Here is a 57,671-nt window from a genome sequence, read left to right on the forward strand (position 1 = left end):
ACCCGCGACTGTTGGAGACGATTCTGGAAATGAAGCCAGAGCGGGTTGTATATGTGAGCTGTAATCCGTCTACGCTGGCGAGGGATTTACGTGTGCTGGAGGACGGCGGGTATCGCACGGTGGAGGTGCAGCCGGTGGATATGTTCCCGCATACGGTGCATGTGGAGGTCGTAATAGGAATGCAACGAATAGATACGTAGAAATCCTTTGTTTTCAACACTATGCGCCGTTTACGACCTTTACGAAGGATGGCGCTGATTTCAAAAATAAGGTGCTGAAGGAAACAATTGAAGTTTCGGTCGTGCTGGACCTTGGTTTTGACGTCGAGTGTGTAGACAGGTCAGAGGATAGCAAATGAGAGAGTAATAAATTCATTTATAGGAAATTTTGATGAGAGCGTCCTTGGATAGCTCTCTTTTTTAGACCGAAATTATTAAGGTGAAATTTGGAGGAAATGGTTCTCTTAGAAGGATTTATAGGTCTTGAAGTCGAAAAAAAGTAACAGGATTCAGAAAAGGTAATTGAGTAATTTGGAAATTATATGTATTTATTGACTTTGAGGTTAGATATAGCGAAGGTGGGTCTTGTAATGAAATCTACTGACGTTAAGCATTCAATAGCGGGGTTTTACATGCAGTAATGGTGCATTTTTTGTTACTGATGATAGGAATTTAAAAGAGAGGGCTTCATTGATATATAGGCATTAGGGATTGACACACAAGTCCCATCACCGATCCAGTTAATAGAATAACTGAAAAATTAGGATTTATTTTCATGAAACCTCCAATTTGTACCATTTATTTTTTTAAATTCGGCTGTAAACGTGCGTCGTTGTTGTTTAGGCATTGTAGAGTGATCCGCTCCTTAACTTGATAGGTTTATTCTACAAGCCCCTATTTTTTTCTGTCCAACTTAGTGTAGCCGATCCATAGTCCTTTTTTGTATGGAATTAAGTTGCTCAAAGTAGAAGCTTGCGCGTTTTCGTTGTATGATTTACGTATTATAGTAGTTTACAAGTATTATTCGAATTTCCAAGGGTGATTTCTATTAAAATTTTCATCGAAGTAATAGACCATGCAGAAGAAGAGGAAATCCGTATCAGATGTCACCAAATAGACGACGACATACATAAGCTCATCAATAAAATAAAAAACGAAACGCTCATAATACTTGGTTATCATGAGGATAAAATCAGCCGCATCAAACTTAGTGATATTTATTATTTTGAAGCTGTTATTTGGCGTCCACCACTGCTTTCTTGAGCAGATTGTGGGCAAGCAAAAGCCATCCGACCTCCAAGATTTACTTTTGGTAAGCCTCAAAGTAGAGAGCTTTTGAAGCCACGGTTGCTCTTCATATCGCCAAACACAGGCCCCGGCTCAATCATCCGCCAGGGTAACCCTTCTTATAATCCAGCGGAGATAGGCCGACCCTATTTTTGAAGACGCGGCTGAAATAATACTGGCTCTTATACCCCACCTTGATAGCCAAATTTCCGATTTTGATATTTGAAGTTACATCGTCCAGAATTTCCTTTGCTTTGGCGATCCTTAGCTCTGTCACATAATCTAAGAATGATAGGCCAATCTCCTGCTTCATCCGCTTACTAAGATAGGTAGGGTTAATATGGAATAAGGAGGCTACACGGCTGATGGAGAGCTCTGGGTCCTGATAGTGATCATTAATATATTCCGTTACCTTATTTACGAGCACTGTTCCATCCCCTGTGAAAGTTGGCTGCTCTAGTTCCTTCGTTTCTCTCCTTGAATGACGCCGCTCAGGATATTTCATTTGCAAGTGCTCATCCAAGCGAAACAACAGCTTGTTCAGATCACTCTTTGGCACGGGCTTCAACACATAGTCGAACGCTTGCAGTTGTACCGCTTGGCGTGCATATTCGAAGTTATCATATCCACTGACAATAACAACAACTGACGAATATCGCTCTTTCATGAGACTGATCATATCTAGTCCATTCATGTTCGGCATATTAATATCCACTAAACAAACATCTGCTTGAGCGTTCTCTAGCTGTTGCAGCGCTTCACCTGCACTTTTAGCCTCCCCTATCACTTCAAAGGGATAAGAACTTTCCTCGATATATTGTTTTAACCCCCTGCGAATGATCTTCTCATCATCGACGATTACGATCTTCCACATCCTCATCCCGCTCCCATTCCAAAGGTATTCTGATCATCATCTTCGTAATGCCCCCGCTGCTGCTAACCGTTAGCCCATACGCTGCGCCAAACGCTAACCGAATCCGATGATTGACACTATACAATCCAAATCCTGTGGCAGAACTGTCATAATTGTCCTCTACCAGCGCTTGATTGATCTGAGTTAGCTTTTGCTCTGGAATCATGACCCCATTATTTTCAACCTTAATGACAACATTCTGATCCTTCTTATAAGCAAAAATAGAAATCGTACACTTCTGATCCCCTAAAGGCTTGATCCCATGATAAATCGCATTCTCCACCAGCGGCTGCAACATAAATCGAATAATGTTTCGCTGAAGCAATTCTTCATCATAATGGAGTTGATAATCAAGAATCTCCTCATATCGCACACATTGAATATGAAGGTAGCTCTCCACATGATATAATTCCTGCTCTAACGGAATATAAGGGCTTCCAACACCTAGACCGAGTCTGAAATAAGTGCTTAATGCCTCGACCATTTCCACTACATTGTCCGCGCCATAATCAGCTGCCATCCATTGAATCGTGTCCAAAGTATTGTACAAGAAGTGAGGTTTGATCTGCTCATGTACAAGTTTAAGCTCGCTCTCTTTCTTCTCCTGCTCTGAACGATATAACTGAACAAGCATCTCGTTGAAGCTGCGCCCTAGATCTCCAATTTCATCATTGCGCGATTCGTCAGCTCGGATGTATTGGTCACCTTTTTGTACATTCTTCATCACTTGCCGCAAAGATTGAATTGGCCGAATAATTGATGATGCGAGCAGCGTCAGCAGAACAATAAATACGCCGCCAATCAGAATGCCGACCAGCAACGCTGTTCGTTGGGTCTTCATAACCGCAAGTGAAAGCTCTGAATTCGGCACTTCAAGCACCAGCTTCCAGCCTTGGACACTATTAATCGTAGCCTCAAATAAGCTGACATCTTGATTTGTCTGGTGCTTGCTCGTCTTTACATCACCAGCTTGTGCGTTGGCGACAATAAGCTGCCCCGATCGATCATACAACGAGATGTCCTGAGCAATCTCCTTCATTTTCTCGATAGAGACTGCAGCAGCAATGTAGACAACCTCCTCATTCACAACCGGATTCACCCGATATAAAATGACTACGATCTCTGCACCGTTAGCCTTCGAGACAATCGGATTACTTACTACATATTGAGCGTTGGATTCGATCAAATGCTGATAGTAGGGCCGGATCAGAATGGAGAAGGGTCGATCCTCTTGAGACCAGGAATTGGCTTGTAAGTCAACAACACGGATCGATTCATACTCTTCTTCCATTTTTGTCTCAAACTTACGGGTCTCCTGAAGCAGCTCAGCCCGCGTCCACCTGTGATCAGAAGCTAATGAAGCAAGCATATCGATCTCGCCAATGCGCTGATTGAACCAATAATCAATTTGCTGGCTCCGTGCATTCACAACCTGTTGAGTTAAGCTTCTATTTAATGGAACAACTGTATGATTCATTTCCATGTAAATCGCAACAAGCAGTGCAAGGAACAGCAGTGTAAAGCATCCTCCTGCATATAATGCTATCTTTTTTTGTATGGAAATCATCGCTCGTTCTAACCTCCCCTAAACACCACAGCCTTTGCATAAAGCCCGAAAAAGACAAAAAAAAACTAGAATGTGCAAATACATATGTCTTCATCAACTTTATAATAGTTCTTGTGCATATTTTCACATATGGATCTGTTTATGTCTAGGTTAAGTATGAAAAATTTGCCTAGTAAAATTTTTCATACGGCTAGAACAATTATTAAATTTAAAGGAGATAAAGGAGAAATGATGCGTACTCACACAAGTAAGTTATTATCGATTCTGTTGGTCGTTTGTCTCATGTTCACCTTGGCTGCTTGCGGTGGAAAAGATGCAACCCCCACCGACAGTAACGGTACGAAAGTCGTAGAAGGTATCGGTCAAGGAAAGCATGGGGATATCAAAGTAAAGGTATCCTTCGCTGACAACAAGATCACTGACATTGAAGTTGTGGAGCAAAAGGAAAATGAAGTGCTCGCTGAACCGGTTTATACACAGCTTAAGCAGAATGTTATAAGTGCAAATAGCCCTGATGTCGATGCGATTAGCGGTTCGACCGTAACAAGTGAAGGTTATCTTCAAGCGATTCAGGATGCAATTACAAAGTCTGGCATTACTCTGGTTTCAGTTGGTGCAGCGTCGAACGCTGGCGCGGACAAAGAAGAAGCAGAGCAAACCTACGATGTTGTCATAATCGGTGCCGGTGGTGCTGGATTCAGTGCAGCCATCGAGGCAAAGAAAGCCGGAGCAAATGTTGTTCTTTTGGAGAAAATGCCAACCGTTGGCGGTAATACCCTAATCTCTGGTGGTGAAATGAACGCACCAAACAACTGGGTTCAGCAAAATCTTGGTATTACTGACGATACAGCTGACCTGTTCTATGAAGATACGTTAAAAGGCGGAGACAATCTTGGCTCGCCTGAGATGGTTCGTATTTTGGCGGATAATGCTCTCGCTTCAGCAGAATGGTTGCGTGACGAAATCAAGGTGGAGTTCCTACCGGATCACTTATTCCAATTCGGCGGACATTCTAGAAAACGTGCCTTGATTCCTGTCGGTCATACAGGTGCCGAATTGATCACCAAGCTCAAAGCTAAAACCGATGAAGAGAAAATTACTATCAAAACAAATATGAAGGCTGAATCTCTGATTACGGATGATCAAGGAAGAGTAACTGGAGTTACCGCAACAACTGGTTCTGGCGACAAGATTACGTTCCATGCTAACAAGGGCGTTATCATCGCTTCCGGCGGCTTCGGCTCCAACGTTGAGATGCGTAAAAAGTATAATCCGGAACTAGATGAAAAATATATGTCCACAGACACACCAGGCACTACCGGGGACGGTATCATCATGGCAGAAGCCCTTGGTGCAAAATTGACTAATATGGAGAGCATCCAAACCTACCCTGTTTGTAATCCAGAGACAGGTGTGATCTCCCTTGTTGCTGACTCTCGTTTCGACGGTGCCATTCTCATTAACCAGGAAGGAGAACGCTTTGTCGAAGAACTAGAGCGTCGTGATGTAATCTCGAAAGCGATCCTTGCTCAAACTGGCGGATACACGTATCAATTTTGGAATCAAAAAATTGCAGATATCGGCAAAACGATCGAGGTCCATCAGGATGAATATGATATGTTGGTGAAGCAAGGCTTGCTCCACAAAGCCGATACCATCGAAGAAGCTGCTGATTTCTTTAAGGTCGATGAGGATACATTAAAAGCAACCATCCAAAAAGTTAATGAATATGCTAAAACTGGTGATGATCTAGATTTCCACCATCGCGGAGGACTTGTGTCTCTCGAAACTGGCCCTTACTACATTCAAAAAGCGGTTCCTTCCGTTCACCATACTATGGGTGGCTTAGTGATTGATGAGAAAACTCGCGTAATCAATGAAAAAGGAGAAATTATTCCTGGCTTGTATGCAGCTGGTGAGGTCACAGGAGTTATTCATGGTTCGAACCGTCTTGGCGGTAACGCTATTGCCGATATCTTTACCTTCGGTCGTATCGCGGGTCAACAAGTAGTCTCTGAAAACTAAACTAATCAACAAACAAGAGATGATTCCTGTATTGAACAGGGGTCATCTTTTCTAGCTCTTTTTCCCGCAACTTGATTTTGCCTTACAGATAACCAGGCAATTTGGTATCTTTATTTCCTTTTGCCGAATTAACCTGGGCTTGTGTCAGAAAAATACTGTCCCTTAAATCGGCTCCGGACACATCCGCATCCCTAAAGTCAGCACCGATAAAATCAGCTCTTCTTAAGTTCGCGGGATCGAATCTATCCCCGGACGTCATTATCGCCGATCCAGAATAACACGACGATACCTCCTAAGATACCGCCCTATCCTTAAAAAAGGGCGACTTTAATACACCCTCCTAATTTCCAATTTTGAAAAAGGAAAACGGCGGTTTTGATTGTTATTTCAAAACCGCCGCATGGCCACATTGGGGCTGTGTAGGATGGATTCTGTATTTTCAAGGTCCAAAGCGCCTTTCGGGACGATTGCGAATCACTTGAACCCAATCACGCAGATGTTTTTTGATTTTGAATCAAGTCATATCATCCCGAAGCGCGTCAATGATATTTTCTTTTTTTATCTTACTAATGGCATACAGCATTGTAATGAACACGATAAAGAGTACGCTGAACACGCTGATTGCCATACTGCTCCACGGGAACACAAAATCGATATTGTCCGCCCCGCCGATGAACATCCCTTTGTAAATCAGCCAAGAAGAAATTACCGCTATGGGAAGCCCGAAGAGCAACGCCCTCATGCCATAAAAGGCACACTCGAAATTCATCATCTTTTGGAAATCGCGTTCAGACATCCCCACAGAGCGGAGCATGGCAAGCTCCCGCCGGCGCAGCTTGATATTCGTGGAAATCGTGTTGAACACATTGGCAACCGCAATCAGCGAAATCATAATGATAAAAGTATAAGCGAACACGTTGGCAATGAATATCATATTGCGGTTCTCATCAAGCATTTCATACGCATTGTACAGGTCGTACTTGGCTGTAATTCCCGCACCCTGAATCATCGTTTTCATTTCAGCCGCCGACTGTGTGGGATTCTTTGACCGAAAGGTCAAGCCCTTAATATCCACATGGGTATCTGGGGTTTCAAACTTCTCTTTGAGCGAATAGGGGACCATCACTCTAAAAAAGACCGGATTCTTCGACCCGGAGTTTCCTAAGATTGGGAGTGTATCAGGCGGCACGGTCTCGACAAACGTAATGCTTACGTTTTGCCCCTGTTCCATCTTCGGCTTGCCATTTGTTTCGGGAGCGATGGTAAAATTCATGGAAGAACTCTTGAACATATCAATAAACTCGTCAACCTCATGCTCCCGATTGGTTTTCATGTGGCTTGTCAGTTTGGCAACGGCGATCAGTTTCGCATTTTGCCCGGTATATTCCTCTGCGGGCAAGCCCAAGCCTTTGATCATATTCAGATAGGTGCTGTCCTCAAGAAACTGGATGTCCATTGGCAGATTAACCGTTTCGTCCGGCGAATGTGAACCCGCGTATTCCCAGTAATAGTCTGAAAGATCGCTTGCTTTGGCAGCGCATGAATACTTCATAAGCGCTTGATATGAGCTTTCGTAAACACCGTCGGCGGTTTTTAGTTTGTCGTAAAGCGACAACATTTCGCTATCGTCCATGTCCTGTGTGGCAAAACCGATGTCATAGGTAGTAAACGCTACTGCCCGCTCCGAAGCCTGTTTCATATCCGTTACAAAAGCACTGGCCGATATAAACAGCACTACGCTTAAAACAAGTGATAGCACAATGCTGCGATAGCGTTTCTTGTTTCTTTTAAAATTCTTTAGCGCAAGGGTTCCCTCCAAACCGTAAATACGCTGTGCCAGTTTTGATGTTTTCACGGCTTTGGATTCAACTTTGACCTCGTTCGTCTGGCGAATACTCTCCATCACGGGAGTGTTTGCGGCCCTCCTGGCCGGGATATAGGCCGAAATCAGAATTGTAACCATACTGACCGCCGCCGCAACGACAATCGCTGGAATGGACACCGTCAAGGTTAAAGGGACGCTGGTGTAGAGAATTTCCCCAAAATTTCTGGCGACAACGGAAATCACAAGCCCGATGCTGCCTATGCCAACGATAATGCCAATCGGTATGCCGACCGCACCGATACAAAGCCCCTCAAACAGCACCGAATTTCGCAGCTGCTTTGCTGTGGCTCCCACAGATGAAAGAATCCCGAACTGGCGTGTGCGTTCGTTCAGCGAGATGGTGAATGCGTTATAAATCAGAAAAATTGAGCCTATCATGATGATGGCGACCACAATTCCGCCCACCGCGTACAGAAGCACGTTGAACATATTATCGTCCGAAAGACCCATGAAGCGCAGCACATTATCGTTAAAGACATAGGCTTCGGTTCCGGCTGTATTGCCTATGTAAGCGTGAATCCCACGCGGGTTTGTAAGCGTGACAAATAGACTGAAGCTGTCCGCTTTGTCTTGTGCATCTGCTTTCGTTATCAAGGTATATCCCGGCGCGGAAGATTCCTCAAAACCGGGTCTTTCGTTGATTCCGACAACCGTGTAGGTTCTCTCGGCTTTTGGCACAAGAGTTTCTTTGGCCGTCCCCGGCTTGTCCCCGGAAATGTAAGGATCGTGTTGACCGAGATTTTTGTTCCCGTCCATGCGGCTTCCGATAGCAAGTGAAAGCGTATCGCCCACCGCGAATTTAACGCCGCCGTTTGCTGCGACGCTCCCCGAAACAAGAATCTCCCCACTGTTTTTCGGCAATCTGCCTGAAACCAGGGTTATGGGCAAGGTATCAAAGGCTTCCTCGCTGTATCCAGCGATAAAAAGATAGGGCTTGTTGGGGTTTTTCCCGCCGTCAAGCGTTGCGTAGCCGATATTTTCAAATGCCGCGGTGTTAGCGACTCCCTCGTCGTGGGTTCGTTCCTGTACGAAAGAAGAAGGGACGTCCAAAAACTCAACGTGCCAATCGCCGTATTTCTGGGCCGCGCCGTTTGCCATATAGTTCAGCAGGGAAACGCCAAAGGTGGCGACTGCCGTAATCATGGCGGCGGAAAGGACAACTCCGATAATCGTTACAATCGTACGTGTACGACTCTTTTTCATGCCTTGCAGGGTAACTTTGTTGAAAATGTTCATGACCGCACCCTCTCGTCTCGCACAACTTTGCCGTCCGATATGCCGATAATACGGTCTGCTTGCAGGGCGATATTTTCGTCATGGGTGACGAGGAGCAGGGTCTGCCCATATTTTTTATTGCTTTCTTTCAGCAGTTTGATGATTTCATGTCCATTTCGGCTGTCCAAACTTCCCGTGGGTTCGTCGGCAAGCATGACTGCCGGGGCGTTCATTAAAGCGCGTCCTATGGAAACGCGCTGTTGCTGGCCGCCCGAAAGCTGATTGGGTAAATGCGTTTTGCGGTCTTGCAAACCAAGCATTTCGAGCAGGTCATTCAGCCGTTCCTCGTTGACCTTCCGCTTGTCCATCAGGATAGGCAAGGTGATGTTTTCCACCACATTCAGAGTGGGAATGAGGTTGTGAAACTGGTAAATCAGTCCGACCTGCCGCCTGCGGAAAATGGCGAGTTTTTCATTGCTTTGGGCATATACATCCTGCCCGTTCAAATACACTTTTCCGCTTGTCGGCACGTCCACGCCCCCGATGATGTGAAGCAATGTGGATTTGCCGGAGCCGGAGGAGCCGATGATTGCGGTAAACTCCCCCTTTTCGATTGTAAGCGAAACATGGTCAAGCGCAGCAACTTCGTTTTCGCCCTTGCCGTAGACCTTGCATAGATTTTCAATTTTTAAGAACTCCATTATGTGAGTCTCCTTTTCATGGTTTACCCATATAATAGAACCTTCAACTTACATCTCTGTGACTTTCAGGTGAGAGATTCGTCACTTTGGGAATCGAATGGAAAATATCGCACCGCCCTGCGGGTGATTTTTTGCGGTAATCGCCCCTCCCAGCCGAGTTATAATCATCTTGCAGAGGGCCAATCCAATCCCGTATCCTGTAGCGTTTGGGTTTTTCCCACGATAAAACCTGTCAAACAGGGAGGGTAAATCTTCTTTTTCAAAGCCCGCGCCGCTGTCGTGGATGGCAATCTCGGTAAACAGTGGGTTGTCCCTGCAGACAATCTCAATCTTCCCGTTCTCGCCTGCGCTTTCTATGCAATTTTTGAGGATATTTTGAATTGCTTCCGAAAGCCAACCGGAATCACCCTGAATAATCATCCCTTTCGGTGCATCTATTTGCAAATCAATATCGTGCAGTTCCATTGGGATTAGGAACGGGCGAAGCGCGGCGTTTATCAAGTTGTTTACATCGATCTGCTCGCTTTGGAACACCACAATGCCCGCGTCCAAGCGGGATAATTTTAATAGGGAAGTAATCAACCAATCCATCCGCACAAGTAATTCCTCTGTTTCCCGTACAAATGCTTTCCGTTCATTTTCGTCAGGGTTATTCTCTAACAATGACAGAATAAGGTTCACGGATGTGAGCGGGGTGCGGAGTTGGTGGGCTATGTCGGCCAGCGAATCGGCAAGATGTTCTTTTTCTTTTTTCAGCGCGCCATTTTGCTCCCGAATACGCAACATCATTTTTGTTATCTCGCTGTGCAGAATGGAAAGTTCGCCCTCGTCCGATTCACCAATATACAGATGGTCAGCATTATGAAGCACAAGGTCGATTTGATTTGAAATCCGCTCAATGCTTTTGTATCGGGCTTTGGTAAACGCAAAAAACGCTGTGCCGAAGGCGGTGGCAGAAGCAATGGCAAGGATTCCCGCCGCCGTATTTATTGCAAATCCCAGCATTACGGCGATGGCGGCCATTAAGGAGAACAAAATGGCAAACTGTCGAACCTCCCTATTCCGAAGCATACTCGCCACCCAATCTATACCCCGTCCCGCGAACGGTCAGAATGATTTGCGGGCTTGCCGGGTCGTTCTCTATCTTCTCCCGCAAGCGTTTGATGTACACGGTCAGTGTATTGTCATTGACAAACTCGCCCGCCGCGTCCCACAATTCGTCAAGTAGCCTGCCTCTCGTGATAATACTTTTTGGGTTGCTAATAAACACCAGCAATAAGCGGTATTCTAAAGCTGAAAGAAAAACCTCGTTGCCGTTTTTTTTCACAACGCCGCTTGCCGTATCGACATGAAGCCCGCAGATTTCAAAAGCCGACTGAGAGCGCCCGCTTTTTCGCAGGGCGGTTCCAATACGCGCAATCAATTCGCGCGGACGAAAAGGCTTGGTGATATAGTCGTCCGCGCCCATGTTCAGCCCAGTAACAACACTCGCCTCATCGCCGGAAGCCGTCAGAAAGATAACGGGAACATCCCCTGTTTCTTTGATTTCCGTGCAAACCGTAAAGCCATTTCCGTCAGGCAAAGAAATATCAATCAACGCCAAGTCAAATTTATTCCCGGCAAGTGCGGCAAGGGCTTCACTCCGTGTAGGGGCGTGAGTGACTGTAAATCCCTCCGAGCGGAGCAAAAGTATAAGGTTTTTAGCGATTGCCTTATCGTCCTCAACCAAAAATATCCGTTTCATTTATTTTCACCATCCTTTACTTTACTGCTCCTATATCGTCCGTCAGAGCAATGGTATACTACCATTCTGTTTGTGATTATAACTTTATTAAATTTCTTTTGACGGAAATATACAAGCAGAGGTATAAAACAAAAAAATACGGCAATCAGCTTGGTATCCAGTCTGCGCCGCAATTCCTCGTCAACATATAAATAGGGCTGTCCCGTTTTTGTCGTACAGTCGCCTTGCGTACAAGGCGATTATGTAGCCCTCAAAGTGTTTCAGTATGGTGATGATATAATAGACTCTAGCTCGCGGCGGAGTTTTTTTGTAGGTCGCGGTACAAACTTGATAGACTCACAACTTCATCCGTCCTAGCCGCTCAGGGCATGTGGAGTGTCTAATATTGATGGTTCGAAAATGAGATGTGACAGGTTCGCACAAATGTAATGTTGATGAAGTTTTAGGAGGCTTAGCTCAGCTGGCTGGAAGAGCGCTTGCATAGCAAGCAAGAGGTCAGGGGTTCGCTCCCCTATTCTCCACGCCAACGCGAAGGACCGTCCGTCAGGACGGTTTTTCTCATTTATTTTTAGCCGCCTTCCTGATCGCATTATCGCCTGAGTTATATACTTTTAGATGCTATACTCCCTAGTAACAAGGATATTAATATGACAACTAAAGCCAACCACGTCTTTGAATCAATCTGATCTCCTAATAAAACTGTACCGAGAATAACGCCAATAACGGGAACAAAATAATTGGTCAAGGATGCAAAAGCCGCTCCGGATTGTTGAATGAGCAGATTAAACATCATATATACGATTCCTGCATGGAAAATTCCAAGAATGAGAAGGCACAGCATTTCAATGAAAGTAAGCCTGATGCTTAGTGGGCTTTCCAATATAAAGCTAGCTGGAATCAGGACAATAGATGCGATAAAAAGTATATTTCTCATTGCCAGCACCGAAGACATGGACGGCAGTTTTTCAATCAGTACCAAAGAAATCGCAAAGCTTAATGAAGCAAAAATCAAAGCGGCCATTCCCCATAAACTTTGATTCGTAATATCGATCGTTAAAGAGGGAAGAATGATAAGGAGAATACCAACAAAACCAACGCCAATACTAATAAAGTGCATCAAACGCAATCGGCTGACTTTAAAGAGAAATAAGATAAGTAGCGTGAAAATAGGGACGGTTCCCATAATAATAGAAGCCATGCTGCTGGATACTCTTTGCTGCCCCCAACCAATTAAGAAAAAGGGGATAACCGCTTCAAAAAATGCTATGCCTGCATAGAGCAGCATTAATCTTTTCCTGGGATATCTTAAAGAAATCGGACTTTGCTCTTTCTTGGAAAATAAAATATAGATAAACGCTAGTGTTATTGCTCCAACAAATGCTTTTGCAGCAGCAAGTGTAATTGGTGGCACGCTGGAAATAATAATAAAATCCCTTTTATTTTCATACGAACGACTCCTCGACTATTTACATTCGGCTCGTTTTAGAATGCATCTGTTTTTTATTCGTACCCAACACTCCTGCAATGATCATCATGGTACCGATCAAATGGTAAATCGTAATATGCTCCTTTAAAATTAAAGCACCAGCCATGATGGAAATTAGCGTCGATAAATTACTGAACACGCTGACTTTAAAAGCTTCGAGCCGTGATAATGCAAAACTTGATAATAGTGTGGTCCCTACAGAGGATAGTACACCTAAGTATAGGAGTGCGATCACATAAGCGGGTTGAGTAAGCGGCTGAAAAAATGTACTTAGTGTTCCTGCCGCTGTATGCCGAACGAGTGAAGCGGTCATGAATACAATAAATCCCATCCCCATCGTAATAAGGGTAATCTCCATCGGCGCGTATTTTTTGGCAAGAGGACGAGCCAAGACGCTATATCCGGCAAATGAAAGCGCGGAAAACAACAGTAAGGAGATGCCGCCGAGATTCGTTGTATTCAGACCACTTCCACCTTTCATGACGAAAATCAATACGACTCCCGCAACAGACAGGATCAAAGACAGCTTCTGTATTAGGCTTGTTCGTTCCTTTAAGAAATAAGAAGCGAGGATTAAGGTAAAAATAGGAACGGTTGCCTGGATGATGCCTGCCTCCGATGAAGAAGTGTTGATCAGTCCATAAGTCTGAAAAGCGAAAAACAATACAGGCGAAAATAGGCCTAATGGAACGATTCTCCATAAGTCGCTTAATGAAAACCGAAGATGAACCCAACCGAATAGAAAAGGGATAGCTACAGCAATCAACCCGATAAAAAAACGATGCGTCAGCACATCCAGAGGATGAGTTGCCGTAACGGTTAGTTTAACAAACAAAAATGAAAACCCGATAATGACCGCATAGGCAATCGCAGCCATGTAAGCGGCAAGGTTTGTTCGTTTCGCGTTTTTCATGGTTTGCCTCCTCACGTATAGAATGACTTCCCGCTAACCAATTTAAACATGAGGCGCTTGATGCTACAATAAATAAAAAGGGCATCTGTACCGATACAGATGCACGCGGGAGCGAATGAAGTGCATAAATTTTTTCTTATCGTTAAGGAATTAGAAGAACAAATTGTTAACCATAACTTAAAAGAGGGAGATAAATTACCCTCCATTCGGGTTCTTGCAAACCAATATCACGTTAGTAAAAGCACTGTCATAAGGGCTCTTCATGATCTTGAACAACGCCACATCGTTTATTCGGTAGACAAGAGCGGTTATTACCTGGTCAAATCGGGAATCACTGCCCATGAGGAAGAGCAGGGAATGATTGATTTTGCGACTTCTTCGCCGGACCCGAACATTTTCCCGTATTTGGATTTTCAGCATTGCGTCAATAAAGCCATTGATACATATAAGCAAGACTTGTTTACTTATGGAACCCCGCAAGGGCTGCCATCTCTTCTCCACATTATGCAAAAGCAATTAGCCAATTATCAGGTTTTCACGAACGTCCGCAACCTATTTGTTGTCTCCGGGATCCAGCAGGCTCTTTCCATTTTGACCGCTCTCCCGTTTCCGAATGGGAAAAGAAAAATATTAATCGAACAGCCAAGCTATCATTTATTCATCGAGCACTTAATAACCTATGGCGTTCCGGTTACAGGAATAAAGAGAACGTCCCGAGGTATCGACTTTGAAGAGCTAGAGGAAATTTTCAAAACAGAGGATATTAAATTCTTTTACACAATGCCGAGATTCCATAACCCATTAGGTTGTTCCTATAGCGCGGAGGAGAAAAAGAAAATCGTTGCACTTGCGCATAAGTATGATGTTTATATTGTTGAAGATGATTACTTGGCTGATATGGAACAGGATACTAAAGCTGATCCGTTATACGCATACGATGACAAGACACATGTCATTTACTTAAAAAGCTATTCCAAAATCATTTTTCCGGGCCTGAGGATCGGCATCGCTGTTATACCCGACAGCCTTCTTATCGCTTTTACGCAGTACAAAAGAATTCAAGATATCGATAGTTCAATGCTTTCGCAAGGAGCTTTGGAAATTTACTTAAAAAGCAGCATGTTTGATCGACATAAACAAAAAATCAAATCCTATTACGAGCAACGATCACGACTTCTTCAAGCAGCTTTAGAACAACAGCTGATTCAGAATAGGAATCTTTTTAGTTTCGATGTTGGCGTAAAATCTTCGCTCCATACCTACATTAGATTGATTGAGGACGTACCCGCAAATGAAGTGATCAGAAGACTGAAGAAAAAATCACTATGGATTGAACCGATTGATAAGCATTATCTTCCTTCGTTTCCGAAAGACAACTTGTTAAAGCTGAATGTGTCACGTGTTCGGTTGAATGGGATCGAGGATGGTGTTCACTTACTCATCGATGAAATACGGCAGCTTATGACGGCGAGCTTTTCTAAATCTCCCTGAATTATATGAAGTGAAAACATCGTCCAGCAATTGTGGATTAATCCATTATGATTTTCAACTGGACAACATATTTTATGAAGAGGAAAATAGTTCGTTTAGCGTTATTGATTTCGATGATGCTGTTTATAGCTGGTATGCACACGACATTATAACGGCTCTTGATGATTTTCTTGACGATGATATGAACTTGGATAATCCTCAAGTGAAATCGTTTCTAAAGTTATATAGGTTCTCGAAATTGTTATGGTCGTTGGAAGGCTCAGATGTTACAGATGCACCCAAGTGGCTTGATGATGTTAAGTTAAAGTTCGCTCGTGTTAGAGATGAATTGAGACGGGGATTTCGAGAGCAATACTGAGTAATAATAAACAAGGTCCACCTTGCATTATGCTGGGTGGATCTTGTTTTATTTAGGTGAATAACAGCCACATCTTAATGTAAAATAGATCGTCTACCGTCAGCATTCACCCCACGTCGAAATTTTAAGTATACCCTTCTGTTGGCATGAAGCTAGTGAGATGAAGAAAGGCTTGCTAATTTGTATATGTATATTTAAATAAAAGATTTCAATAGCATAAATATCAAGATACATCTTTAATGAAGGTGAGCCTGTTTTTTTATTGTCCAAATTAAGCTAAAGAGCTTTTTTGTAAAAAATGTATTGGCAGAAGACTAAATATATCTTAGAATAAAGTAAACTTAAAGTTTACTTTATAACACACGAGTGAAGGGAATGGTGTATCCTTTGGGAACAAAGCAACGCAAGGAAAAAGAAAAGGAAATCCGCAGGAACGATATTATTGAAGCAGCGGAAAGAATTTTTTTTACAAAAGGATATGGCAATGCCACAATGGATGATGTAGCGAAAGAGGCTGAGTTCAGTAAGAGAACAGTGTATGTCTATTTCAAAAGTAAAGAGCAAATCTATTTTGAAATTATGATAAGGGGATACAAGTTGTTAATCGGTATGCTGAAGGATGACTCACAAAAAGAAAAAGCCTGTAATACGATTGAGGAATTAAAGCAGATGACTTTATCACTTAATCGGTTCAGCAAGGATCACCCGGAATATTTTAAGGCAATTATGGAGTATGAAAATGGGGAACTGGATTTTCAAAAAGGGGTTTCTGACCAATCAAGAGAAGAATGCTATGCGCTTGGGGAAGAAATACTGGGGTATCTTACCGGAGTGCTTAAAAGGGGCATTGCGGAAAATTCCATCCGTAGTGATCTGGATATTGTAAAAACGGCTCTTGCTTTATGGGCCTGCATGATTGGGGTGTTTAATACCGCAAAGAAAAAGGAAAATTACATTAAGAACTATCACGGGACGACACCTGAGGAATTGATATCAGTAGCTTTTGAGCTTATTGTCAGATCAATACAAACTGAAAATGGAGGGAATTAACAATGAGCAAGAGGAAGGTGAAGAAAACAATGACCATTATACTTTCATGCGTTGGAGCGCTACTTGTCATCGCTTTTGCGTCCTTGTTCGTCATAAGCGGAATTTTTGAACAACCCAAATATTTGGAGCCTTGGCAAAAGACCTATTCGCAAAAATTTGACGATCCAAGGATACGCCTTGTGGCTCATGGTCTGTTGTCTTCAAACGGTCACAACATGCAGCCATGGAAAATCCGGCTCGACAAAAATAACCCTAAGGTATTTTATTTATACGCCGACAGCGACCGTTTGACAAGCGAGGTGGACCCTTTTGCACGGCAAATGATGGTTACGCAAGGCACCTTTTTGGAGTATGTCAAAATCGCTGGGGATGAATCAGGGTATCAAACTGCAATAGAATTATTTCCAGATGGCGGCTATAACGAACAAAAACTGTCGGAGAGTATGAAAACCATACCGGTGGCAAAAATCACGCTTACAAAAACGAATCCTCAAAGCAGCGTTCTTTATGATTTCCTGTTTTTACCGGACACAAACAGGGCGGCATATCAGTCAACCAAGTTGACTTCTGAACAGATTAATCAGTTGGAAGCCATCAATGCCGACACCGGTCTGTCGATGAAAATTTTTCAGGATAAGGTAAATATAGATAAACTGAACGGCTACGCAGTGCAGGGAGCGAGCATTGAAGCGGGTGTGGATCGTGTTATGAAGGAATCGGAAACCATCTTTCGCGCTAACGAGTACCAGAAAAACAAATATCGTTATGGCTTTTCTGTCGAAGGGCAGGGTACTTCGGGTATCATGCGGCATCTTACACAGGGCCTGGTCACGCTCTTTCCTTCGACGAACAGCGGGAAAGCTGCATCGGATCTCTTTATTCAGTCTGCTCGGACATCGGTGGGCAACACACCAGCTTATGCCATGATTACTACGAAGGACAATAGCCGTACAAGCCAGGTCAAAAGTGGTATGCTATACAGTAGATTGATACTGGCAGCACACCGGTTGGGATTTGTTATGCAGCCGCTCAGTCAGGTTTTGGAGGAATACCCCGAAATGAAAGAGCCATACAGCAACATTCACCGCGACTACGCTTCAGATGGAGGTACTATTCAGATGCTCGTCCGTTTGGGTGAGCCCACAAAAGAAGTCCCGCAGAGCATGCGACGCGATGTAATGGATATGATAGTCGAAGAATGAATTTGCGATATGATGCTATGTCTATGAGTCGGTAGGAATTACTCGAGGCTGAGTCTGCCAAGGCCCCAACAGCTTCAAACGGCATCTTTTTTGTACACTCAAGGCATGTGGAGGCTGTTTGTTCCTTGATTTATAAGGGGTTTGAGTGAGAAAATAATAGTTTTGGGGACGCGAGCGATTCGCGTCCCCATTTTAATCTTGACCAAGGACTGCTGAATACATTTCCATCCGATGCAGATCAATAATCATATTGCCTTGCTTTAGAATATCGAGGCCGATAAGGGATTATCCACAATCAAAAGCCTATCTCCATTCTCAAAATGAATTCCAATTTGCTCCACAATATCGGATGAAAGAAGAGAATGTGCTGCTCCGGTATGAATGACCAAACGATCCATTGTCAGAAAGCGATCTTTGTAGCATATCGTCAGGGAGGTTTGTAGAAGATTATCTCTATATATAATTTGCATTTTAACGACTCCTATAGAGAGGAGGATTCCTCAATTCGATAGCGATATTTCAGCGCTGACTATACGAGCCGTGACGGATACAGTAACAAGTTACTGTTGATGCTTAAAGATATAGTTGATATATTCATTTGCACTGTGATTGATTTCCTCATCGCTAGCTTGAAATGAAACTCCGAAGACAGCAAAATAGGGCAATGCCACTGCGCCTACATGTCCTATACTGGCTTTGAAGGGCGTAATCAATTCATCCACGGTAAAAGAAACAGAGCCCTCTGGCAAATAATTTTCTTTTTTATCGCCGATGGACATGGCCAGCCCTAGCTTTCTCCCTTTGAGCTTGTCACCTTTTGATCCATAAGCCCATCCGTAGGCAAAAACATCGTCAAACCACTTTTTCAATAGAGGCGGATAACTGTACCAATACAACGGGAATTGCAAGATAACATGGTTATATGCTTCTAATAGATTTTGCTCACGAGGAACATCAATACTCCAGTTAGGATACTCTTTGTAAATCTCATGGATTTTAATATCGTTTGGATATTGCAGGAGTTCTTCTTTCCATCGCTGGTTTACCCTTGAAACCTCAAGGTTGGGGTGTGCCAAAATTACCAGTGTTTTCATTATGAATCTTCCCTTCTCAGGCCCATATTCAAGAATGTATCTTCAAAGTGTCTTGGCTCATTTTTTAGAATACCATCATTATCTTGCAGGTTTAAAAAAAAGAAAATACACACAATAAAGTAAGATGGTTACTTCAAAGTACGTACTGGACTCGTAATAAAATATATGAAATAATAAATTTTTAGACCGACCTTATAAGAACGGAATGAACGAGGTGTTATTCTGTGAAACAATACCATATGGGCATAGAGGCAACACTTGAAATCATCGGAGGAAAGTGGAAATCTCTGATCATATGCTTTTTGATGTCCGGTACTAAGAGAACAAGTGAATTACAGCGCAATATTCAGGGTATTTCACAAAAGGTTCTAATCCAGCAGCTTCGCGAACTTGAGAAGGATGGGCTCATAAGAAGATATGTATACCAGCAGATGCCGCCAAAAGTCGAATATACCCTCACGGCATATGGAGTTACAGTCAATAAGATCATTGAAGTTATGTGTTCTTGGGGGAAAGAAAATATTAAAATGAGACAACAACAAGGAGAAGATATCGTCTTGCTGGAGGATAAGCCACAGGAGAGCTTTGAAGATTTCAGAAAGATAGATAGTTGAACCCTTCGAATACATCAGGATCTTCCATTTTACGCAACCCACACATGTGGAGTCGGTGGTTTTGATAGTCAGAAAATTGTAGACTCACAATAAACTCTTGTTATTTCAAATAAATTCGTGCTAAAAATCGAATAAAGACGTGACAAAATCGGGGAGAGGAAGAATGGAGAATGGGAAAATCCCAGTGCCATCAAGCCTCTTCCCTGTTTTTATATCAAGACATTACACAGATTATAATAAAGTCGTGATAGAAGTAGCAAGAGTTTATTTCTACGGAACAAAGGGTTCTGAGTGATTGATTTGTTAATGTGGATCATATGTCTAAAACGTTGTTAGGTATTGCCACTAATTACTCGGATGGTGAATTAAGTATTTTCGTTGGTCACCGAGATATGAAAACATCGGACGGTGAGCCGGTATTCAGGGCGATGCGACGACGAGACAGCAACGTGAAAAAAGGCAAAAAAGAACACGGAGTCTGTGCTCTAGGTTCATCACCAGCATTAAAGGTCGGTTTACCACATCCAAGGTTTAAAGATGGAATTTAATTTATAATACTGGATAATGTAAAATCGGGATTGCAGACTTTTGCATGAAGTACCGTAGCGGGATATAATCTCGCATACGGTGCGTGTTGTGAATTTCACGATATGTATTTAATCGCGCAGCGTCGCATGTTAAAATAGTTTTTTTCATGAAAGAAGAGGAAAAAATGAATAAAGAGACATCTGAAAGAAAGCTATTCTATTTGGATGGCATTAGGGGACTCGCAGCATTTGCCGTGGTTATTTCGCACTACATACAAGTATTTTATCCAGCTGCGTTAAATGGAAGACCGCAACAAGCTCATTTTGAATGGGATATCTGGTATGGGCATTCTCCGATTAATTTATTTTATAATGGTCAATTTGCCGTTTGTTTGTTTTTTGTGCTAAGTGGCTATGTGCTGAGTGTCAAAATGTTCGAAAAAGAGCTCGATAGTGAGACCTTTCTAAAGTTATTGCGTTCCAGCGCCTTATACTTCATTAATGGGGACTATGTACGAACCTATAGAAGTGTGGACGAAAACTATCAATGAATGGATTCAACTCAACATCGACCCACGACTTCTTGCTCGAACCCTAGGTGCTGCTATGATTTTGTTTGCTCTGCTTCGTTCAAAAGTGCTGCAAAAGGTGTTTGGATGGAAACCGTTTGTTTATTTAGGACAGATTTCATTTTCCCTTTACCTCATTCATTTCACTTTCCTAAATACGTATTCTGCGTTCCTATTTAGTAAAGTGATTCATCATATTAGTTATAATCTTGCCTATGCAATTACGTTTATGGCTTCTATGGTGCCCTTATTTATTTTGTCGCACTATTATATGAAATATATAGATCAAGGTGCAATAAAACTAGCTCGAAAAGTTGAAAAAAAGATGAGCTCTAACCAAGTTGAAACCAACAACTCTGCGGGACACGATAGTTCAGAATTGACTGCCTAATTATAGGGCAACATACGCTAGACACGGCGAGTATGTCCTGTAATACATTTATGACTGGGAAAAGTAGTCATTGGTAGAAATTTGTCGAAATCTATAAAAAAATCACATTATTTGATTGAATAATAGAAATTATAATAGAGTTATATTGTGTGTGATTAGTTTGACAATAAAATTCTGTGGATTTGTCCACCATTTGCCCACGTGATTTTAGGGGCGTGGACAAATCACAAGACGGCTTGTTCGAATATTGATAATATTAGATTGTGCTGCTAGTAACAGGCGCATATTCATTTTGGTTGGCTTTATTTTATGGATATCCATGGCTGGGCATCTGAGAATGAACTTAATACATGGGTTAAATAAATATCTGTCCTTACATTAACTGATCCTAAAATTGGACATTAAATAGTGACCAGGAGGGTAATAATGAGGATAAAAGTGGTAATGTTTCTGATAATGTCTATATTGTCTGCCTGTTTGGTTGGATGTAGTAATGTGTCTTTATTAAAAAATCAAGTCGATGGAACTACAAAGAATACCCCTACGATTGAACCATCAATTGATGAAGCAAAAGAAGATGATAATATTATTCCAAGTAACACATCTGAACCTTTTGTAGGAAGTATGGATTTGGATAGTGAAACTGAGAAGTTTTTCTATGGAACCTGGAAAGTTGAAAAACTGTTAGGATTTGCAGATTCATATAATGATGCATCTGAATATCCAACAGGGCAACAAGTTATTGGTGATGAAATTATAATCAATAAAGATTTTTTTTCATCAAAAGGGTTTGAAAACTATAATGTTTATCAATATGAACTAGAAGATCCACTCTATGAAATTACTGAGATATGCTATAACGAGGACTCTTTTTATAGAATATTTAAAATGGATATGCTAAGTTTGAATAGAAATGATGAAGTAAAAGCATTACGCGTATCTGACTCTTCTTCAGGACTTTCTATACCTGTAGGTTTTTTGGATGTTAATGATGATAGACTTATCCTGATGTTAGAAGCAACACAATTTGAGTTAAAGAGAGTCACTGAGTAAAGGTTATGCAATAAAAGAAAATGCTTTGCTGACTAATTTTGAACAAGTATCAATATTCCTGTTGCTGAAAGTTTGTACTTAAAAAAGCTCACGGTGGGTTGAAGCTTAACTTGGGGGCGGCGGCAATTAATATTCAATAATGATTGATTTGGAGTGTGAATGAGAATGGCGAGGCAGACTGAAATAGAAGCCTTATTAAACAGCTTGTCCAAAGAAGAACTGATTCGTGTTATTGCTCAAGTCGTGGAACAGGATGAGATGTTTAGCAACAGTCTCCTGTTAAGATACGCCAAAGGTGATCATAGTCAGCAAATTCAGACATGCAAGAAACTGATTGACTCTATCGTGAAAAAATATGTAGGACGAGAGGGATTCATTCCTTATCGGGAAACCTATGGGTTTGCGAGTGAAATGCTTAAGCTGCTTGAAGACATGAACGGTGCGCAGGATGAGTCGTTGGCGCTGGAAATCGCTTTACTGGTGCTGGAAGAAGGAATAGCCGCATTTCAGTATGCGGATGATTCGGACGGCGATATTGGCATGCTGGTGGGGGAAGCGCTGGAGCAGATTCAGGAAATTGCGGGCAGCCAGGATCAGCAGGATATTTCTGCTCGGGAACGCTTTTTTGAACGTCTGCTCAGCGTGAGCAAGAGTGGGGTTTTTGAGGACTGGGATGATTTCCGGATTGCATTATTCCGTATCTGTGCCGAATTCGCGGATGTGGAGAAGTTCAGAGAACAGTTGAAGGGGGCGATTGAGCATCAAATTGCTTCCAATGCCAACAATGAGTATCGAAAATATTCAAATGAAGCGTTGCTCCAAATTTTATTCCAGATTATCCAGGACTACGGCTCCAGAGAGGAAGCAGAGCGGTTTGTACAAGAGCACCTCCAGTTCACTTTTTTTAGAGAATGGGCTATTGAGAAAAGTATGGCTGCCCGAAATTATCGCCGCGCCATCGAATTAGCTGAAGAAGGAGAACAACAGGATAAGCAGTTTCCCGGTTTGATTTCCAGGTGGAAGGTTGCAAGATATGAAGCCTACAAAAAGCTTTCCCTCAGGCAAGAGCAGATGGAGTTGGCTAAGGAGCTATTGCTGGATGGTGACTATGATTATTATCATGAACTGGAGTCTCTGTTTCAAGGAGACAAAGAAGAGTTCTACCGCAGCATCCTTCAGGAACTGAAAAAAGCTAACCATTGGAGAACCTGGGACGTCTATCTTAAGCTTATCTCAGAAAAAAATGATTTGGAAGAAATGATGGTTTATGTAAGGGCCAATCCGTCGACGATAGAAGAATATGCAGCTCGACTGTCTTCGGACTACCGTGAGGAAATGACTCAGATTTATAGCAATTATATCTATAGCGCGGCCAGCACATCTTCCAACAGAAAAGGATATCAGCGTGTATGCGCCATACTTAAACGATATAAAAAGGCAGTAGGAAAACCAAGCCAGGAAGAAATCATCCTTCAATTAAAAGCTCAATATTATACACGACCGGCTTTTATGGATGAGCTGGCAAAGCTTACGTAAAAGAGGCCAACCGCGGTCTCTTTTGTTCTTGGCGGGACCAATGTCTGACTCAGACAGAATCGAGCACAACTGCATATTTTACAATAGAGAATGCTATAATGATAGCAACAAGTAGTGCTATTTTGACTGTTAAGATACAGGGGATCATTCTGAATTTAATCGGAGAAATGTGGATGAAACATAAAACATTAGCAGAGCTCTTACAGGAAGAAATGAAGATGGGGCTTAAAGGAGGGCTGTACCATCAGACCCAAATTAAGCTTGCCTATAACTCCAACCGGATCGAAGGCAGTCGGTTATCTGAGGATCAGACACGATATATTTTTGAAACCAACACTATAAACGTAGAACCTGAAGAAACAGCAAGCGTTGACGATATTATAGAGACAGTAAACCACTTCGCCTGTTTTGACTATATGTTGAACCTTGCACATGAAGACTTGACCGAAGAAATGATCAAGGAATTCCATAGAATCTTAAAAAGAAATACTTCTGATGAAAGAAAAGACTGGTTCCGCGTGGGAGATTACAAAGCCAGACCCAATGCGGCAGGAGATATGAAAACGACTGCTCCGGGAAAAGTGGCAAGCGCATGGGGAAGTTGCTCATCATGTATCACCAGAAAACCGGTATTTCGTTTGAGGACATCGTAGACTTCCACCATGAATTTGAAAGTATTCATCCTTTTCAGGATGGAAACGGTCGTGTCGGCAGGATCATCCTGTTTAAGGAATGTTTGAAAAATGGTATACTCCCCTTTATCATTGACCATGAGCAGAAGCTGTTTTATTACCGCGGCCTGAAGGAGTACTCTTCAGAAAAAGGGTATTTGCTGGACACCTGCCTGTCGGCACAGGACAGATATGAAGCGGAGGTTGCTTATTTCTTTCCGGAATTAAAACATGGACCAGAGACTTATCCGGGTATGGACCAGTCACTGTAGTAATAATAGAAAGGCTAAAGCATCTTATCATAAGTCCAAGGGATAAGGCGGTGAAGATAATGGCAGTAAATCGGGAAGAGTTAAACGACTGATTGATCAAATCCCAGAGCAGGATGCATTTCAGGTGTATGATTTTATCGGGTACTTGAACATGAAGCGTGAAAAAGATGATACACTGTCGGAGGTTATTTCGTCGCTGTCGGAGGATTCGGATCTGATTCGGCAAGTACAGCAGAGCCGCGAAGATCACGAACAAGGGCGATCTATGGAAGGGAAGCCGGACTCGAATATTTGCAGGCGAAGATAAAGGAATTTGAGCATGGACAGAATATATAGTGTATATTGGGCGCAATCTGCTTTGGATGAGTTAAGTAGCATACTTGCCTATCCTCCGGAAGTGAAGGAGCGTACTTACTTCGATTCGTTTGATCGTTTGCAATACACACCCACGCTTACCGCCAAGTAAATTGAGAACGGTACACTCCATGGACTTTGGGTAAGACCCGGACTGTACCAGGTCATTCTGGTATTTGAGGTTGATGATGAAGCAGCGAAGGTATGGATATACGGCATTAAGCATAAGCGAGATAATGTTTATTGGAAACGCAGCGGAAGATAAAATGAAATGGATAAATACAGACTCCACCTCCGCGGCGGAGTTTTTTTACTTAACCCCTGGCACACGCACCAGCCTGATAGATTCAAAGCTCTATTGGTTTGGATTTGAAGTGGGTAAAACACATGTAGTGATCATTAATTAGTATATTTTGGCTAAGGGAGTAACAGAGTATTGCTGACGGTTACACCAGCGCATCAAGCCGATCTATAATATGCTGGTGTTTGTGGGCGTGGTGAAACTAGGTGGATGTATTGTGCTGAAGATGATGAGGGTGTAGCTTATCTACTTCTCATCTTTTTCTCCTAATAGAGTATTTACAGAAATTTCGAGTGCTTTTGCAATAATAACAACCTCATAATCTTGGACTAGCCGATCCTGTCCTTCTAATCGAGAAAGGCTGGTTGAGCTAATATCCAGACCAAGTGTCTGCAAACGAGCTAAGAATTCTTTTTGCTTCATACCTTGGGCTTTGCGTATTTTGCTTACACGATTGCCTATAATATTTTTGTTGCCTAGCGGCTCTTTCCTATGCTTCACAGTATACACCTCACAATTTACCAAATTGTACGTGATCTTTTTGTTGTTTTAATGCGAATATCGGATTAAAATAAAATAAACCGATATTCGCATTAAAAATTGGGTTAGTTATAATGGCCCAATGTATTTATTTGGTAAAGAGGCGAGGGGAGATGACATGTCTGATTTGGTTAGTGATTTGGATAGGGAAAGAAGTAAGCTTAATAAGCTTGGTCAAAAATCAATCGAACAGCTTATTCCACTCTTTAGTAACGAGGAACTTCAAGTGCAAAGCCAGCGAGTGGATAAGTTGCTTATGCAACTGTATCAGATAAAGAGCACATGCAGAAAGTCATAGACCAATTGAATGAAGGGGGATAGAGAATGGGTTTACCGATATGGTTTTGTAGAGCAATTGAGGAAAGGCTGGATGAAGTATCTGCTCATATTGAACAACATTCAGAGATTCGACAGGTTCGCAAAGAGGAGAGCAAGGCGTTTTATGCTATGTTTGAGGATGAGAATTTCATAAAATCCCCCACTTTTAGAATATGGGAGGATCAGCGTCATTTTAAGCAGTCATTAATAAATGAACAACTATATAAGCAGGGAATGAAGGATGGCATGCAGCTTGTCTTCTCTTTATTGGATTATGCTGATGTTACTGCTAGCGATAAGAAGATTCCAAGGTGTATGAGGGAGGAATGAATTAAAAAGTAACTAGAAGTTTATGAGTATACAGAAAGCTTGTTTTTTGAACTGTTCTTGTCATAGTCAGAGGGCGTTCTAAGCGGACGCTTTTTTAGTGTGTTGAAAACACACGATGTTGTGCATCACAATCACAAAAAGCAGCTCATCCACACATGGACACCCGTTCGGAAATTATTTTTTAATTAATCCATCAACTACTACATATTCTCCTCAGGGTGAAGTATTTCTTAAATCCTTCACATAATACTAATCAAAATAAGCCTGTACTAAATTCGCCTCATGATCGTTAACTTTTTGGGTGAATTTTTTTTATAATACTCTATAGGGAGAAATAAAAAAAATAGAGAGTGAAAACCCGGATGAATCATGAGTGGCATTTTATGAGAGCTCAACTCACAATATAATAGCGAATGAAGCGGAATAGGTATGGAGGCATATATGAAACCAATCACAGAAGTTGCAGCACAGCTGAACCTGGAGCCGGATCAGCTTGAGCTTTACGGTAAATGGAAGGCGAAGCTATCCGAGGATGTATGGGCATCCGTCTCGCAGCGGCCGGACGGGAAGCTTATCCTCGTTACCGCTATGAATCCGACGCCGGCGGGAGAAGGCAAGACGTTGACAACGATAGGGCTCACGCAAGGATTAAATCGGATTGGACGGAAGGCGGCTGCCGCGCTGCGCGAGCCATCACTCGGGCCGTGCATGGGCATGAAGGGCGGCGCCACAGGCAGTGGCAAAGCCCAGATCGTACCGGCCGAGGATATTAATCTGCACTTTACGGGCGATATCCATGCGATTACATCAGCGCACAATCTGTTGGCGGCACTTATTGACAACCATATTCACCAAGGCAACGCTTTGCGTCTTGACCCGGCGCGAATTGTATGGAAACGGGCGCTTGATATGAATGATCGGCCACTGCGCCAGATCGTAATCGGCATCGGCGACAACAACGGTATCGTCCGCGAAGACGGCTTCCTTATTTCGACCGCTTCGGAAGTGATGGCGGTGTTATGTTTAGCGGAAAATATGGCCGATTTGCGGGCGCGGCTCGACCGGATCGTTGTGGCGTATGACATCGACAGTCGTCCGGTGACGGCGGGTGAGCTCCGGGCAGTGGATGCGATGTGCGCCCTGCTGAAGGATGCGATCCAACCGAATCTGGTGCAGACACTCGAAGGCGACCCGGTGTTCATTCACGGCGGTCCTTTCGCCAATATCGCCCACGGGTGCAGCAGCATACGGGCAACTCGTCATGCTCTCAAGCTGGCCGATTACGTCGTGACGGAAGCGGGATTCGGCGCCGATCTGGGTGCGGAGAAGTTCATGAACATCAAGTGCCGTCTGGGAGGCCTGCATCCGGCGGCTTCGGTCATCGTTGCGACCGTGCGTGCGCTGAAATACAACGGCGGCGTACCTAAACAGGAGCTTTTGACGGAGAATGCCGGGGCGATACGATCCGGCTTCGGCAACTTGCGGCGCCATGTGGAGAACATGCGCCTCTTCAACGTGCCGGTAATAGTCGCTATTAACCGCTTTGCGGCGGATACGGAGGCGGAGCTGGCACAGATTACCAATCTCTGCGCAGAGATTGGTGTGAAGGCGATCGTCTCGGACGCTTGGGAGCGTGGCGGCGAAGGCTGCCGCGAGTTAGCGCAGGAAGTAGTTGCGTTGGCTGACGGTTCAACGGTGGATGCGTTCCAACTGCTCTATCCAGATGACATGCCGCTTGAAGAGAAGATTGAGACGGTCGTTACGCGCATCTATCGCGGAGCCGGGGTTAAATACCGTCCAGCTGCGAAGCGAGCATTGCAGGAGCTGGAGCGGCTAGGCGTACGCGACCTTCCTGTCTGTATGGCGAAGACGCCTTATTCGTTTACAGATCGACCCGCCGTGCTCGGGGCTCCGGAGCAGTTTACCATTGAGGTGCGGGATATTCGCTGGTCGGCCGGCGCAGGCTTCGTCGTCGTGCTGACGGGGCAGATGGTCACGATGCCAGGGCTGCCTGCGGAACCAGCGGCGTGGCGCATAAGGCTGAATGAGGCGGGACATATCGAAGGTCTGAGCTGATCTACGGGGCAGGGCAGCTGTCCTTCGCAAGTGACGATTTTGAAGATATTTCTATGTATGATAGAGTCGGGGAAAGGATGCTTGGAGAAAGGTTGAAAACCCAGATCCATCAAGCCTTTCCTCTATTTTTATATCAAGAGATGAACCTATATCATAAACTTTACACCAATTTAACATGCCTCATATGAAAAAATGATACAACAGTAGCATCTAGTTAAAAGAGGTGGATGTAAATGAGGTTGAGTAAAGAGGAAAGATCATGGATTCTATATGATTGCGGCAATTCGGCCTATTCGATGGCAGTGACAACCGCGCTGCTGCCCATTGTATTTGGCATGTTTACGAATGTGAACAGCAGTATGGATCTGGGGTATTTTAATTCAATAGCCAGCATATTGATTGCGATTCTTAGTCCCATTTTAGGTACGATTGCAGATTACAAGGATAAGAAAAAACGCTTCTTCGTATTTTTTGCTTTGATCGGAGTATTGGCTACACTTTCGCTGGCATTTGTTGCACCTTCAAGCGGGCAATGGCAGTTGCTGGTTGGATTTTATATTTTGTCAACGGTCGGGTTTGCCGGAGCAAATATTTTCTATGACTCCTTTCTAGTAGATGTGACGGATGACGAAAAGATGGATAAGATATCCACAAGAGGCTTTGCCTTCGGATATATTACCAGTGTTATTCCGTTCGGGATCAGTCTTCTGTTAATATTGTTCATGGGAATGGACAAGGCCATCGGTTATCAGATTGGATTTATCATTACTGCTCTATGGTGGGGCCTGCTGACCGTCCCTATGATTAAGGACGTAAAGCAAAGACACTATCTTGAGCCTGAGCCCAGACCGATTGTCAACAGCTTTATCAGACTGGGAAGCACCTTTAAAAATATCAGACAGCACAAGGTTGTGTTTGTTTTCCTGCTCGCTTACTTTTTCTATATTGATGGGGTAGATACCATTATCAAAATGGTAGTGCCCTATGCTACGTCCGTGTTAGGTGCGGATGCTTTGGATACCTTTACTTTGCTCGGGATTTTGCTGGTGATTCAGATTATTGCTTTCCCGTGTGCAATTATTTATGGTAATCTGGCGAAAAAATATTCCACACGAGCAATGATTATCGTGGGTATTATTACATATATCATTTCGTGCATTGCGGCCTTCTTCATCAGCTCCGTTTGGCACATTTTTGTTCTTGGTGCGTTAGTAGGCTCAGCCCAAGGTGGAATTCAGGCGCTCAGCAGATCTTATTTCGCGAAGATTATTCCCAAGGAAAATTCCAATGAATTTTTTGGCTTCTTTAATATTTTCGGCAAATTTGCGGCGATTGTCGGTCCTGCTCTGATGTCTTTGACAACAACCTTAACAGGCAATGCAAACTTAAGTATTATAGCGATTATCCCTTTGTTCATCATTGGATTGTGTATATTTATGACGATACCCAAGCAACAGCTTTAACATGCGGAAATCAGGGGGAAATTGATGAAATCACTACCAGAAAATACGGCAATGGCGAAACATCTGATCGTCATATCCTACGATGCTTTTTCAGAGGATCATTGGGAACTGGCGAGCACTTTTCCTAATTTATCCAAGCTAATTAATAACGGGGCTTATAGCAAGGAGTTGAAAAGCGTGTATCCCACGCTTACTTATGTGGTACACACCACCATTGCAACCGGAGTATATCCGGATAAGCATGGCATCCATCACAACAATCCCTTGCAGCCCTTTGTCAAGGAAGAGGAGCAGGACTGGTTCTGGTACAGAGAGGACATCAAGGTACCTACGATCTATGATGCTGCGCGTGAGCAGCATTTGAACACAGCCGGGCTTTTATGGCCTGTATCAGGTAAATCCTCAATCAAATATAACATACCGGAAATAAGAGCAATTAGAAACGAAAACCAGGCACTTAAGGTGTTGAAAAATGGCAGCCCCTTATACTGTATTCAGATGGAAATGAAATACGGGCGCCTCAGAAAAGGGATTCAGCAGCCGTATCTGGATGATTTTACGACTAAATGTGCTATAGACACGATCAAGAATAAAAAGCCTAATCTCCTCATGCTGCATCTGATTGATTTGGATGATGCGAAGCATGCTTTTGGAACTGACAGCCATGAAGTGAAGCAGGTCATAGCACGGATGGATACAAGGCTGGGCGAAATTATACAGGCTGTTGAAGAGGCCGGCATCAAGGAGGATACTGTTTTTATGGTTTTGGGTGATCATGGACAGTTCAATGTTAGGTACAAGGTGCATTTGAATAATCTTTTGCAGGAAAAAGGTCTTATCTTTAAAGAGAATGGCGAATGGAGATGGAGAGCTTATTTTCAATGTGGGGGCGGATCGGCTTACCTGCATATTCGGCAGGATGACGAAGAGGCTGAGCTATTAGCGTTAGCTGCAATAGAAGATCATATGAGGGATGAAGCATCCGGTATCGAAAAATGGTATACGAGAGATGAGATGGATCATTTACATGCAAGTAAATTTACCAAGTACATGCTTGAAGCCAAGAGGGGATATTGCTTCGAAGAAGGCTTGGAGCAACCGACCATTGTAGATTTGAAGCATCAAGGCGTTACCTATGCAACTCATGGCTATTCCCCCGATAAGCCCGAGTATAGATGCAATATGGTCGTTTCAGGAGATAAAATTAAGAGCGGTCATCCTATAGGTGATGTCAATATGGTAGATATAGCCCCTACGATGGCAAAGATTTTAGGAATAGAATTTAATGCTTGTGATGGAAGAGCTTTAGAAGAGATTTTTATTTAATAAAATCATGTATTTCCCTCCATTTATTCCTCGAACCTTCATCAGCATATTGAATAGATGCTTAAAGGCAAGTATAGTTGCTTTGTATAATGCTAACGATATGATCGCGAAGGAGGACGATGATGATACAACTTTTAGGAGCTTCATTATTTGGTATTGTAGCAGTATTGACCCTACTAATAGGTCTTGGATTCCCCTTGGGGGAATTTTCGATAGGAGGGAAATATAAGGTAGTTCCACCGAAGTTAAGAATACTTTGCTGGGTTTCTTTAGCCATTCAATTGTTTGCCATTATCGTGATACTACAAGCTGGAAAAATAATACCTCTTTGGTTTTCTATCAAAACAACTAAATACATAATTATATTTTTTGCTATCTATTTATCGCTAAATACCATTATGAATTTTCTATCTACAAGTAAGAAAGAAAAATTATATGCTACGCCATTATCTATAATAGCCGCCATTTGTTTTTGGATCACCGGAGTAGAAATGTAAACTGGATAATTTGAGGGGCTTTCGCCCCTCTATTTTTTATAGTTTACTATTCAGCCACTCAGAGCGGAAAATTCCTAAGTGATACACGTCCTCGTAAGTGTCCCATTTCAATACCTCATGCATTGCTAATCCTTCAATGGATTTCAAAAACACATTGGTTACTATATCAGAGACGCAACATCATCAATAACGTTAGCATTGTAATTAAGCCTTTAACAAAGCTTGCTTTGATCGGCTACTGATGTGGAGGAATACCAGCAGCGAATAGGGTCAGTTTTTCAGGATTATAAGGTATATGCATCAACCATCAAAGAAATGTACTTCTTTTTCCGATTTTATGCCCAGTCGTAATACTTTCACCATGTTCGTTCTGATCATAATGAGCGATTATAGAACCTGTAAGACGCATGGAGTTAGGTGGTAAACGCTAGTAGCGTTTCATCATACATTGGTTCTTATTCGGACGGTCGTAACGAGGCAGGGATATCGAATTATCCCGCAGTGCCGTGCATGGTATGTTACGGTATCCTGTACGGTCGGATCGGTAGGAATCCACTATTTGGGGTTCGATTCCCCATCGCCTTTGACGCGATTCTGGTAGAGCATACTCGACTTTCAATCGAGCGAAAACGAAAATTTGAACAAAGGACCAAAGGATAGAATCCCTGGCGGCTAGTTTAAGCGCACTGCAGGGAAGGCTTCGTAATCCGTGGATACCGATGGTGCGAAAATCCGGTAGGCTTTTTTGGATGGAAGAGGAAGAAGGTGGGCTGAAGTTGGGTCAACCTTCTGATTCAAATATCCTTGAAAATCCCTGGCAGCTCGCTTATCTAAAACGAGATTCCGTCTGAACCGCAGCGGGATTCTAAATCCAATGGTCGAACCATTAAGGGGGTAATGAATATGTTTAAAAAAGTAACCATTCAAGCTGACCAGCGCGGTTTGCTCTTTCATAAAGGAAATTATGTGAAAAAGCTCATTCCGGGGACCTATAACTATTTAATATGGTCACAAGCTACAGTTGTGTTATTGAATATCGCTAAACCGTTCGTTGTAGAGGGCAAGGATTTGCAGTTGTTCCTTCACGATGAAGAGCTCGTGCGAGAGCTTGAAATTGTACGAGTACAGGATCATGAATACGTGCTGCATTATGAAGACGGCCAATTCGTACAGCTGCTGAAGCCTGGCGTCTACGCTTATTGGAATATGCTGAAAAAACATACCTTTTTACATATGGATATCAGACAACCTGAAGTGCCTGCCGAGGTAGATCGTTCGATACTGCCAAAGCTTTCAGTCTATATGCAGTCTTACGAAATCGCGAGCTACGAATCCGGATTTTTGTTCTATGATCATGTTATGCAGCGTGAGCTCTCTCCCGGAAAGTACTACTTCTGGAAGGGGCCCGTCTCGGTGATGATCAAGTCGATGGATTTAAGACAACAACAAATGGATCTCATCGGCCAAGAAATCATGACGGAAGACAAGGTTACGCTGCGTTTGAACTTCGTCTGCCAATACAAGATCGTAAAGCCATTGCGTGCCTTGGAAATGAAATCGTTCGACGAGCAAATCCATATCCAGCTTCAGCTCATGCTGCGGGAATATGTCGGAACTCTTAAATTGGACGATCTTTTGAAACGGAAAGAGGACGCTGCGTCGTTCATCCTGTCCCGTTTACGTGAGAAGAGTGAAGAGTTCGGAGTACAATTCCTGAGTGCAGGGGTTAAGGATGTCATTTTACCAGGGGAAATGAAAGAGATCCTGAACACCGTTCTGCTCGCGGAGAAGAAAGCTCAGGCGAATTTAATCACCCGCCGGGAGGAAACGGCATCGACCCGAAGCCTGCTTAATACCGCAAAGCTGATGGATGAGAATCAGACATTGTTCCGTCTGAAGGAGCTGGAATTCCTCGAGAAAATATGCGAGAAAATCGGGTCCATCTCATTAACGGGGGGCGGGGATTTGCTGGAACGGTTGAACTCTCTTATCGGTGATAGAAAGGCAGCGGGAAAATAGCAAATAAAACTGTCACAACAACTGAGGCTAAGAAAGGGATGCGAGCAAATCGCGTCCTTGTTTTAGTCTGAGCCAAGAAAGAATTGACAGATAACAACTGGCATAGTAGAATCTGCTTAAACAGTTAAGCAACAAATAAATAGGCGTCTTTTTTCTTAGGCGCTATTTATTTTTATTCTTTGCTTAACCGGTTAATCAATCTGGAGGTAAAAATTTATGAGAAAAAGCAGAGCTATATTTATGGTGTTATTATGTATTTTCGTAAGTGCTTTTTTACTGACTGCTTGTGGAAAATCAGACTCAACTACGGAACCTGCTGCATCAAAAAACCCGGATAGTTCAAAGGAAACCATTGAGAAAACTCTATACACAGTAACTTTTTATGATATGGATGGAAGCACGGAATTATCAAAAGAAGAAGTCAAGGAGAGTGAATCGGTAAAAGAATATACCCCGCAGAAAGATAACTATGTATTTATGGGCTGGTATGCAACACCTACTTTAACCCATAAATATGACTTTAGCACACCAGTAACTGCTGATACGAAAATCTTTGCAGGCTTTTTAGAAGATAAGGAAGATACAAGGAGCTTTGCTGTTGTTGGAAGTGGTAAAAGTCCGATACTCGTTACCTCCAACTGGGGAACTGTAATTGATGACACTCTGATTTTAACTAAGGAATCGGGTGAAAACGTTTACTCCATAAGCATGGATTTGTATGAAGGTGACGAATTCCAGTTAGCGACTAATACTTCATGGTATAACCAAAGGGGAGCTGGCTATTTAACAACTACAAGTCAGGATGGAATTGAATACTTTTCAGGCTCTGGCGGTAATTATCAATCAGATGAAGCCAAAAAGGCTAATATTAAATGCCTTAAAACGGGTAACTATACACTTAAGCTGACTACATACCCCGGTGCGGATGTCTATGATACCGAGAATAGCAATTACACCGAAGCAACGAAAGAAAATTTTAATTCAAATCCCTACGATACCATAGAGTGGGTATATAACGGTGAACCAAAGGATGCAATGGCAGATGTTACAACCTCATACTATATTAAGAGTTCCATTACAACTGGTTGGAATGATGTTTATGAGGATAAATACAGATTTAAAGAAATAGACGGACTGCCTGCTTTAACAATACAGTTGGCAGAGAAAGAAGAATTTTTATTTACTTCCACAGTCAAAACCGGAGAGACAGAAAGTGTAGGAAATGAGTATGTAAAATTCAGTAATATTAAGGACAAAAATTCACTGGAATTTGTTGAGGGCAGTGCCAGTGATAATATCATCGCAAAAGCGGCGGGAGTTTATACCTTTACCTATAACCCGGGAACGAAAGAACTGACAGTAAGCTTTAAGACAAAATAAAAGAAAAAAGGCTGCCGTATATTATGCAAAAGGCTGCCATAAATTTTACGGCAGCTTTTTGCAAAAATGATTATACAAATTGGGCGTGTTCCATATCAGGAATACGATTTATAGCAAAGTCTATGCAACGATACACCCTGTCCATTTTCGAATGTAGGTCACATGGAATATAGCAGGAATTTTCTTTTCCTGCCATAAGATCATTCAGAGCAACCTGATTATATACGTAATTTTGATTAGCAATCTCTGAAAAATCCTTTAAATCTTTTACAAATTTTACTTCACGGAAAGTTTTGCAGATAAACGATTTTAGTAGCTCATTGTTTGGAGTTAAACATATATAGAAATAATTATCGACTCCAAAATGTTGATCAGCATTTTTCTTTAGAAGCTTATAATCGCTGCAAATTTGAAAAAACCAGGGAATATCAATTAAGCAGTCAACGGCAATTACAGGAACAAGATTTTTATCCCCGAGACTAAGGAAAAAATCAAGTGTGGCGTCAAAACATAAAATGGCATCTACATAATTTAATTTTGCAAATTCCTTATTATCCTGGATTATCAAATGATATCCGTAATGAGTCGAAACCTCAGATAATACCTCAATCAAAAGTAATTGCTCGGAACGTTTTAGCAGAGAAGTCTCAGGCATCATATAAAGAGCGATATTATAAGTTTTGCTCGTAGACAGAGACCTCGCTGAGGAATTTGGTTTATAGTCCAACAGATTGACGATTTGCAGGACCTTTTTTCTTGTTTCTTCGGTGATTCGCTGATCCATGCGGTTGTTAATCACATATGAAACAGTGGCAACTGATACACCGGCTTGCTTAGCAATGTCTCTAATTGTAATTTTTTTATCCATGACTTAGTTATATACTTATTTAGCATTTTTGTGAATATACAAAAATCACACGATAACAGATAAAGGAATTGATACCATGAATAAACAAGCAATATTGCATATACCTGAATCAAAATTCTGCTATCCCATAAATCAGAACACAATAATATTACGTTTACGTATGGATAAAGAAGATGATGTGGATCGCATCGAGGTAGTATACGGTTGTAAATACAAGTACTACCTGGAACAAAAAACTGCAGTAATGGAAGAAAAATATAAGGATAATCTATTTAAATATTACGAAATAGAGCTTGAACTGGAGGATGTAAGACTAACCTATGTGTTTCGAATCTGGAAGGGTCAGGAATGCTGCTATTTTTCAGAAGACGGTCTTACTTCTACTTATGATTTTAAATTGTCCCATTATAATTGCTTTCAGCTGCCTTATATCAACAAAAATGATATCCATGAAGTAGTGGAATGGATGCGGGGCGCAGTATTTTATCAGATTTTTATTGACCGCTTTTATCAAGGATCAAAAGATAAAAATACAGATTATATAAATTTGGAATGGGGCAGGATACCGGACCCCAAAAGCTTTACAGGCGGAGATATTCCGGGAGTTACACAAAAATTAGATCATCTGAAAGATCTCGGGGTAAATGGTATCTACTTAACCCCTGTATTCGAGTCCATTTCTAACCACAAATACGATACGTACAATTACAAAAAAATTGACCCGCATTTTGGAACAAATGAGGATTTTTCTAAACTGGTAAACGAGGCTCATAAACGAGGTATTAAGATTGTATTGGATGCGGTATTCAATCACTGCAGTGATCAGCTGCCACAATTTCAGGATGTACTTTTAAAAGGAAAAGAATCAAAGTATTTTAATTGGTTTATGATCGATGGCGACAAAATTGATACCGAAACCATCAATTATGAGGTATTTGGTTTCAGTGAATATATGCCAAAATTTGATACCAGTAATACAGAAGTACAAGAATTTCTATTGGATATAGCTCTCTTCTGGATCAAGGAATATGATATTGACGGTTGGCGCTTGGATGTATCTGATGAGGTCTCTCATCATTTTTGGAGAAAGTTAAGAGAAGCAGTTAAGAAAGTTAAACCGGAGTGTGTAATTATCGGGGAAAACTGGCACGATGCCAATGCATTTTTACAGGGAGATCAGTATGACAGTATTATGAATTATGCCTTTACCAAAGCCTGCCTGGATTATTATGCTTTCCAGACTGTTAACGCACAGGGCTTTGCCGAAAAGCTAAATCATTTGTTAATGAGAAATAGCGGACAGGTTAATGCTATGATGCTGAATCTTTTGGATTCTCACGATACGGACCGCTTTTTTACCTCTGTAAACAAGAATAAGGACCGCTTACTTTCAGCCATTGCTGTCATGTGTATGTATATGGGGGCACCGTGTATTTATTATGGAACGGAACTATATCTGGAGGGAGGATATGATCCGAATAACAGAAGGTGTTTTGATTGGGAGGAATCCCACTGGGATATTCCATTTATGGACATTTTAAAGAATCTGTTGTCATTAAAGCAAAAGCCTGTATTACAGAAGGGAGATATCCGTATTTCCTATGATGAGAATCTATGCTATATCATTCGAACCTTTGAAAACAGTGAAATTATATTAATTCTGAATCAATCCGGAACAACAGTACGAATAAGCCAAACCGGAACAATACTGGCTCAAAATAAATTGCTGGAATGTAACTTATTAACGGATGGATTTGTAGTTTATGAAAATTAGAGGAGTGGATGATTATGAAGAGATTTATTTGTATTTTACTGGTGGCCCTGCTAAGTGTTGGACAATTGACTGGCTGTACATCAACAGAAGCCTTGGATGAGAAGGATACGTCTGACCAGACAAATGCATTAAAATCAATTTACAACGGCGAATTAGAAAAAAATGTTACACTCCGTGTCCTTGAAAATGACACAGCAATCGAACAGGGATACTTTAAACAATTAATTGACGCTTTTAATGAAAAATATAAGGATTATGGAATTGTTGCAGTAGATGCCAATATGGATCAGCGCAGTAATCTGGCAGATGACGGACCTTATGGATATGGTCCGGATGTATTGTATCAGGCAAATGATTCCATTATGAAATATGTAAAGGGCAAACATATTTATCCAATCCCTGCAGAGTCTTTGGAGTCCTTTTCCCAGATTCCAGCAAATGCATGGGATGCATATAAGTCTGAAGTAGATGGCAAAACCTATTATATGGGCGTTCCTGTAAATGTTCAGACCTCCATGTTATTTTATCGTAAGGATATGCTTCCTAAAGACTGGGAAACAAAATGGGATGACAATAAAAATAAGATGCCGGACATGGTAGAAAACTGGAATTCTCTATATAAATATTCAAAATCAATCGTCGAATCAGATACTGGAAAATATGGTTATATGCGGTCGTTGTTTGATGTATATTTTTCTTCCGGCTTCCTTTTCTCCTATGGAGGTTACGTCTTTGGAGATCATAATACAAACCCAAAAGAAGTGGGATTATCTGCTGGTAATGCCGAGGTTGGAGCAAACGTTCTGTTAAAGCTTGCTTCTGTAATGAATGAAGAGTGCATAGACGATTCCATAACAGTAAATGGCTATAGCAAAATAGCAGATGGTAGTTATTTTGCCACTATGACAACACCGGATGTTTATACCTTATTTATTAAAGAACTGACATTGGAATATGAAAAGCAAGGTAAGAGTACGGAGGAGGCTAAAGCATTAGCTGAAGAAAATCTGGTTGTAGCCGGACTGCCTATGCTGCCTGCAAGTGGTGATTTAACGGAAGAAAATCCGGAATTAATGCCTCAAAAGGCTATGGGAGGTATAAATGGATATGCCATCAGTGCTTATACCAAAGCACCCAATGCCAGCCTTGCTTTTGTGGAATTTGCCACAAGTTACGAGATGATCATGAAGAGACAGGGGCTGCTTGGAAGTATACCGGCACGTTCCGATGCTGCTAAAGCAGTCGGAGGAGTCTCGGAAATTGTATTTAATAACTTGAATGAAGGAAACATTGTAGTCATGCCATCCATTACTGAAATGGTACAGGTATGGTCACCAACAGAGACATTCTTTACAGATTTAGCAAAAGACGCCTTTCGTACATCCGATAAAAAATATACTTCTTTAGAAGAGCTAAAGAGTGGGCTAAAGGTTGTTGATCAGCAAATCTATGATGCAATCCACACACTTTCTAATTAGAGGTGTTTATATGAATATGTTTAGCAAAAAAATAGAGAAACTAATTTTTTTTAAAAAAAGTGCAGGCAAAAATGTTAAAGCCAGTATATGTCTTATGGGCCTGGGGCAGCTAATGTATGGTCAAATTGGAAAGGGTCTGCTATACCTCGCCATACTTGCTTGTGGAGTCCTCTATTTTATATCTCGGGGTTTTTCTGACTTGGCAGGTCTTTTCACATTAGGAACCAAGGAAAAGGATGCCTGGTTTGGTATTGAAGGAGATAACTCAGTTGTTATGCTGCTTATGGGTATTCTTTTCATAGCGGCAATTATACTATTTATTAGCTGTTACCTTTCAAATGTCCGAGATACATATGAAACCCAAATTCTGGTAGAGAAGGGAGGGAAGCCAAGAACCCTCTCGGAAGATGTGAAAAAGCTACTGGATGAAAAGTTCTACAAGACAGCATTATTTTTGCCAATTATAGGTGTATTTGTATTCAGTATATTGCCTATTGTATTTATGATTGCTGTTGCATTTACAAATTATGGCGGCAATATTGTTCCTCCAAAGCTGGTCGATTGGGTCGGTTTCAGCAATTTTATACAGATTGCAACCCTTTCAAAATTTGCGCCAACCTTTGGAAGGATTCTTAGCTGGAACGTGCTTTGGGCGGTAAGCGCCACTTTATTAAATTATTTTGCAGGTCTTGGTCTTGCCCTGCTTCTTAATAAGAAATGTGTAAAAGGTACGATTATATGGCGGGCATTTCCTATCCTGGCTTACGCAGTACCCGGATTTATTACCCTGATTGGTTTCCGTTTTATGTTTTCTTATGGCGGACCTGTTAACCAGATTATTATGGATATGGGGTACAAGGCCATTGGTTTTTTGGATATCGATGCTAAATGGATGGCAAGGCTTATTGGCTTATTGGTAAACGCTTGGATTACAGTACCTTCCATTATGCTTTTAGCCACAGGTATATTAACAAACATGGATAATGAGCAGTTGGAGGCTGCAAAAATTGACGGTGCAAAACGGTGGAAGCAGTTCACAAAAATCGTATTGCCTTTTGTTTTGTTTTCCACGACTCCGGTATTGATTGGTCAGTTTATTGGAAATTTCAATAATTTCGGCATCTTTTTCTTCCTTCGTGGCGGATTATATATGGATGGATATTTCTTGGCTAGTGATACGGACCTGTTAATTAACTGGCTTTATAATTTATCCATTAGTAACAATTACTATAATATCGGTGCGGCAATCAGTTTAGTCATATTCTTCATCACCTCTATGATTTCACTGTTTGTATATGTTAAATCGCCATCTTATAAAGAGGAGGATGTTTACCGATGAAAAAACACAAATTTCTTCGTGCGGCAGATACCGTTATTACCCATTCCACACTAATTGTGGTTTCATTGATTTTCCTCTTTCCTTGCCTTTGGTTGATTTTAGCTTCCTTTAGTAAATCGGGTTCCATCTATACGTATAAGGGCTTTTTCCCCAGTGAATATAGTCTGGATACCTTTAAAACCCTATTTACGGATACCGCCATGTATAATTATCCCCAGTGGTTTATGAATACGCTGCAGATTGCGGTATTTAGCAGTTTGATTGGTACTTTTCTTGTTATATTAACGGCATATACCATGTCCAGGTTCCAATTCAAGAGCAGGAAGAAAATCATGAAAGGAACGCTGATCCTTGGCATGTTTCCCTCCTTTATGGGAATGATCGCTGTATATATTATCATGACACAATTCGGACTGATTAATAAAATATGGGGTGTCATCCTGATTTACAGCTCCAGCGCACCGATGGGCTATTTAACCCAAAAAGGTTTTTTTGATACGGTACCTTACTCCATTGATGAAGCAGCTAAAATAGACGGGGCAACTAATTTTCAGGTATTTTTAAAAATCAATCTGCCATTGTCCAAGCCTATGATCGTTTATACCGCACTTACAAGTTTTACCTTCCCATGGAGTGACTTTATATTGCCAAAGCTATTATTAAAGGAAAAAGATCTCTATACAGTAGCGGTAGGTCTGATGAACCTTGGTGAAACTGAATTTTCAAGATTTGCAGCGGGCTCCGTTTTTATAGCAGTACCTATTGTTATTTTATACTTCATACTGATTCGTTATATGATTAGTGGTATGACAGCTGGTGCGGTGAAGGGGTAAAAAAAATAGTATCAGATGCCGTAAAGGCTATCCTTAAAAGTCTTTGATAAGGCTAGGGATAGCCTGTTTTTTTGTTGTTGTATCCATTTGCACATAAGCGCTGTAGCGTGAAAATCATTTATGTTACGTTACTAAATAGGTATAATAAGATCAAAATATAGCTACGGGTTAGGGGTGGGTGAATTGTTAATCAAGCCGTCGGCCAGTATTCGACAAAATTATAATGAGATCGCTGATATATGCAAAACTTCCGGGGAGCCGGTCTATTTGACCAAAAACGGTGAAGGAGATCTCGTCGTAATGGATATTGAAGCATTCTCACGCCGCGAGAAGATGCTGAAGCTACGTGAAGAACTGCTAGCTGTTCAAGAGGATCGCCTGGCAGGGCGTATTGGCGTAACTCCGGACGAACTGGATACGTATTTAAATAGCATTATTGACGAGGCCCATCATAGAAAAAACACCTAGATATAAGTAATCGTTTCCGATCGTGCTCGTCTAATGCTGGCGAGTCATATGCGTTTTCTTGCGGAGAGAGTCATGATGCCTGAGCATTATCCATTTCTGGATACGGAACGGTATATGTGGATCACATCGCAGATTGCAGACAGGAGTATCGCTGGTTGGTACGGTAATAATTCCAATAAAAAGGAGCGTTCGTCCAAGAGTGCCTATAAATAGACGCTTAAATTGTCGAGAACCTCTATACATATAAAGGTTAGGGTTTCTTGTGATTCGTTACGATCTTTTTCGGGAACGATGAGGGTGCTAATTAGATATACGTAAAACTACTATATAGTAGAAATAGCTTTTTCGCATAAAGGTGCATGTGGAGTTGGATATGTTGGTTCGAAAATGAGAGGTGACAGGTTCGCTCATGTTTATTACTTTCAAGATAGAAGTAAATAACGTAAATCTATCCGTCTCTTAACTAAAACAAGCAGTAAAAGCGGCAAACAGTCTATCGAAAGCACTGTTTGCCGCTTTTATGAACTCTCTCCGTCTTTCTCTTGTAACTTCGCGTACTCAACCTCTACCAGTTTGAAAAAGTCCGACGGCTTAATTTTCAGCCCTTTGCAAAGCTCAAATATTTTAGTGACAGAAGGTTCGTTTCTGCCGACTTCGATCATGGAAATATAGGATCGATCAACATTGCATTCATGCGCTAGATCCTCTTGGCTTAAGCCTTGTTTGATGCGAATAGCTTTCACGGTTTTCCCGATAATTTGTTTGATGATGGATTGATCGCTCAAGGAAATTTACCCCTTTTAAGTCCATTATCAGTCTGTTATACTAACCACGACAGATAAAGTATTCAACAAAATGTAAAAATAATACATTATGGTCGCGGCTACTAAATCACAATATTTATAAAATAAAAATGGAGGTTGCTCGATGATCCCTTTACTTAGTGCACTTGAAGAGGAAAAACGGAAGTTAAATGAACTTGGGAACAAAACTTTTGAACAGGGAATTCCTTTATTTAATAACACCGCACTCCAAGCCCAAAGCAGGAAAGTAGATGAACTGATTATTCAGTTACACAAGCAAGTTGGTTATAAACAACGCCAAGCTAAGTTCAAAATTTCGGAGGGGGTTAATAACGGTGGAGTTGCCATCATGGTTTCAAAGTGCGATTCAGGAAAGGTTGGAGCATGTTGTGGCTCGGATTGAACGTCATCCTGAGCTGCGTAAGCTTCGTGCTGAAGAAAGCTCGGCTTTTGAGGCTATGTTTTCTGGGACGGATCGAACGAAGCTTCCGGGGTTTATAGATTGGGAGGACAAGCATCACTACAAGCGTGGCGTAGAAAATGAGCATTTATACATAAAGGGACTAAGAGACGGTATACAGCTTGCTATCACTTTGCTGGACTATCCTAGTGCTGTTTTTGACAACCCCAAGACAATGGCAAGATCGGAAAAAAGGGATACAGAGAGCGAGTTGTAGGATCTGCTCATGATGAAACCGAATAAAAGAGTCAAAGCGTCGGGTGAATTAGCGCGGCGGCTTTGTCATGAGTATAGAAAGGAAGGGGACGCTTCCTCTTCCAGCAACATTTTATAAACCGCAGATTGAAGTTATGATTGGAGTGTGAGGTGATGTTAATGCCTATAACATACACGGAAAAGAACCTTTTCAGCAAACATTCAAAGGAAATCGCACTAGAATTACTTAATTTGAGTAATTTTGATAACAGCGTATTGCTGTTCAAAGTGCTAGCTCATGCCTTGAAGAACAATGATAATTTAGTAGAAGCGTTTGATGAATCTATCTTTGAGAATACTGAAGTTTTTAAAGAGAAATTTTCTATTTTGTTACAACATGCATTGGTACAAGCTACTAGCCAACAGGAAGTGGCAATAACTGTAACTGAAGAACCCGAAATTAAAACTGCCCGCCCCATTAAAGAGTACACGCCAAAAGAGTTATCTTATTATTTCGGTGTTAGTGTTGTTACCATCCATAATTGGCTAAAGCAAGGACGTTTTGAAGGTGTAGAGCCTGCCGGAGACAACAAGCATAATCACATCTCTGAAGATACATTTTACATTACTGCTGCTGGGAAAAAAATTCGGATCAGTGATGTGGTTCAAATGTGGAAAAAGCAGGAAGGTGAGGGCGTTACACCTCGAAATGAGGACAAACTGAGTGATTACACACGTCAAATTGCAATGTATGAAGAAAAATATCACGGTGAATTCGAACGAACGCTCGGAGCAAAAGATGAATTGTCCCCTGAAGAAGATACCGATGTTCAAGTTTGGAGGTATCTGCTGGGGAGGCAAAAGCTTGAGTCTAGGAATCCCGAAGAGTAATTTTTATTTCATCGAAAACAACTTTTCAGACATCATCTTGGAAATACGTAATGGTGCAAATGGTCTGCAAAGTGAAGCCGGTACTGTACGGAACCAGCGATGTAGATATCTCCTTTATTGAAGATGTGATCGGTGGTAATCTGCAGGATCATGCGGAACTGCTCGGTCCAAATCGCCGATTGCTCATGCGCACCGGATAGATACGCCTTTGCTCATTTTGCATGGAGAAAATGATTATCGTACTCCTTTTTCTCAAACGGAGGAGATGTACACTGCTTTAAAAAGGTACGGAAAAACGACCAGACTCATTCGTTATCCCGAATCCAACCATTCCCTTTTGAAGAGTGGAAATCCTTCGGTGCGCATCGACAGTTTTGAACAGGTGAACGCATGGTTCGGGCACTATCTGCATGGGCAGAAGCCTTCTTGATATTGGCAAGATCTCGTAGTACATTATAAAAAAAGGCAATGTTTACCCGCAGGGTACAACCTCGAATGTCAGTGACAAGAGGTTGTGCCCTTTTTGCTTATCAATCATAGGAGGGATTTCACATGCAACTGAATGTAGTTTATCACCGACCCAAACAGAACTGGTCATACGCTTACGATCATGAAACTGTTCACATTCGTCTACGCACCAAACGGGACGATATGGAGAGAGTAACGCTGGCGGCTGCGGACAAATACAGTTTTGATGAAACCCTGAACACGATCCCTATGGTCAAATTCACCTCGGACGAGTTTTTTGATTATTGGGAAGCTTCCGCCAAGCCGCCGTTCCGCCGCTTGCAGTATTATTTTATTTTGCAGTCCGGCAGCATAACCGTCTATATGACGGAAAAGGGCTTTACAGAGGTTAAGCCGGAGGAGCCTGCGGGATTGTTCGAATTTCCCTTTATCCACGCCATAGATGTCTTCTCTCCGCCGCCATGGGTAAAGGATGCGATTTTTTATCAAATATTCCCGGACAGATTCGCGAACGGAGATCCCTCCCTCAACCCTGAAAATGTAACGCCCTGGGGTGAAGAGCCCACTTCCACGAATGTCTTCGGCGGAGATCTGCAAGGAATCATCGACCATCTGGAACACTTGGTAAGGCTGGGAGTGAATGCGATATATTTTACTCCGTTATTCGAGGCAAACAGCAGCCATAAATACGATACCCGGAATTATATGAGGGTTGATCCTCATTTTGGTAACAACAATAAACTGAAGGAACTGGTTGCCCAATGCCATGCGAGGGGCATCCGGGTGCTTCTGGATGCGGTGTTCAATCAATGCGGCGACAGCTTCGAGCCTTTCCTCGATGTAAAAAAGAACGGCGCCGAATCGCGTTTTGCGAACTGGTTCCATATCAGAGAATTTCCGCTGGAAGTGAAAGGACGGATTCCGAATTACGATACTCTTGCATTCATACCCACTATGCCGAAGCTGAATACCGAGTATTCCGAAGTTAAGGAATATTTACTGGGAGTAGCCCGCTATTGGATCGATGAAATTGGGATTGACGGCTGGCGGCTGGATGTGGCTAATGAGGTTGATCATGCTTTCTGGCGGGATTTCCGCAAAGTGGTAAAGAAGGCCAATCCGGAGGCTTATATTCTGGGGGATATGGGAAATGATGCTATCATGTGGCTGCAGGGAGACCAATTCGATGCCACAATGAACTATCCGGTAACCGGCGCTATTGTAGACTTCTTCGCAAGAAGTCTTACGGATGGAAAACAGTTTGCCGACGCCATCGGCAAGCAGCTTGGCAATTACCAGCGGCAGGTACAGGAGGCGGCGTTCAATCTGCTGGACAGCCATGATACGGCCCGACTTCTGACCATCTGCGGCGGAGACAAAAACCGGATGAGGCTGGCGGCCGTCTTCCAGTTTACATTTACCGGCGCTCCGTGTATCTATTATGGCGACGAGGTCGGCCTTGACGGGGGCAACGAACCGGAATGCCGCAAATGTATGGTGTGGGATGAAAATAAGCAGGACCTGTTCTTATTCGCCTTTTATCAAGGTCTGATCACGCTGCGTAAGCAATATGCCTCGCTGCGGACGGGGCATCTCCGATTTCGCTATGCACAGCCCGGTGACTGCGGGCTGGCTTACGAGCGTTGGGACGACGATTCCCGTTTTTACGTGCTGATGAACGCCCAAGAATTGGCGGGCTCCATTACCTTGCCGATTCCGCAGGGCCGCTGGTCGGATGCCATCACAGGTGAACAAATGGACATATCCGAAGAGGAATCCACCTTCCATTTGCCTCCCTTCGGATACAAGATTCTTAAGCTCTCCGCGAGAAAATATGCTCCTATGCTGGAGGATCTGGAACGGCATTTTAACGACAGTGTAGAAGATGTTCGAAGCCTGCAATCCGGATGGGCCGGGGAAGTATTGTCCGTCCGGCTGCATAACCAACAGCGCAGGCTCGTTGTCAAAACCTACGGCAGTGCGGAGAACGGAATAAATCATTTGCAGCGAGAGTGGCAGGCGCTGTGTTTTCTGCAAGAAGCCGCTTATCCGGTTCCTGAGCCGATTATGAGACAAAGTGGGGAACCTGCTCCCTATATTGTCATGCAGGAGATCAATGGCGACACCTTCTGGAACCGGTACATGCAGACTTCCAGCAGCAAGCGGTCAGCGCTGTTATCACAATTTGTCCAGCTTTTTCACCGTCTTCATACGCTGGATATCGAGATTGCCGGAGAAGGCGTGACGGAAAATTCCACTGCATTTTTTCTCGAGAATGAGCTTGACCGAATGAACCGGCTTCTGACAGAGTACGGTTTGACGGGCTTCACCTCAGCTATGTCCTGGCTTCAGCAGGAACGCCACAAGGTGATAAACAAAGCCTTGTCGGTGATTCACCGGGATTATCATCCGTGGAACGTGCTTATAGATATAAACGAGCAGTGCTTCGTCATCGATCTGCTGTGGGGAATAGGCGATTTCAGGTATGATGTGGCCTGGACATACACATTAATGGAGAGAGGCGGCTTTGCGGACTTTGCCGAAGAAGTACTGGCAATGTACGAGGAATATAACGGGGCTGCTGTCACAAATTTCGAATATTTCAAGGTGCTGGCGACTCTGGGCTGGCTGCTGAATATCGCAGTATCTCTCAAGACCGGGTCAAGCGTAAACGAGGCCCGCAAACATGAATTTGAGGATTTTGTCCTGCCGCTTGTGGATAAGGGATTGGCGTTCGTACAGAAGGCAACCGGCATAACAATCTATATAACGCCGTTATAAATGGTTATTCTGCCACGTTATGAAATTCATTAAATCGGAAAAAGTATTTCAAAATTTTATTATTAAAACCAATCATTTATAATGGATTTATTCAGTTTGAAGGGAGAAATGAATATGACAACGAGTCCCATCAGCGGTGAAAAGGAGTTATCTCCGGAACAACATGAGGAAATACTCAAAGCATTGAAAGCACGTTTTGAGAAAAACATGAACCGCCATCAAGAATTTGAATGGGCTAGTGTACAAGCAAAGCTCGAAGCTCACGCAGAAAAATTATGGTCGCTCCATGAAATGGAGAGAACTGGCGGCGAACCGGATGTTGTTGGTCATGACAATATGACGGACGAGTACATTTTTTGCGATTGTTCAGCGGAAAGTCCTAAGGGACGCAGAAGTGTTTGTTACGACCGTGAAGCGCTGGAGTCACGGAAAGAGCATAAGCCGCAAAATAATGCGATAGACATGGCAGCTGCCATGGGGATTGAGCTTTTAACAGAGGAGCAATACCGGGAGCTACAGAAACTAGGAAACTTCGATTTGAAAACTTCGAGCTGGGTGGAAACACCCGCTAATATTAGAAAACTCGGCGGGGCTATCTTTTGCGATCGTCGCTACGACACTGTCTTCATGTACCACAATGGAGCAGAATCCTATTATGCTGCCAGAGGATTCCGTGGCTCGATAAGGGTCTAAATACAGGCGGAAGCTGGCTACCGCTTAATTCAAAGGCGAATTACCACATGTGGAGAGATTGTGTTGTCGGTGAGAATTGTAATTGAAGAGAAGTATGTTAAAAGCCCTTCTAGCGAAGGGTTTTTATATCGTTTATACTGATAAAGCCAATTTACTTCTTAGGAGATGTTTGACGAACCATGAAGAAGAAAGAAGTCGCGCATATACGCAAGCAATTCAAGCTGGATCACGATTTGATGAATATTTACGATATTCTCAACGTGTATATTATGAAGGAAAGCAACGAGATTTATCATTGGGAACGACAGCCGTTTGCTTTGGTGGACAGAGAAAAGCAGGAGCTGCATATGGGCAATTTCAAAAAACTGCTGACCGGCGAACTGGATCAGAAGCTGTTCGAGTTGAAGTTTCTGGAGGAAGCGGAGGAACCAACGAAGGTGCTGCTTCACCAAGCTTTGGTGACAGGCGATGCTGACGAATGGCAGGATCTGATGCTGCTGTTGGTGGAGAAAATGCTGGCGGATGCAAAGTATGAACGGGATACGGTGGTCACGTTCGTCCGCGGACAGTACTTCCGACCAACCAAGGACAGGAATGAAGAAGCCGAAGAGACCGGGAAGGATGAGCTGTTTGCGCATCCGTTCATTCTAAGCAGCGTGAATTCCACAGAGCAGCAGCGGAAAACTCTTTTGTTTGATTATGTAGAGAGAGAATTTAAGTACAATGTCATTGTAGATCCGATTATTAAGTTAAGCTCGCCGGAGCAAGGTTTCTTTTATCCCAGTGTGACGGATAACCATTCCGATGTGAATCGGATTCTGTATTGTACCGGGAAAGCGAATGAACCGAATCAGCATTTTATCTCGGAGGTCTTGAATGCCGAAAGGTCCGTGACGGCACAGGAAGAGAGAGCTATCTTCGAAGACATCGTTAAGGAAGTGGCGGGCGAACAACTCGATACGGCTGTCCTCGCAAATGTGTACGAGGAAATCCACCGAGTGATTGAAACCACCGAGAAGGAGGAAGAGCCTCCGACGCTGGACTATACAGATGTGGAACGCATGCTGACGGTGAGCGGTGTAGAGAACGTGACGAAGGAAAAAGTGGAACGGGCGTTTCAAACGATCGTCGACGATAAGAACTATGAAATGAAGGCTAGCAGCGTTATCCCGAAATTTAATTCAAAATCGATCAAGATTGATACAAAGATAGCCACGATTTCAGTCAGCCCGCAGGATTTAAAGCATGTGAAGCAGGTGAATTATCAAGGGAGACGATGCATCCTGATTGAGGTCGATGAAGATGTTGTGATTGAGGGATTTACGCTCAATACAGAGACGTTATAGACTCGTTTGACAGGTAAAAGGTGACATACGCTGAAGTCCCTCTTGAAAGCCTTAATGAACTAAAAGACGCAGGCATATTCACGGACAAGAAGAAGATTAACGCGTTATGATGGTTAAGACGATCTAAAGGTCGTCTTTTTTTTGATTTATTTCACAATATCATTAAAACGGCAGATCATAATGCTTCTATGCTAAAATACTTGTAATTACGATGACTTCAGGAAGGTTGATTCTTATGGAAGACAACAACATCCTTCAATATATTAAAAGATACATTTTAAAAAGTGGAGAGCAGTTGGATATAAATTATTGTACAGCTTCTCTATCATCTACCATCATAGATATTGTTATTGTGAAGCAAACAGCACGTACCTTTCGCAAGGTTGGGTTATTAACGTTGTCAGTTGATATGCAACCACAGCATGAAGATTTGCCTGATCCATCATTGTTAAAATGGACACTTCATAAACGAGTTGTGCTTCAAGATGAAGCTCAAGCATTTGATTGGCTGAGCCAAGGATGGATTATAAAGGAGATGCGCTTTAAACAGGACGAGAAAACAATAGATCGTGCATTTTATCGGATGGGATATCGTTTATTCTCCTATCTTCAGCATCAAGAGGTGGAAGAAAGACAGAGTACGATGAATCAGCTTCATGACTATCAAGTGAAAGCAATCCAATTGATAGAAAAGCTATCTGCTCATAATCATACAGATCGTATCGTTCAATTATCATCTCTACTTCATAGGATTACTGTAACCAGTCATTGGAGAATAGAGGATATGGAAGTGTCAAATTGGTTTCCAATGAGTTGGGGAACAGTGAAAAGAATCCGATATCTGGTGTTCGCACTAGCATTAATCGATATATCCTGTAACGAAGAATTATTTGATTGGAAAGAGATTGGTGCCAGATACTATGGAGAGATAGGTGGTTCCAAGACATTCGATTCAGATAAAGAGGAATTTATCAATTTATTAGAGGAATGGACAGGTAAGCCAGTGTCTACGATTGGAATGGTTAGTCTGGGCAAAATAACGCCATTATTTTTTGCAGGGAATCTGATTGGAGAGTGGTCGAATTATCGCCCAGGTCCTGTACATGCTCTAACAGATTTGTCCATTGCGCAAGATCATTACCGAACAGATGCACAGATACTGTGGTTAGTAGAGAATCGGGCAATCTTGACACGTATTGCTGCTGAGAACAATTTTATTCAGGATACAGGATCACTCGTTGTATGTGTCGATGGTCATCTGAGAAGTTCGCATAAACATTTTATCCAAGATGTGATTCATAACAGCGATATTCAACAAGTACTGTTATGGAGTGATTATGACGCAGACGGACTCCTTATTGCTCATGAAATGATGAAGACAGTTTCTGAATATAAACTCATCTTGAAATGGATCAGCCATGATCATCAGGTGATTGGAAGCTGGTCAGTCTATGAGCAGTATATGAAGGAACTGCTTCAAAAGAAACGACTTGAGCAAGAGCAAGTGTTAGGGAGGTCAGAGGATTGGAGAAGATGGATCAACCTTTAATATCCATATTTCATAACAGTGAATCTTCACCGGAAATGCATCAATCGATGAGGGATATAGCTTATTTGGTAGGCGTTCTAAGTGACCTCGGGTCTCTGCAGATGTTTCAAACACCTGCAGAAATCTTGAGATTTCTAAGAATTATTCAAATGATTAATGAAGAATCACTTGGACTCGATGAACCGATCGAGAATGCAGATACGCTTTTTTATCGATATCGCAATCGGTATGTAGATACAGAGCCGCCGAGCAGGAAGAAGGTCGAGCAGGTTGTCGGTGTACTGGTTAAATACAATTGGATATCTAGGCAGTCAAGACAAATAAAGATGCGGGATGTCGGCAAGCGGATGATGGATGCGCTCATTCGATTGGCCAATGACTCGTTGGCTTACTACATGAATGATGATATTGGCCGCTCGCTGTTTCAAGCAAGGCGAGATGCTGAACTGAGTGAAGCTTATGATGATCGTGGCATCTCCGGCGGAAATAAGATTGCAAGCATGATCCGCAACGTGGAGAATGCGATTCAATTAATGAAAGAACGCGAGCTTGAGATGCTCGCTGACCGTAATGCACTTCCACAGTTAGAGATCATTCATCAACTGATGCAGGAGCTCGAGATCAAGTTGACAGAGCGGTTTCGCCAGTTTCAGACGCTGGAAGAGAGTTTGGTGCTAAGTGATTTGATGCAGCAAGGGACAGGAGCATTGGCGGAAGGTACAAACTTAAGTATCGGGATGATTCATAAATATTTGAAGTTTACGACGATGCAGCAAACGGTGCTCTCTTCTTCGATTCAACCTGAGAAGGTGAGAACGTTTATTATGAATATGTTTGATCCCCCTCTTGAATCGGATATTCCTAATGCGTATCAGATTCTGAGCTTTATGGAGCAGGATCAGTATGAAGGTGAGGCGATAGACGGCTTATGGATACCAGTTAAGTTTGCAGCACCTATATCTGCAGAAGCGATCCAAGATGCAGTACATTATCTGGAGACATATGAGCCTTTAATAGATCGGATTACAGAAAGTGAAACAGAAGAGTTATATGAGGAAGAGAAAGTATCAATAGATCAGTTAGATGAGTTGATGGGTGAGTCACAATGGTTGTTAACGAAATCGATGATCCAAACGGATGCGATTGAAACTTATATGGAAGAAATTGAAGAGGCGCCAATTGAGCAAGTGATGATCGAAGCTACTTCGGCGGAATGGGCAGATGCGATCAACTCATTGACAGCTATAGCCGCTCTTGTTGGAAGTAAGAAGTTGTCAATCGAGCAAGTACAGCATGGACAAGCAGAGAAACAATTAGAATACACTAAAAGGTGGGACTGGATGACATCAGAAGATCAACAGCATATGTTGCACAATCGCAGTTTGACAAAGCGAGATAGGTTGATAGATTCAGCGGACTCTGACCGAAATATAGGAGATGATTACGATGTCTGAACAACAGGAGCACACTGAACCGAATGTTCACCCGTTGAATGTGATGCAATCCTTGAAAGGAATTCTAACAGAAAAAGAAGAATTGGCATTTATGAACATTTTATTCTCCTCCTCAGCGTCCCTGCGGGCAGGCAATTTCGGTCTCTCTAGAAAAGAGGTTGAGAAGCAGCTTCGGATTGAGCAGGATGAGCAGTTCTATTCGTTCTTGCAGCGAGTGAACCAAGCCTTAAGTCGATATTTTCAGGTGATCTATGATGAGAAGCGAGATCAGGTTATTGTCATGATGCGCGTCCCCGCGCGTGCTGCCCGAAGTACGTTATCTAAGGAGAGCCTTGCGATTCTACTGTTTATGTTCTATCAACAGGAAGTGCTGCAGCATGAGTTTACGCTCTTTGATCAGTTGTTGAGTGCCTTTGGCCATGAAACGACGAAAGCGAACCAACGGATATTGGTTAATATTGATCAGTTACGTAGAATCGGATCGCTGGAGGAGTATGATACCAACTCTCCGGAAAAAGCGTATCAGTTGACTGCGATTGGAGTAAATATATTTTCAGATTCTTTTTTACGTCGTACAGTGGAATTCAGTCAATCTCATCAGTTAAATAAGGAAGAAGTGTTAAAGTTCTTCAAGCGATATAATCTGTATCAGGAAGGATCTGATCAATAGCTTATGATACCTTGGAGCATGAAATTTAGCGGCATTCGTGACTATCCAAGCACTCCGCTGGATTTATCGGGGCGCAATGCACATATCTTGATTACTGGTCCTAATGGAGCGGGGAAGTCTACGATTACGTATTGTATGGGGGCAGTGCTATATTCTTCTAAAGTGGATTTGGAAGGCTTAAGATCACGAAATTTAGGACCAGATGAAACGTGGAAGGCGAATATTCGCTTTTTATTTAAAAATGATGGTAATCAACGTATTGATGCACCAGACTATATCGAATTCTCTCTTCGCATTCAGCAGGATCCGGGTCAGCCGATCAAGAAAGAATTTCATATCTCTTCGGGAGATGTGATTGATGATTGGGAGGAATCGATTCGCTATACTTCGGGTGATCGACAGTATAATTTCACAGCTTATAAGAAGGATCTTCAATATAAGTATAAGGTAGATCCTGACTTGTTCTATTTGATCTGGTATCAACAGGAAGTGAATCAATTTGCTGTTATGCATCCTGAAGAGCGATTTCGCATATTTGCAGAAATGCACGGTATTGATCAAGTACAGCAAAATTGGGAAGAGGGTATAGAGAAGCTCAAGGAAGCTCAGGAATCGTTGCGCTTAGCGGAGAATAATGTGTTGCATAAAAAGCAAGTGCTGAACATAAAGAAGACGGAGCTAGATCGTTACGAAGATAATAAGCGCCGATTGTTGGAGGGTGGAAAACTATACACTAAGTCGTTGCTTCAAATGGAGGCTTATCTGCAACAGCAACAGAAGGAATTGACGGGTATTATTGATCAATTGCAGCTTGAACTGGATCATCTTGTGGATCAAATCGATGAATTGCTTATGCGAGAAACTGACATGAATGATCGGTTAAGTGTCATACAGCAGGAGATAGATGGACTAGATGCAGAGTACAATCGTCTTGAGGAACTTCACACATCGATAGCTGAAGAGATAAAAGAGACTCAAGCGGCAATCGATGAGTTGGAGCAGGAGCTGCAGGAGATCAGTAATGAGAAAGACCGCATTACACGCACTGAAACTGAGGTTGAACATCAAATAGCTGCTGCAATGGCAGATATGGATGAGATAGAGAAACAAAGTGAAGATCTGCAGCAACAGGTAGTCTACTGTGAGGAACAGCAGCGAGCTAACAACAAAGAGATTGCAGCGCTGGATTATGAAATTGAGCAGGAAACGAAGCAGGAGAAAGAACATAAAGAACGTTTGTACCGTTACGGGAGCAGCTATCAGGTACAGGAGGAATTGGATCAGCTCGAACAATCACTTCATCTTGCGAAAGATCAACGATATCAGCATATGAAACGAATAGGTGAACTGAAAGAAGAGCTTGTTAGATTAGAAGAAGAGCGAGATTGGTCTAAGCGCCAAATGGAATCGATCGCTTATTTTCAGGCAAGAGGAATCCGAGTATATGCACTGCGCGAACTTGTGGAACTGGATGAAACGGCGAAACTTAAATATGAGGAAAAGTATAATGCGATCAAGTATAGTATGTTTTTCGATGATTATCGTGCTGTGCCTCCGAATGATCTGTATCATGTTCCGCTGCGCAAAATAATTCCAGATCGCTCGGTGACAGAGCTTCCTGAACTCCATCTTCGTGTGAAGGCAGGCTTGAAAGAAGAGATAATGCCTCATGCGATGAAAGCTCTATGGTGGGTAGAGCAATTTTTTAAGGGCGAGTTAGTTCAGATTGAGAATGGCGTGCTGATGGATTCAATGGGACTTCGAGGCTCTCAGGAAAGTAATCGTTATATTCTTAGTGTATTTGCACTTGCAGCACATAAACAAGAGATAACAAAAATGGTTGCTGAGTTGACGCATCGATCTGAGCAACTGGAAGAACAGATTCGACTTCGCACCAAGCGCCTCCAAGAGCTCAACAGCATCATTCATCAGGTTCGAGAAGCGGAAGCATTCATGACACAAGAACATGAGCGAGTAGACAGAGTAAGAAAGCTGGAAGAAGAAAGAGCTCTACAAGATCAGCTATTAGAACAAGCGCGCAATTTTGGGGATCATAAAGCGAAGCTGATGAAGCGGCAGTTTGAGTTGGAGCATCTGCGGAATGAGCTGAGCAAGGAAGCGGAGTTCTATGTTAAGCTGGGTCAGCAGAAGGCTAAATACGAGCTCCTTTTTGCTAAGAAGAATGAACATCTTGTACTTAAGGAGAAGCACGATCATTTGAACCAACTGATGGAGCAAGATGAAGAGAAGCTTGAGAATATGATGAAGCAGCGTAAGGCAATCCTGCGAGAAGTTGAAAAGATTCAGCATGGTAAGGAACGAGAGGAGTATAAGCTACAGCAGATGAAGAAGCAACGTGAATCCCGAAGGGAATCGCTTGACAGTGTTAAGGATGACCTTGTGATGATGATGCAGGAAATCGAGACTTTGAAAAAATTGGTTCCATCTATATTTGAAGGGGCTGCTCAAAGTTTGAATTTAGGGCTTGACGAATCCTTGACGCCTGCTGCGGGTCAGCAATTATCCATCTCGAAAATTCGGACAGACATTGAGAAGGGCAGGATTCAATTTGATACAGCTCGTCATGAGCAACATATAGATCCGCAAGCACCAGAGAATTATCGAGTGATCGAAGAGGAATGGTACCGCCTTCAGGATGAACATAAGCGTATGTTGCTGCTCTTTGAAGAGAATCAACAGCGTACGGAAGACCTGAAAGATCAGTTGGAGAGAACGACAAATATGAGGGTGATTCAAATTCAGAAGCTATTCTCTTCTTATATGAGTCAGTTTCAGTTTGAAGGTGATATCGACTGGGTTCAATATGAAGATATTCGCAATCGTACACGATTTGAACTGTATATTAAAGCACGTAAAGAAGGTCATCGCGGAGCGATGGAGGATGTCAGTGTGAAGGCTCGAGGAGGACGAGTCGGCAAAGGAGTTTCTGGAGGCGAAGAATCTTTAAGTTCCTTGCTGTTTGCACTCGCGCTTCTGCAGAATTTGCAGACAGCACCTGACTTTATCGTGTTAGATGAGTTTGATAGTGCTTTAGATGAGCAGCGAAAACTGAAGGTATTTGACCTCTATGCGAGTGAGTTGGAGCGTAAGCTAATCATACTGACACCGAAGTCCCATGAACAATCCTACTTGGATCGTTTCTCTAAAGCTTATGTTGTGCATCATGACCCTACAGTTCCTAGAAGCAGAGTAATGGGCTTATTAAAAAAAGATTAAATCCATATTGTTTACCCATTCTGTTTCGATCCGAGTGTTGCAATGGGTATTTTAATATTCACCGGTAACGTGACATAATTGAACCGATTTCCCTCGTACATGCACATCTAGGCCTCCGCCCACATATAATGTAGAACTGAACTTCACTGTGGGCTGGAGCGGGGCATTCCTCTTCGGTTAATTGACATGGGAGTGCCTGTTGGCATGGAATTGTTTTCGACGATTGCACTGTTAATTAAGCAGCCTACGTTACTCGTATCATATGTAAAAAAACAATGCGTTTCCTCAGCCGTTAACGGAAGAGGAGGAGACGAAGCATCTTCAGCGAATGGTCGAAGGTGACCCGGTTAGCCGAAATATATCAATCGAGCATAACCTGAGTCTGGTGGTGCATATTGTCAAGAGGTTGTGAACAAATGGAAGCAAAAATCAAAGTGTGGGATCAATGCGCACCTTTGGATGTATCAGGAGCAAAGTTTGCGTTCGCATTTATTCCAACTAGTCTCGGATTAGTGATCAAGGTTCAATGCGATATTTGTAAAAAAGGGAATTGTTGCTAAGTGAGGAGGGCTAGAGAGTAAACCTGGGATAATAATTACACCCTCCTAAAATTATTTGTTTGCGGCAAAATAGCGGCAATGTTATAATGTTATTGAAAGAGGTGATTCGATGTTTACACCAAAATATTCAATAACGGATCATATTGCTGGGCGGTTGATGGATATTCAACGTGCAAGTGCGGTAGTGGATTTGCTTCCATTGCCCATATCTATACTTGATCTGCTTAAGAAAGAATCGATGGAAAAAACGGTTATTCTTTCAACGAAGATCGAGGGAAATACGCTCGATGAGGCGACCAAGCGAAAGGTTTTATACCAAAACAGTAGTGACAATGAAGAACAAGAAGTGTATAACTTGATGAAAGCTTTGCAATATCTAGATGAAGCTGAAAAGAGACAACTGCCGGTTACAGAAGAATTCGTAAAGAAACTTCATGCGATTATCAAAATTACGCACGGCCGAAGAGCGCGTGTAAGTGAATATCGTGAAGAGCAGAACCAAGTAGGCAGCAGAAATGCTTCCGGCTTCTATCTTCCTCCCGAATGGCAGGACGTCCCAGTGTTAATGGAGGATTTAGTTGCCTGGATCAATTCCCCAGAAGCATATTCGGTTCCGGTTCCAATCAGAGCAGGGATT

Annotated in this window: 54 protein-coding genes, 1 tRNA gene and 2 pseudogenes (2 of these 57 cut by a window edge); 43 read left to right on the forward strand and 14 right to left on the reverse strand. The window is 42.5% G+C overall.

Going from position 1 to position 57,671, the window contains the following annotated elements:
• Window positions 1–200, forward strand: partial view of a 23S rRNA (uracil(1939)-C(5))-methyltransferase RlmD gene (gene rlmD, locus BLS49_RS11795; protein ID WP_091230244.1) — the 3' end only. The gene continues 1,429 nt to the left of window position 1, outside the view; the window shows 200 of its 1,629 coding nt (coding positions 1,430–1,629); its start codon lies off the left edge, out of view; the stop codon is at window positions 198–200.
• Window positions 201–1,383: 1,183 nt separating this feature from the next.
• Here the strand turns inward: rlmD and BLS49_RS11810 are convergent.
• Together BLS49_RS11810 and BLS49_RS11815 are read right to left on the reverse strand one after the other, a co-directional pair.
• A complete protein-coding gene (locus BLS49_RS11810) occupies window positions 1,384–2,160 on the reverse strand; it encodes a response regulator transcription factor (protein WP_175471388.1) in 777 nt (258 codons plus the stop codon).
• A complete protein-coding gene (locus BLS49_RS11815) occupies window positions 2,135–3,766 on the reverse strand; it encodes a sensor histidine kinase (RefSeq protein WP_091230254.1) in 1,632 nt (543 codons plus the stop codon). Before BLS49_RS11815 ends, BLS49_RS11810 begins: the two co-directional genes overlap by 26 nt.
• Before the next feature lie 228 nt (window positions 3,767–3,994).
• Between BLS49_RS11815 and BLS49_RS11820 the strand changes: the two genes are divergently transcribed.
• Complete coding sequence (locus tag BLS49_RS11820) at window positions 3,995–5,791, forward strand: flavocytochrome c (RefSeq protein ID WP_091230259.1); 1,797 nt, start codon at window positions 3,995–3,997, stop codon at window positions 5,789–5,791.
• A gap of 82 nt (window positions 5,792–5,873) precedes the next feature.
• On the opposite strand, the pseudogene BLS49_RS11825 reads toward BLS49_RS11820, so the two are convergent.
• From BLS49_RS11825 to BLS49_RS11845, 5 genes and pseudogenes are all read right to left on the reverse strand, one after another.
• Window positions 5,874–6,023, reverse strand: a pseudogene (locus BLS49_RS11825) (pentapeptide repeat-containing protein); the annotation flags it as partial.
• A 282-nt stretch (window positions 6,024–6,305) separates the two neighbouring features.
• Window positions 6,306–8,912: an ABC transporter permease gene (locus BLS49_RS11830; protein ID WP_091230266.1), complete on the reverse strand. Its 2,607-nt coding sequence runs from the start codon at window positions 8,910–8,912 to the stop codon at window positions 6,306–6,308.
• The gene (locus tag BLS49_RS11835) at window positions 8,909–9,592 is read right to left on the reverse strand and encodes an ABC transporter ATP-binding protein (protein ID WP_091230268.1); all 684 of its coding nucleotides are present in this window, start codon (window positions 9,590–9,592) and stop codon (window positions 8,909–8,911) included. Before BLS49_RS11835 ends, BLS49_RS11830 begins: the two co-directional genes overlap by 4 nt.
• Before the next feature lie 81 nt (window positions 9,593–9,673).
• Entirely contained in the window at window positions 9,674–10,663 is a 990-nt protein-coding gene (locus tag BLS49_RS11840; protein WP_091230271.1) for a sensor histidine kinase, read from the reverse strand.
• Window positions 10,650–11,336 carry a response regulator transcription factor gene (locus BLS49_RS11845; protein WP_091230275.1) on the reverse strand — a complete coding sequence of 229 codons (687 nt, stop codon included), beginning with the start codon at window positions 11,334–11,336 and terminating at the stop codon, window positions 10,650–10,652. Before BLS49_RS11845 ends, BLS49_RS11840 begins: the two co-directional genes overlap by 14 nt.
• 445 nt (window positions 11,337–11,781) lie before the next feature.
• On the opposite strand from BLS49_RS11845, the gene BLS49_RS11850 reads away from it, so the two are divergent.
• Window positions 11,782–11,857 (forward strand) — tRNA-Ala (locus BLS49_RS11850).
• 80 nt (window positions 11,858–11,937) lie between these two features.
• On the opposite strand, the gene BLS49_RS11855 is transcribed toward BLS49_RS11850, so the two are convergent.
• Together BLS49_RS11855 and BLS49_RS11860 are read right to left on the reverse strand one after the other, a co-directional pair.
• Window positions 11,938–12,747 (reverse strand): DMT family transporter, encoded by an 810-nt coding sequence (locus tag BLS49_RS11855; protein WP_245742346.1) that lies wholly within the window; start codon window positions 12,745–12,747, stop codon window positions 11,938–11,940.
• Window positions 12,748–12,802: 55 nt separating this feature from the next.
• Window positions 12,803–13,735 carry a DMT family transporter gene (locus BLS49_RS11860; protein WP_091230279.1) on the reverse strand — a complete coding sequence of 311 codons (933 nt, stop codon included), beginning with the start codon at window positions 13,733–13,735 and terminating at the stop codon, window positions 12,803–12,805.
• A 120-nt stretch (window positions 13,736–13,855) separates the two neighbouring features.
• On the opposite strand from BLS49_RS11860, the gene BLS49_RS11865 reads away from it, so the two are divergent.
• The 4 genes from BLS49_RS11865 (at window position 13,856) to BLS49_RS11880 (ending at window position 17,836) form a co-directional block, all read left to right on the forward strand.
• Window positions 13,856–15,226: an aminotransferase-like domain-containing protein gene (locus BLS49_RS11865; RefSeq protein ID WP_091230282.1), complete on the forward strand. Its 1,371-nt coding sequence runs from the start codon at window positions 13,856–13,858 to the stop codon at window positions 15,224–15,226.
• Between the two features lie 10 nt (window positions 15,227–15,236).
• Window positions 15,237–15,584, forward strand: coding sequence for a phosphotransferase (locus BLS49_RS11870; RefSeq protein WP_245742347.1), 348 nt, complete (start codon window positions 15,237–15,239; stop codon window positions 15,582–15,584).
• A 387-nt stretch (window positions 15,585–15,971) separates the two neighbouring features.
• Complete coding sequence (locus BLS49_RS11875; RefSeq protein ID WP_091230472.1) at window positions 15,972–16,634, forward strand: TetR/AcrR family transcriptional regulator; 663 nt, start codon at window positions 15,972–15,974, stop codon at window positions 16,632–16,634.
• A gap of 2 nt (window positions 16,635–16,636) precedes the next feature.
• Window positions 16,637–17,836, forward strand: coding sequence for an Acg family FMN-binding oxidoreductase (locus tag BLS49_RS11880; RefSeq protein WP_091230285.1), 1,200 nt, complete (start codon window positions 16,637–16,639; stop codon window positions 17,834–17,836).
• A gap of 260 nt (window positions 17,837–18,096) precedes the next feature.
• Here the strand turns inward: BLS49_RS11880 and BLS49_RS11885 are convergent, their stop codons facing one another.
• Entirely contained in the window at window positions 18,097–18,306 is a 210-nt protein-coding gene (locus BLS49_RS11885; protein WP_091230287.1) for a hypothetical protein, read from the reverse strand.
• Between the two features lie 90 nt (window positions 18,307–18,396).
• Entirely contained in the window at window positions 18,397–18,930 is a 534-nt protein-coding gene (locus BLS49_RS11890; RefSeq protein WP_091230289.1) for an NAD(P)H-dependent oxidoreductase, read from the reverse strand.
• A 224-nt stretch (window positions 18,931–19,154) separates the two neighbouring features.
• Between BLS49_RS11890 and BLS49_RS11895 the strand changes: the two genes are divergently transcribed.
• The 10 genes from BLS49_RS11895 to BLS49_RS25265 all read left to right on the forward strand — a co-directional run bounded on the left by BLS49_RS11895 (window position 19,155) and on the right by BLS49_RS25265 (window position 25,029).
• The gene (locus BLS49_RS11895) at window positions 19,155–19,544 is read left to right on the forward strand and encodes a winged helix-turn-helix transcriptional regulator (protein ID WP_091230292.1); all 390 of its coding nucleotides are present in this window, start codon (window positions 19,155–19,157) and stop codon (window positions 19,542–19,544) included.
• 317 nt (window positions 19,545–19,861) lie between these two features.
• A complete protein-coding gene (locus BLS49_RS24555; protein WP_139173132.1) occupies window positions 19,862–20,092 on the forward strand; it encodes a hypothetical protein in 231 nt (76 codons plus the stop codon).
• A gap of 164 nt (window positions 20,093–20,256) precedes the next feature.
• Window positions 20,257–20,622 carry an acyltransferase family protein gene (locus BLS49_RS11900; protein ID WP_175471389.1) on the forward strand — a complete coding sequence of 122 codons (366 nt, stop codon included), beginning with the start codon at window positions 20,257–20,259 and terminating at the stop codon, window positions 20,620–20,622.
• Window positions 20,582–21,031 carry an acyltransferase family protein gene (locus tag BLS49_RS11905; RefSeq protein WP_091230297.1) on the forward strand — a complete coding sequence of 150 codons (450 nt, stop codon included), beginning with the start codon at window positions 20,582–20,584 and terminating at the stop codon, window positions 21,029–21,031. Before BLS49_RS11900 ends, BLS49_RS11905 begins: the two co-directional genes overlap by 41 nt.
• Window positions 21,032–21,457: 426 nt before the next feature.
• Entirely contained in the window at window positions 21,458–22,084 is a 627-nt protein-coding gene (locus BLS49_RS11910; protein ID WP_245742348.1) for a hypothetical protein, read from the forward strand.
• Between the two features lie 165 nt (window positions 22,085–22,249).
• Complete coding sequence (locus BLS49_RS11915; protein WP_091230300.1) at window positions 22,250–23,620, forward strand: hypothetical protein; 1,371 nt, start codon at window positions 22,250–22,252, stop codon at window positions 23,618–23,620.
• A gap of 98 nt (window positions 23,621–23,718) precedes the next feature.
• Window positions 23,719–24,273, forward strand: a complete 555-nt coding sequence (locus BLS49_RS25010) for a Fic family protein (RefSeq protein WP_217640055.1) — start codon at window positions 23,719–23,721, stop codon at window positions 24,271–24,273.
• Window positions 24,231–24,563, forward strand: a complete 333-nt coding sequence (locus BLS49_RS25015; RefSeq protein ID WP_245742349.1) for a Fic family protein — start codon at window positions 24,231–24,233, stop codon at window positions 24,561–24,563. The genes BLS49_RS25010 and BLS49_RS25015 overlap by 43 nt, the downstream gene beginning before the upstream one ends.
• 124 nt (window positions 24,564–24,687) lie before the next feature.
• Window positions 24,688–24,870: a hypothetical protein gene (locus tag BLS49_RS11925; RefSeq protein WP_245742350.1), complete on the forward strand. Its 183-nt coding sequence runs from the start codon at window positions 24,688–24,690 to the stop codon at window positions 24,868–24,870.
• 12 nt (window positions 24,871–24,882) lie between these two features.
• On the forward strand, window positions 24,883–25,029 hold the full coding sequence (locus BLS49_RS25265) for a hypothetical protein (RefSeq protein WP_245742351.1): 147 nt from the start codon (window positions 24,883–24,885) through the stop codon (window positions 25,027–25,029).
• 435 nt (window positions 25,030–25,464) lie between these two features.
• Here BLS49_RS25265 and BLS49_RS11935 read toward each other — a convergent pair whose 3' ends face one another.
• Window positions 25,465–25,719 carry a helix-turn-helix domain-containing protein gene (locus tag BLS49_RS11935; RefSeq protein WP_091230303.1) on the reverse strand — a complete coding sequence of 85 codons (255 nt, stop codon included), beginning with the start codon at window positions 25,717–25,719 and terminating at the stop codon, window positions 25,465–25,467.
• A gap of 363 nt (window positions 25,720–26,082) precedes the next feature.
• Here BLS49_RS11935 and BLS49_RS25270 point away from each other — a divergent pair, with 363 nt between their 5' ends.
• The 7 genes from BLS49_RS25270 (at window position 26,083) to BLS49_RS11975 (ending at window position 35,167) form a co-directional block, all read left to right on the forward strand.
• Entirely contained in the window at window positions 26,083–26,406 is a 324-nt protein-coding gene (locus BLS49_RS25270; protein ID WP_245742352.1) for a hypothetical protein, read from the forward strand.
• A 429-nt stretch (window positions 26,407–26,835) separates the two neighbouring features.
• Window positions 26,836–28,482 (forward strand): formate--tetrahydrofolate ligase, encoded by a 1,647-nt coding sequence (locus BLS49_RS11950; RefSeq protein WP_091230311.1) that lies wholly within the window; start codon window positions 26,836–26,838, stop codon window positions 28,480–28,482.
• A 233-nt stretch (window positions 28,483–28,715) separates the two neighbouring features.
• Window positions 28,716–29,945 carry an MFS transporter gene (locus BLS49_RS11955; protein WP_091230315.1) on the forward strand — a complete coding sequence of 410 codons (1,230 nt, stop codon included), beginning with the start codon at window positions 28,716–28,718 and terminating at the stop codon, window positions 29,943–29,945.
• A gap of 24 nt (window positions 29,946–29,969) precedes the next feature.
• Window positions 29,970–31,271 (forward strand): alkaline phosphatase family protein, encoded by a 1,302-nt coding sequence (locus tag BLS49_RS11960; RefSeq protein ID WP_091230318.1) that lies wholly within the window; start codon window positions 29,970–29,972, stop codon window positions 31,269–31,271.
• 119 nt (window positions 31,272–31,390) lie between these two features.
• Complete coding sequence (locus BLS49_RS11965; RefSeq protein ID WP_217640057.1) at window positions 31,391–31,768, forward strand: hypothetical protein; 378 nt, start codon at window positions 31,391–31,393, stop codon at window positions 31,766–31,768.
• A gap of 903 nt (window positions 31,769–32,671) precedes the next feature.
• On the forward strand, window positions 32,672–33,787 hold the full coding sequence (locus BLS49_RS11970) for a slipin family protein (RefSeq protein ID WP_091230328.1): 1,116 nt from the start codon (window positions 32,672–32,674) through the stop codon (window positions 33,785–33,787).
• Between the two features lie 216 nt (window positions 33,788–34,003).
• The gene (locus tag BLS49_RS11975; RefSeq protein WP_091230331.1) at window positions 34,004–35,167 is read left to right on the forward strand and encodes an InlB B-repeat-containing protein; all 1,164 of its coding nucleotides are present in this window, start codon (window positions 34,004–34,006) and stop codon (window positions 35,165–35,167) included.
• A 70-nt stretch (window positions 35,168–35,237) separates the two neighbouring features.
• Here BLS49_RS11975 and BLS49_RS11980 read toward each other — a convergent pair whose 3' ends face one another.
• A complete protein-coding gene (locus BLS49_RS11980) occupies window positions 35,238–36,035 on the reverse strand; it encodes a LacI family DNA-binding transcriptional regulator (RefSeq protein ID WP_091230335.1) in 798 nt (265 codons plus the stop codon).
• 76 nt (window positions 36,036–36,111) lie between these two features.
• On the opposite strand from BLS49_RS11980, the gene BLS49_RS11985 reads away from it, so the two are divergent.
• The 5 genes from BLS49_RS11985 (at window position 36,112) to BLS49_RS12005 (ending at window position 41,927) form a co-directional block, all read left to right on the forward strand.
• A complete protein-coding gene (locus tag BLS49_RS11985) occupies window positions 36,112–37,809 on the forward strand; it encodes a glycoside hydrolase family 13 protein (protein ID WP_091230338.1) in 1,698 nt (565 codons plus the stop codon).
• A 14-nt stretch (window positions 37,810–37,823) separates the two neighbouring features.
• The gene (locus tag BLS49_RS11990) at window positions 37,824–39,287 is read left to right on the forward strand and encodes a sugar ABC transporter substrate-binding protein (protein WP_091230342.1); all 1,464 of its coding nucleotides are present in this window, start codon (window positions 37,824–37,826) and stop codon (window positions 39,285–39,287) included.
• Between the two features lie 16 nt (window positions 39,288–39,303).
• Window positions 39,304–40,626 (forward strand): carbohydrate ABC transporter permease, encoded by a 1,323-nt coding sequence (locus BLS49_RS11995; protein ID WP_091230480.1) that lies wholly within the window; start codon window positions 39,304–39,306, stop codon window positions 40,624–40,626.
• Window positions 40,623–41,459, forward strand: coding sequence for a sugar ABC transporter permease (locus BLS49_RS12000; RefSeq protein WP_091230345.1), 837 nt, complete (start codon window positions 40,623–40,625; stop codon window positions 41,457–41,459). Before BLS49_RS11995 ends, BLS49_RS12000 begins: the two co-directional genes overlap by 4 nt.
• 183 nt (window positions 41,460–41,642) lie before the next feature.
• Entirely contained in the window at window positions 41,643–41,927 is a 285-nt protein-coding gene (locus BLS49_RS12005) for a type II toxin-antitoxin system prevent-host-death family antitoxin (protein WP_091230348.1), read from the forward strand.
• A gap of 518 nt (window positions 41,928–42,445) precedes the next feature.
• Here BLS49_RS12005 and BLS49_RS12010 read toward each other — a convergent pair.
• The gene (locus BLS49_RS12010; protein WP_245742354.1) at window positions 42,446–42,712 is read right to left on the reverse strand and encodes a helix-turn-helix domain-containing protein; all 267 of its coding nucleotides are present in this window, start codon (window positions 42,710–42,712) and stop codon (window positions 42,446–42,448) included.
• Window positions 42,713–42,854: 142 nt separating this feature from the next.
• On the opposite strand from BLS49_RS12010, the gene BLS49_RS12015 reads away from it, so the two are divergent.
• The 14 genes and pseudogenes from BLS49_RS12015 to BLS49_RS12075 form a co-directional block, all read left to right on the forward strand.
• A complete protein-coding gene (locus BLS49_RS12015) occupies window positions 42,855–43,133 on the forward strand; it encodes a hypothetical protein (protein ID WP_091230351.1) in 279 nt (92 codons plus the stop codon).
• Entirely contained in the window at window positions 43,066–43,407 is a 342-nt protein-coding gene (locus tag BLS49_RS12020; RefSeq protein WP_139173133.1) for a hypothetical protein, read from the forward strand. Before BLS49_RS12015 ends, BLS49_RS12020 begins: the two co-directional genes overlap by 68 nt.
• 152 nt (window positions 43,408–43,559) lie before the next feature.
• Window positions 43,560–44,276 (forward strand): helix-turn-helix domain-containing protein, encoded by a 717-nt coding sequence (locus BLS49_RS12025; protein ID WP_091230358.1) that lies wholly within the window; start codon window positions 43,560–43,562, stop codon window positions 44,274–44,276.
• Between the two features lie 50 nt (window positions 44,277–44,326).
• Window positions 44,327–44,476, forward strand: coding sequence for a hypothetical protein (locus BLS49_RS25275; RefSeq protein WP_245742355.1), 150 nt, complete (start codon window positions 44,327–44,329; stop codon window positions 44,474–44,476).
• A 17-nt stretch (window positions 44,477–44,493) separates the two neighbouring features.
• Window positions 44,494–44,706: an alpha/beta hydrolase family protein gene (locus BLS49_RS25280; RefSeq protein WP_245742361.1), complete on the forward strand. Its 213-nt coding sequence runs from the start codon at window positions 44,494–44,496 to the stop codon at window positions 44,704–44,706.
• A 122-nt stretch (window positions 44,707–44,828) separates the two neighbouring features.
• Window positions 44,829–47,525, forward strand: coding sequence for an alpha amylase N-terminal ig-like domain-containing protein (locus tag BLS49_RS25620; protein ID WP_175471390.1), 2,697 nt, complete (start codon window positions 44,829–44,831; stop codon window positions 47,523–47,525).
• Window positions 47,526–47,639: 114 nt separating this feature from the next.
• Complete coding sequence (locus BLS49_RS12040; protein WP_091230364.1) at window positions 47,640–48,218, forward strand: DUF4256 domain-containing protein; 579 nt, start codon at window positions 47,640–47,642, stop codon at window positions 48,216–48,218.
• A gap of 179 nt (window positions 48,219–48,397) precedes the next feature.
• Window positions 48,398–49,564, forward strand: a complete 1,167-nt coding sequence (locus tag BLS49_RS12045; protein WP_091230367.1) for a DUF4317 domain-containing protein — start codon at window positions 48,398–48,400, stop codon at window positions 49,562–49,564.
• 235 nt (window positions 49,565–49,799) lie between these two features.
• Window positions 49,800–51,113 (forward strand): DUF2399 domain-containing protein, encoded by a 1,314-nt coding sequence (locus BLS49_RS12050; RefSeq protein ID WP_175471391.1) that lies wholly within the window; start codon window positions 49,800–49,802, stop codon window positions 51,111–51,113.
• Window positions 51,098–52,567 (forward strand): hypothetical protein, encoded by a 1,470-nt coding sequence (locus tag BLS49_RS12055; RefSeq protein ID WP_245742363.1) that lies wholly within the window; start codon window positions 51,098–51,100, stop codon window positions 52,565–52,567. Before BLS49_RS12050 ends, BLS49_RS12055 begins: the two co-directional genes overlap by 16 nt.
• Window positions 52,551–53,237 carry a hypothetical protein gene (locus tag BLS49_RS12060; RefSeq protein ID WP_425432145.1) on the forward strand — a complete coding sequence of 229 codons (687 nt, stop codon included), beginning with the start codon at window positions 52,551–52,553 and terminating at the stop codon, window positions 53,235–53,237. The genes BLS49_RS12055 and BLS49_RS12060 overlap by 17 nt, the downstream gene beginning before the upstream one ends.
• Window positions 53,238–53,255: 18 nt before the next feature.
• Window positions 53,256–56,474 carry an AAA family ATPase gene (locus tag BLS49_RS12065; RefSeq protein ID WP_245742356.1) on the forward strand — a complete coding sequence of 1,073 codons (3,219 nt, stop codon included), beginning with the start codon at window positions 53,256–53,258 and terminating at the stop codon, window positions 56,472–56,474.
• A 204-nt stretch (window positions 56,475–56,678) separates the two neighbouring features.
• Window positions 56,679–56,880, forward strand: a pseudogene (locus tag BLS49_RS25295) (RNA polymerase subunit sigma-70); the annotation flags it as partial.
• A gap of 263 nt (window positions 56,881–57,143) precedes the next feature.
• Window positions 57,144–57,671: the start of a Fic family protein gene (locus tag BLS49_RS12075; RefSeq protein ID WP_091230383.1), read on the forward strand. 594 nt of this gene lie beyond the right edge of the window; the window shows 528 of its 1,122 coding nt (coding positions 1–528); its start codon is at window positions 57,144–57,146; the stop codon falls past the right edge of the window.

Source organism: Fontibacillus panacisegetis (genome assembly GCF_900102215.1).
Taxonomy (GTDB): Bacteria; Bacillota; Bacilli; order Paenibacillales; family Paenibacillaceae; genus Fontibacillus; species Fontibacillus panacisegetis.

Coding starts and splice junctions, on each gene's coding strand:
- BLS49_RS11810 (WP_175471388.1), bottom strand. CDS start 2,160: ATGTGGAAGATCGTAATCGTCGATGATGAGAAGATCATTCGCAGGGGG.
- BLS49_RS11815 (WP_091230254.1), bottom strand. CDS start 3,766: ATGATTTCCATACAAAAAAAGATAGCATTATATGCAGGAGGATGCTTT.
- BLS49_RS11820 (WP_091230259.1), top strand. CDS start 3,995: ATGATGCGTACTCACACAAGTAAGTTATTATCGATTCTGTTGGTCGTT.
- BLS49_RS11830 (WP_091230266.1), bottom strand. CDS start 8,912: ATGAACATTTTCAACAAAGTTACCCTGCAAGGCATGAAAAAGAGTCGT.
- BLS49_RS11835 (WP_091230268.1), bottom strand. CDS start 9,592: ATGGAGTTCTTAAAAATTGAAAATCTATGCAAGGTCTACGGCAAGGGC.
- BLS49_RS11840 (WP_091230271.1), bottom strand. CDS start 10,663: ATGCTTCGGAATAGGGAGGTTCGACAGTTTGCCATTTTGTTCTCCTTA.
- BLS49_RS11845 (WP_091230275.1), bottom strand. CDS start 11,336: ATGAAACGGATATTTTTGGTTGAGGACGATAAGGCAATCGCTAAAAAC.
- BLS49_RS11860 (WP_091230279.1), bottom strand. CDS start 13,735: ATGAAAAACGCGAAACGAACAAACCTTGCCGCTTACATGGCTGCGATT.
- BLS49_RS11880 (WP_091230285.1), top strand. CDS start 16,637: ATGAGCAAGAGGAAGGTGAAGAAAACAATGACCATTATACTTTCATGC.
- BLS49_RS11885 (WP_091230287.1), bottom strand. CDS start 18,306: ATGCAAATTATATATAGAGATAATCTTCTACAAACCTCCCTGACGATA.
- BLS49_RS11890 (WP_091230289.1), bottom strand. CDS start 18,930: ATGAAAACACTGGTAATTTTGGCACACCCCAACCTTGAGGTTTCAAGG.
- BLS49_RS24555 (WP_139173132.1), top strand. CDS start 19,862: ATGTCTAAAACGTTGTTAGGTATTGCCACTAATTACTCGGATGGTGAA.
- BLS49_RS11900 (WP_175471389.1), top strand. CDS start 20,257: ATGAATAAAGAGACATCTGAAAGAAAGCTATTCTATTTGGATGGCATT.
- BLS49_RS11905 (WP_091230297.1), top strand. CDS start 20,582: ATGTACGAACCTATAGAAGTGTGGACGAAAACTATCAATGAATGGATT.
- BLS49_RS11910 (WP_245742348.1), top strand. CDS start 21,458: ATGAGGATAAAAGTGGTAATGTTTCTGATAATGTCTATATTGTCTGCC.
- BLS49_RS11915 (WP_091230300.1), top strand. CDS start 22,250: ATGGCGAGGCAGACTGAAATAGAAGCCTTATTAAACAGCTTGTCCAAA.
- BLS49_RS25010 (WP_217640055.1), top strand. CDS start 23,719: ATGATAGCAACAAGTAGTGCTATTTTGACTGTTAAGATACAGGGGATC.
- BLS49_RS25015 (WP_245742349.1), top strand. CDS start 24,231: ATGTATCACCAGAAAACCGGTATTTCGTTTGAGGACATCGTAGACTTC.
- BLS49_RS25265 (WP_245742351.1), top strand. CDS start 24,883: ATGGACAGAATATATAGTGTATATTGGGCGCAATCTGCTTTGGATGAG.
- BLS49_RS25270 (WP_245742352.1), top strand. CDS start 26,083: ATGGGTTTACCGATATGGTTTTGTAGAGCAATTGAGGAAAGGCTGGAT.
- BLS49_RS11950 (WP_091230311.1), top strand. CDS start 26,836: ATGGAGGCATATATGAAACCAATCACAGAAGTTGCAGCACAGCTGAAC.
- BLS49_RS11955 (WP_091230315.1), top strand. CDS start 28,716: ATGAGGTTGAGTAAAGAGGAAAGATCATGGATTCTATATGATTGCGGC.
- BLS49_RS11960 (WP_091230318.1), top strand. CDS start 29,970: ATGAAATCACTACCAGAAAATACGGCAATGGCGAAACATCTGATCGTC.
- BLS49_RS11965 (WP_217640057.1), top strand. CDS start 31,391: ATGATGATACAACTTTTAGGAGCTTCATTATTTGGTATTGTAGCAGTA.
- BLS49_RS11970 (WP_091230328.1), top strand. CDS start 32,672: ATGTTTAAAAAAGTAACCATTCAAGCTGACCAGCGCGGTTTGCTCTTT.
- BLS49_RS11975 (WP_091230331.1), top strand. CDS start 34,004: ATGAGAAAAAGCAGAGCTATATTTATGGTGTTATTATGTATTTTCGTA.
- BLS49_RS11980 (WP_091230335.1), bottom strand. CDS start 36,035: ATGGATAAAAAAATTACAATTAGAGACATTGCTAAGCAAGCCGGTGTA.
- BLS49_RS11985 (WP_091230338.1), top strand. CDS start 36,112: ATGAATAAACAAGCAATATTGCATATACCTGAATCAAAATTCTGCTAT.
- BLS49_RS11990 (WP_091230342.1), top strand. CDS start 37,824: ATGAAGAGATTTATTTGTATTTTACTGGTGGCCCTGCTAAGTGTTGGA.
- BLS49_RS11995 (WP_091230480.1), top strand. CDS start 39,304: ATGTTTAGCAAAAAAATAGAGAAACTAATTTTTTTTAAAAAAAGTGCA.
- BLS49_RS12000 (WP_091230345.1), top strand. CDS start 40,623: ATGAAAAAACACAAATTTCTTCGTGCGGCAGATACCGTTATTACCCAT.
- BLS49_RS12015 (WP_091230351.1), top strand. CDS start 42,855: ATGATCCCTTTACTTAGTGCACTTGAAGAGGAAAAACGGAAGTTAAAT.
- BLS49_RS12025 (WP_091230358.1), top strand. CDS start 43,560: ATGTTAATGCCTATAACATACACGGAAAAGAACCTTTTCAGCAAACAT.
- BLS49_RS25275 (WP_245742355.1), top strand. CDS start 44,327: ATGGTGCAAATGGTCTGCAAAGTGAAGCCGGTACTGTACGGAACCAGC.
- BLS49_RS25620 (WP_175471390.1), top strand. CDS start 44,829: ATGCAACTGAATGTAGTTTATCACCGACCCAAACAGAACTGGTCATAC.
- BLS49_RS12040 (WP_091230364.1), top strand. CDS start 47,640: ATGACAACGAGTCCCATCAGCGGTGAAAAGGAGTTATCTCCGGAACAA.
- BLS49_RS12045 (WP_091230367.1), top strand. CDS start 48,398: ATGAAGAAGAAAGAAGTCGCGCATATACGCAAGCAATTCAAGCTGGAT.
- BLS49_RS12050 (WP_175471391.1), top strand. CDS start 49,800: ATGGAAGACAACAACATCCTTCAATATATTAAAAGATACATTTTAAAA.
- BLS49_RS12055 (WP_245742363.1), top strand. CDS start 51,098: ATGGATCAACCTTTAATATCCATATTTCATAACAGTGAATCTTCACCG.
- BLS49_RS12060 (WP_425432145.1), top strand. CDS start 52,551: ATGATTACGATGTCTGAACAACAGGAGCACACTGAACCGAATGTTCAC.
- BLS49_RS12065 (WP_245742356.1), top strand. CDS start 53,256: ATGAAATTTAGCGGCATTCGTGACTATCCAAGCACTCCGCTGGATTTA.